We start from the raw sequence: 45,009 nt of genomic DNA on the forward strand, positions 1-45,009 counted from the left end.
TCGGCGTCGCGGCGCAGGTGGTCGAAGCCCTTGTTGATGGCGTCCTGGTGGGAGCCGGAGAACGCGGGCAGCACCGTTGCGGCGCCACTGGACGCCCGCGACTTCGACCTGCGGCGCGGCACGGACCGGAGCGCTTCGGTCAGGGCGCTGGGCGGCGTGCTCGGCAGGACCGGCGTCGCCGCGCTGCTCCGCTCGCCCGGCCACGCCAGGCTCGGCGGCGGCTGCGGACGGGCGGCCGGGGTCCCCGGAGGCTCGCTCGTCTACTGCTTCGACCAGGCGGACAGCACCACGCAGGACTGGGTCCCGCAGGGCGTCACGTCCGTCTCGGACGCCGCGGCGGGCGAGCGATGGGCGGGCGGCGTCCGGCCGATCCTCGTGTCCTGGCACAACGGCGGCCGGGTCAGGATCACGTTCGTCGACCCCGACCGGCGCGTCTACCGGCACGTCCTGCTCGTCGCGCCGGTGATGCGGGGCGGGCGGCCCACCTACACCGACGTCGGCGTCCACGCGGGCGGCATCGCCTGGTACGGCGACAAGCTCTACGTCGCCGACACCCGGCACGGGCTGCGCGAGTTCGACATGCGGCAGATCTTCGACCTGGCCGCGAGCGGGGCGGGCTCGACCCGCCGCCCCGACCGGATCGGGCTGCACGGCGGCACGTACTACGCCCACGGTTTCCGGTACGTGATGGCGCAGACGAGCAGCCGGCACTTCGCCCGCGGCCGGACCGGCGGCGAGTGCAGGGGCCGCGGCCCGCTGCGCATGTCGTGGACGGCGATCGACCGCACCACGTGGCCGCACGTCCTCATCGCGGGCGAGTACTGCCGCCCGGACCAGCCGCGGGGACGGGTGGTCTCCTGGCCGCTGGAGTCCTTGGCCGGACGCGGGACCGCGAGCGCCGACGGCGGCGCGCGGCTCCCGGTGGACCGGGTCCAGGGCGCGGTCAGGACGCGCGGGCAGTGGTGGTTCACCCAGAGCCGCAGCGGCGAGCGCGGCCGGCTCTTCTCGACCCGCTACACCGGCCGCGGCTGGGCACCGGTGAGCCGCCGCACCGTTTCCTACGGACCGGAGGACCTGTCCTGCCACCGGGGCCGCCACCGCGTCTTCACGCTCGCGGAGCACCCGGGCCGGCGCGCCCTGTGGGCGTTCCGCGCGGCCTCCTGCCGGTGACCTCCGGCGCCTCACGCGCTGATCGCCGACCTGGCAGGCTCGGCCTCTCCCGCGGAGCGCCGCCGGGGACCGCCGCGCACCAGGGACCCGATCGCCACGGCGCCGATCGCCGCGACGCCCAGCGCCGCTCCGATCCAGGCCGTGGACGGGTAGCCCTTCCCCGCGTCGATCGCGAGCCCGCCGAGCCACGGCCCCACCGTGATGCCGATGTTGAACGCGACGACGTTCCCGGCGGCGACGAGCGTCGACGCGCCGTCCACCAGGCCGAACGCCCGCGAGTTGAGGGCCGGGTTCGTCCCGAATCCGACGAACCCGAGGAAGAACACGAGGACCACCACGGGCAGGGGCGACCTCGCCGCCAGGGCGAGCAGCGCGGACACGACCGTGAGCCCCGCGAAGCCCGCGTACAGCGTCGGGACGCCCCACCGGTCGGCCGTCCGCCCGCCGAGCGTGATCCCGAGGAGGGCGCCGACGCCGTACAGCGCCAGCACGCCGGGGACCCACGCCTCCGCGATGCCCGTCGTCTCCGTCAGGAAGGCGCCCAGGTAGCCGAACACGGCGAGGAGCCCGCTCGTGGCCAGCGCCGTCGTCCCGTACAGCAGCCACAGGCCGGGGACGGCCATCGCGCGCACCTCGTCCCGCACCCGGGGCGGCGCGGCGTCCGCGCGCGCGGCGGGGATCGTCGCGGCCACCAGCGCCATCGCGGCGGCCGACATGGCCGCGACCGCCCAGAACGCCGCCCGCCAGCCGAGATGCTGCCCGACCACCGTCCCGGCGGGCAGCCCGACGATCGCCGCGACCGTGAGGCCGCCCGCGACGACGCCCATCGCCTTCCCGCGCGCGTCGCGCGGCACGAGGCTCACGGCGGTCGCCGCCGCCACCGCCCAGAACCCCGCGTAGACGAACGCCCCGACGATCCGCATCGCGAACAGCGTCCAGTATCCGGGCGTGAGCGCCCCGACCACGTGCGTCAGCGCGAACACCGCGAGGAACGCCAGCATCGCCCGCCGGTGCGGCCAGCGCAGCGTCAGGACGGCGAGCGGCGGCGCCCCGGCCAGCATCCCGATCGCGAACGCCGAGATCAGCCACCCGGCGGCGGGCACGGACACGCCGAGGTCGTGCGCCATGCCGGGCAGCAGCCCCGCCAGCATCAGCTCCGACGTGCCCTGCGCGAAGATCGCCAGTCCCAGCGCGTAGACGGCCAGTGGCATCGGTCCTCCTGTATTGGATAGATCAGTACAAAACTCGGGCGTGAAAAAGGGCGGCGCGCCGGCCGCCCGGATCAGAGGGAGAGCATCGCCGTGTCCGCGATGGCCTGAAGGGTGTCGGGGCCGGCGCCGCCGCGCGCGGCCACCTGGATGCCGCTGATCGTGGAGATCATGAAATGCGCCAGCGCGCCCGCGTCCTTGGCGGCGTCGATCTCGCCGTCGCGCATCCCGTCCTCGATCGCCGCCCTGAGCGTGGCGAACCGCCGCCGCCGGTCCCGTTCGAGCCGCTCGGCGATGTCGGGGTCGTGCGGCCCGAGCTCCACCGTGGCGTTCACGACCAGGCATCCGGACGGGTCGTCCTCGTCCGGTTCGGCGGCCCAGTCCATGACCGCCCGGAGGCGCTCGCGCACCGTGCCCTCACCGCCCTGCAAGTGGTCGATGAGCCGCCCGGTCCGCACCTCCATGTAGTGCGTCAGCGCCTTGACGAACAGATCGCGCTTGCTGGCGAACGTGTTGTAGATGCTGCTGCGCCCGAGACCCGTCGCCGCGCACAACCCCTGCGTCGACGTCGCCTCGTAGCCGTCCGCCCAGAAGGCCCGCATGGCCGCCTCGACGGCAAGACCCTCGTCGAACTTCCTCGGCCGCGCCATGCAGTCACCGTAACACGTTATGGACAGCTCGATCCAATATCATCCGGCCGGATCGCCGAGCCGCACGAGCCGCTGCCGCCCGGGATGCGCCAGAAGCGCGTCGCCAGGCTCCAGGGGTCCCTGGAGTGAGGAGGGAACATCCCAGAGCCTCGCCTCATGCCCGCCCACATACCTGGTCAGCAGAGCCGGTGCGCCGAGGTCACGGAGCAGGGTGACCACGGGATCGAGCGACTCGCCGAACGTGATCTGATGCCGTGCGAGGACGAGGTGGACGCCGTGCTCGCGCATCGTTCGCAGGTCGGGGATGGCCGTGGCGAGCGGGTCGTCTCCCAGCAGGCGCGGACGGTGCGACACGACCAGGAAGATCGAGGGCCCCCTGCGCCTGAGCAGGCGGGCGCTGGTGCTCCACCTGGCCTCGGTCAGCATCCTGCCGAATTCCTCCGGCGACGACGTGTGCCGCACGCCCGCCCGCCCCCACGCTTCTGCGCGTGCGAGGTCGTGCGGGCTCATGTGCATGTCCAGGAAGTAGACGAGCCGGTCCCGCTCGGTACCACTCGACGCCAACCTGTCAACGATCTTGCGCACCAGGGTCGCCTTCCCGGAACCGGAGGGGCCGCTGATGAGCAGATGCCGATCGACGTCGAAGTCCAGAAGCACGGCCTCGCCCGTCTCCGGATCACTCCCGAGCCGCACGCTCCGGTTCCGCGAGACCGGGGCGCGCGGGGGCGCGGTCTCCGCGTCGAAGGCGTGGACCCACCTGAACCGTTCGGCGAATTCTGGAATGGTCTGAAGCAACTGCTCGAATCGCTCCGGCTCCCCGCAGAGGATGACCAGGGAGCCGTCGCGCTCGTACCGCATCAGTGAGAGCAGGCTCCGGATAGTGTCCGGATTAAGGTAGCCGGTCTCGGGACCCTGCTCCGGTGCGTCCCCGACGAGGAACAGGGTGCTCCGCACCGATCGCAAGGAAGCAGTGATGTGGGCGGCCGGGTCGGACCCAGAGTCGGGCTGGGTGTAGGAGACTGTGAGAACGTTGGCCTCTCCGCTCGGCAGCATGCCGAGGTCGATCAACATCTCTCCGAAGAGGCTCGCTGTCACCTCCATCTCCGGCCTCAACGGCGCAGAGAACATCAGGTGCCGGATCGGGCGGGAAGCGCCGGAACGTACAGACTCGGCGACGGCCTGGAGCATTTCCCGCAATGCCGCCTCGACAGTGGAGAAGTCGACGGATTCGCCTTCAACTATCCGCGGGTTGTTCCCGATCTTCTCTCGCAGGTTGGTGAGCAGGCGGTCGATGTCTTCCGGGAGGGGGCCCTCCGGCGTGGTGCTCGCCGATGAGCCCTGTGAGGGTGTGCGTGTGCGGCGGGCGAAGTCGTCGACGGCGTCGCGGGGAGGCTCCGGTGCCACGGTGAACTGCTGGGGGGAGCCGCCTCCGGCGAGGAGGTAGGCCGTTCGCTCGCCGTCCGGGAACTGGAGGCTCGCCTGCCCGAGGACGTGCCGCAGCTGGTCGGGGGGCAGGCGGCCCGCCGCTATGCGCCAGCCGAGGAGCGGCAGGAAGCGGCCCCAGATGGTGGTGTTCTCGACGGTGGACGCGGTGAGCAGGAGTTGGACGTCGAGCGCTCTGCCTCGCTGTGCCAGGGAGAGGAGCGTCTCGCCCACCTCGGGTCTGCTGATCGGGAAGGTGAGGGAGAGATCGGCGACCACGAGGAGGCGCGGCCGCGTCTGGGGCGGCGGCGTGGACGGGGACCCGGGAGGCAGGGTGGCGGGCTGTTCGCCCGGCTGGTAATCCTCGAAGAAGTTCCACCAGACCCGGTCGACCGAATTGGGGTCCTGGCGGAACTGCTCGTACAGCTCGTCGACCGTCCATTGGCCGGTGCCGGGATCCGAGACATGCGGCGTGTCCTGCGGCGGGCTCGCGGACCGTGCTTCGAGCTCGCCGGAAAGGAACTCGAAGAACCGCCGGAGTCGCTCCGGCGAGCCGAGCAGCTCTTCCTCGGAGTAGCGGACGTGCGGAAGGTCGATGGGCTCCCCGAGAGGATGCTCGCCCATCCCCGCGAACGCGAATCGCAGGTCGGCCGGTGAGTGTCCTGCGGCGAGGGCCAGGGTGATGGCGCGGACGACCTTCTGGCGGGCCTCGGGACCGCCCACGATCAGGCCGTGCGGAATGCCCGACGAGGAATCGAGCGGATAGAGGTTGAGGAGATGGCCGCCCGGCCGGTAACCGATCGCCGGGCTGCGCGGCATCTCGGCGGGCAGGGCCCATGTCTCGTGCAGCATCCCGCTCGGCCCGCCGCCGTTCAACCGCAGCACGTCGAACTCGGGCTCGACTGTGAGCTCTACGGAGCTCACCCGCGCCACGGGCTCGGAACTCGGGGGATTCTCGGGCCAAGGGAGCCGACGCGCCTGCGGGCCGCGCCGCCTCATCAGGGCGTTGATCGCGTCGGCGGTGTCGAGTGAGATGCGTGCGGGCTCGAAGGCGGGGCGGGCCTCCTGCGCGAAGATGTGGACGGACGCGAGGTGATCGCCCATGCGGCTGGGGAAACCCACGTTCCAGCCGGCGTAGCCGGAGAGTTCCGGCGGGGTGAGGGACTCGTTCGACGAGCAGAAGACGAACTTGATCCCCTGGCTCGGTCCCGCCTCGCAGAGCGCTGCGAGCGGTTCGACAAGTTCGGGCCGCGCTTCGATCAGGGGCCCGGTTTCGTCGATGATCACGACCAGGGCGGGCAGGGGGCCGAGCGGCCGGCCGGCGGCGATGGCCGCCTGGTACTCGTCCCAGGTAGTGACCCCGGCGGCCTGGAGCATGGCTTCGCGCCGCCGCCGCTCGGTCTCCAGGACTTCTGGGAGCCCGCCCAACAGCGGCGCGTCCGCCGACCCGACGTTGAGGCTCGTCGCGATGTGGGGGAGGTTCAGGTTGACGAAGGACAAGCCCCGGCTGTGGTCGACGAACGCGAAGTTGAGGATGTTCGGGGAGTGGTTGAGCGCCAGGCCCATGACGAGGGTCCGCAGCAGCGCGTCCCGGAAGGCCCGGGGGCCGGTGATCAGGCCGTGCGGCAGGTCGGGGTTGCCGTGCAGGACGTCCACCGACACGAGATCGTCGCCGTCCACACCGATCACCGTGGGGCGCGGGCCGCGGTCCCAGCCTTCGCCGATCAGTTCTTCGACCGGAGTGTCGAGAAGCTCCAGCAGGTCCGGGGCCGGGGGAGTCGGAGTGGGAGTCGAAACGAGGTGGGAGCGGGTCCGGGGGGTGAGGAGGGCGAAGTGGTCGGTGTCGGCGGTGAGGACGACCGGGCCGCCGTCGGCGGGGAGGAGGGCGCGGAACGTCTCGGCGGACGTTCCGGCGCGGCGTTCGATCTCGGCGGAGACGGCCTCCAGGACGTGCCGGGTGTGCAGGGCCTCGGGGCGCGGGAGGGTGTCGAGGAGGGCCTCGCGGGCGCCGGGGACGAACGTGTAGCGCACGCCGTCGGCCGGGCGGAGCAGGCCGCTCAGCAGCACCTCGGCGAGCTGTCCGGGGCCCGAGCCGCCGAGGATCCGGTGCTGGATCAGGCGCATCACCGGCAGCGACGGGACGGAGACGGCGACGTGGGCGGCGAGTTCGGCGGCGCCCGGGGACGCGGTGGCGAGGAAGCGGCGGACGCGCTCGGCGATCGGCAGTTCCCGCTCGCGCCGCACGGGCGCCGCCCCGGACGGGCGGGCCGGCAGCGTCGCGACGGCGGCGGGCTGCGGCTCGGACCCGGAGACCAGCCGGGCCCACGCGCCGAACCAGCGCGGCGCGATCTCCAGGACGGGGACGGGCACGCCGGGCGCGGCGGCGCCGTCGTAGGGGGCGAAGCGCAGGTCGGTGTTCGGGGCGCCGGGGCGGGGGAGGACGGCGAGACCGGGGGAGGCGGGGGCGGCGGTGCGGCGCCAGAGGCGTTCGGCGAGCGGCTGGACGATCGCGGTCGGCCCTGCCTGCGCCCAGCGGCGCACGGCCTGCCCGGCGCGCCCGTTCCACCAGTGGGGGCCCGAGCAGTCGCTCAGCACGAGGACGGCCCGCCGCCCGGAGGCGTCCAGGAGCGTCCCCGGGTCCTGCGGCGGCGCCTCGGGCGTGGAGGCGACGCGGCCGTTCCCGTCGAGGTAGCCGAGGTGGACGTCCTGGAAGGCGCCCTGGCGGAGCAGCGTCTCGGCCAGCTCGCGGGCGAGGGGGCGCCACAGCCGCATGGTGGGGCCGGTGTCGACGACCAGGCTGAGGCCGAGCCACCGCTCGGGCGACGGGACGAGGACGGGCGTCCACAGGCGGGTGTCGGCGATGCGCGCGGCGGTGGCGTCCTCGTCCAGCTCGACGCGGTGCCGGGACGGGACGCGCCGCTTCAACGGGCGCAGCGCACGCTGGACGCCGAGTGGGTCGGCCAGCATCGGCGCGGTCGGGACGAGCACCTCGGACGCGCGGCCCACCGGCTCCGCGTCGGCGCCGGGGCGGGGGCGCAGCTCGGTCAGCGGTTCGGAGGGGCGCGGGGGCGCGGGCTCGGGCGGCCTGGGGCCGCCGGGGTCGTCCGCGCGCTCGTCGGGCACGGGCGGCGGAACCGGCGGGGCCGAGGGGGCCGGCTCCTCGGACGGGGAGATGTGGCAGGCGAGCCACAGCATCTCGCTGAGTTCGCGGGCGTCCGGCGGCGGCCCGACCGCCGACAGGACGTTCCGGAGCCGGTCAATCGTCATCGACGGGCCCGGTCAGGTAGGGCATGATGCGGTCGGCCAGGGCCTGGCGGTCCTCGGCGCCGGCGTGGCGGCACAGGTAGACGGCGTTGAGGAGCTGGTCGGTGGCGAGGGTGCCGGACGCGGAGCGCTCGAAGAAGCGGCGGACGAGGTCGTCGCTCTGGTCGGCGAGCGGCCCGAGGTGCTCGCGGACGATCGCGGACAGCTCGGCCTCGCCCGACGGCTGCCGCAGCTCCACGGTCACGCAGCGCCGCAGGAAGGCGGGCGGGAACTCGCGCTCGCCGTTGCTGGTCATCACGACCAGCGGGAACGCGCGGCAGCGGACCGTCCCGGCGGTGACGGTGACCCGCGCGCCCGGCCCGTCGGCGGTCATGACCTCGGCGACCGGGTCGGCCCGCCGGGTCAGCTCGGGCAGCTCGTACTCGCCCTTCTCGAAGATGGTGAGCAGGTCGTTGGGCAGGTCGATGTCGCTCTTGTCGATCTCGTCGACGAGCAGGACGCGCGGCCGCCGGTAGGGCAGCAGCGCCGTGCCGAGCGGGCCGAGGCGGATGTAGCGGCCGATGTCCTCCTCGCGCGCGGCGTCGTCCCGTCCGGTCGCGTCGTGCCGTCCGGCCGCGTACAGGCGGGTGAGCGGGTCGTACTGGTAGAGGCCGTCGCGGAGGGTGGTCCGGCTGGTGATGGGCCAGTGCAGGACGGGCCCGAGCCCCAGTTCGTGGGCGACGGCGTAGGCCAGCGTCGACTTCCCGGTGCCGGGAGGCCCCGTCACCAGCAGCGGGCGGCGCAGGTAGAGGGCGGCGTTGACCTGCTGCACGGCGTCGTCGGACGGACGGTACGTGGTCGCCTGGTGCTCGTTCCCGGATCCGCCGGAGGGGGGCTCCACGGTGGGGTCGCCGTCGAACGCGCGCCACGGCGGCGGAGGAGGCAGCCGGTCGATGCCGTCGTGCGTGCGTCGGCTCCCGGTGTAGAGCAGCCAGTCGGGCACCTATACCTCCATCGCGAGCGGGGGGTCGGGAAGCCGGGACGGATCGTCCCACAGCAGCGTCAGGTCGCGCCCGCAGTGCGGCGTGTCCTTGGGGGCGACGAGCGCGGCCTTGCGCAGCGCGAGCGCGAGCCGCGGAAGGTCGCCCGGATGCCGGTCGCCGACCGCCGCGGTGAGCTCGTCGAGGACGCGGTGCCCCCGGCAGTCGCCGTGCGAGGACGCGTCGCACGGGGTGCGCGTCCACATCATGACGGGGACGCCGTTGTTGAGCGCGGCCGTCAGCCAGCTCTTCACCGGCCGCGACCCGTACACCAGCACGCAGAAGTCGATGTTGGCCTCCAGCCAGTCCTGGAAGTCGCTGCCCCGGCGCGGCGCGTCGCACGCGATGGGACGGGGCTCGCTGCGGCCGCGCTCGATCAGCAGCCGCCAGCGGTGGTGGGCCTGGTCGCGGCGGATCGAGTCGGGCCGCAGCCGCTCCACGTCCCGCACCACGACCGGGTACTTGCGCATGGGGATCCTGTTGCGCGGGTCGACGTACCACTGCTCGAACGGCTTGCCGAGCCAGCCCTCCGGCACCGCGAACTCGATCATCCAGTCGCGGCCGAACAGCGCGGGCGCGAGCGCCGCCACGCCCGCCTCGACCACCGGCCGCACCCGCCGGTCCGGGACGCGCTCGGTCGGCCGCCCCGGACCCTCGGCCCCGTCGATCCAGGTGTGCACGGTCACGTCGAAGGCGTTGTCGAACGTGACCCGCTCCAGCCGGACGATCACCGACGCGGGTCCCGAGCGCGGGGCGGCGGGCGCGGCGCCGGGCAGGTGCCGCGCGGACCACGCGGTGAGCCGCAGCCGGGCGGACTCGGACAGGTGCGGCCCGAGCGCCGCGAGGTACCGGACGAGCCGGTCCTCCGCCCAGCCCTCGGCCACGTAGCGCACCGATCCCCACGCCGACCGGAAGCCGCCGAACGCCCGCCGGCCGGTGATCCGTTCGAGGTCGGCGGCGAGCGGGTCGGTGTAGCGGACACCGTCCAGGAGTTCCCGCAGCTCGCGGCGGGCGTCGGGGGTGAGCCACCGCAGCGGCAGCAGGTCGTCGAGTTCCTCCCAGTACGTTCGGATGTGCGCGATGGGCAGCATCCAGCCGAGGTCGGCCCGGTCGCCGTGCCGCAGCTCGGCGTTCGTCACCATGCCGATGACCTCGCCCGTCGCCGTGTCGTACACGGCGGAGCCGCTGTAGCCCTCCTCCAGCCAGTCGCCCTGGCCGGTCTTCAGCTCCCACCACTCGCGCCGCATCCCGCGGTGCGGGAACGTCGTCACCGACGCGTGCCGCTCGTTCTGGTCGGGACGGCGCGGGAACCCGCACACCCCGAACGTCCGTCCGAGCAGGCTCCCCTCGTGCGGGCCGTCGGGCGCGGCCAGCGTGGCGGGGGTCAGCGCGACCGGCTCGCGCAGTTCGAGGACGGCGACGTCGCCGGGGTCTCCCGCCCGCTCCCAGTCGCCGCGCCGCACGACCCTGGCGGGCAGGTCCTCCAGCAGCCCGGGGAACCCGACGCGCACCTCGTCCCGCCCGTGGACGGTGTGGGCGCAGGTCAGCAGCCGTGTCGCGGTGACGAGGAACGCCGCGCCGAGCCTGCCGCCGGACGGCGGGCCGACCCAGGCGCGCCACTGCCAGTCGTCCACGATGCGGCTACGCCTCCTCCGCGGCGCGCGGCTGCTGCCCCCACGTCATCTTGACCTTGAGGTGGCCCTCGACGGACGTCTTGGCGATGACGGCCCCGGCCGCCGCGTTGAGCTTGACGCCGAACTCCAGCTCGATCCCGTCGGGGTTCAGGGAGCCGCCGCGCAGCGACGCGAGCGCCGACTGCGCCGCCTCCCGGACGTTCTGGAACGCGTCCTCGAACTTGCCGACCGCGTCGTGGATCAGGTCGCCGGAGAGCGACACCGACTGGAACCCCGGCTCCCGGTCGTCGGTCTCCACGACGACGGTCCCGTTCTCGGTCTGCCAGCGCACGAGTTCGTTCACCCGGCAAATCTAACAAGATCATGCGGTGCGGGGTGCTTTGCTGGAAGTGCCGCACCGGCGGCGGCGCGGCCACAGGAGGACAGGATGATCACCGTCGAGCAGGTGCGGGCCTTCGCGGCGACGCTGCCCCGCACGTCCGAGCACCTGATCAGGGACCGGGTGAAGTTCCGCGTCGGCTCCATCGTCTACGTCGCCTTCTCGCGGGACGAGACCGTCATGGGGTTCGCGTTCCCCAAGGAGGAGCGGCTCGCCCTGGTCGAATCCGAGCCGGACAAGTTCCACCTCCCCGGTGAATCCGACATGCGTTTCAACTGGGTGCACGCCTGGACCGCGGCGCTGGACGAGGCCGAGATGGAGGAACTCGTCACCGACGCGTGGCGGATGGTCGTCCCGAAGAAGGTCGCCGCAGCGCGCCTCGGCCCTCAGAACGGATGACGCCCGTCCGACGGGCGCGGGGGTGATGCGAGCAGCGCCCCGGCGGCGCGGGCGATGCCGTCCGACGCGGCGGGGAGCAGCCGCGCCATCCGCCCGGTGGGCAGGCTGCCCGTGCGGCCGGTCACGCCGAGGCAGCCGACCAGCGCGCCGTCCGGGCCGCGCACCCCCGTGGCGACGCAGCTGAAACCGAGTTGGCACTGCTCGTGCTCCACCGCGATGGCAGTGTCGCGCACGGCGTTGACCTCGTCCAGGAAACGCGGCCAGGACGTCGTGCCCCGCGGTGTCTGCGGCGCTGGCGGCCTCCCGCGCAGGCCCTCCAGGAGGTCGGGCCGCTCCGCGAGCACCACCCGTCCGAGCGCGGACGCCTGCAGCGCCGCGCTCCTCGGGTCGTTCGACCACTCCCCGCGCCGCACGTCGGGGGCCCGGTTGGCGCCGTAGGCAATGGTCATGAACGTGATGGAGCCCTCGCTGATCTCGCAGACCCACACGATCTCCCCCGTGCGGGCGAACAGGTCCTGCACGTGCGGGGTGGCGGCGTGGAGCAGGCCCTCCTGCAGGGCCGCCCGCCTCCCGAGGTCCAGCAGGCGCGGCCCCAGCCGGTAGCGCCCGTCGGGGTCGCGCCGGAGCATCCGCCGGGCCACCAGGTCGGCGGCGATGCGCCGCACCGTGGGCTTGGGGACGCCGACCTCGCGGGTGAGGTCGGCCAGCGTCATCGGCCCGCCGCGGGCGGCGACCGCGTCGAGGACGGCGACGACGCGGCCGGTCACGGTGCGGTCGTCCATGCGTTCCATGGTCCTGCCCGGACGGACGAAAAGCCACCGGCGGGTCACTCAGTGACACGCTCCCGTGGCGTCCGGAACCGGTCTCGGCGACCGTGGCGAACGCGGCGCCGCGCCACGGGGGCCGTCGCCGCGCCGGAGTCCCGACCACACCCGGGGGGAGCCATCACATGACCCAGTACCACCGTCCGGGGGTCCACCGCCCCAACGTCCTGTTCTTACTGCTCGGCCTGCTCCTGATCGTCGTCGGCGCCGCGGCGATGGTGCTCGGGTTCCTCTACGGCGTCCAGTCGATCCTGGGCGCCGACCTCGGCCCCGATCTCGGCTCCGAGGGGCTGAGCGGCGCCGGGCCCGCGATGGAACCGCTGGTCAACGGCTTCACCGTCGTCATCGTCGGCACCACCGTGCTGACGATCGGCCGCTACCTGTGGCGCGGCGCCCGCCGCCGCGGCGCCCGGGACCGGATCGGCCGGCTTCTGATCATCCTGGGGCACCTCGTCGTCTGCGCGGCGCTGGTGGCCTTCACCCGCTTCCTGCTGTCCGCGCTGGACACCGGCGATCCCGGCGAGGGAGAGAAGATCGTCTTCCGGGGCCTGGTCGTGTGCGCGGCGGTGTGCGTCCCCGGACTGCTCCTGGCCCTCCCCGGCCTGCGGATGGCGAGGGAGCGCCCGCTGATGGAGGCCGAGGCCGAGGTGAACCGCCCCGGGCCGCCCCCGCCGCCCCCGCCGCCGCCCCCACGGCCCTTCATGCGCTGACCGGCGCGCGTTCTCAGTGCGGCGGCGGCAGCGGGTCGACGGCGTTGCCGGCGCCGCAGCCGCCCTCGCCCGCCATCCGCTGCATCCGGGGCGGCGTCCACACGTTCGTGCGGCCCGGCGCGACGCGGGCCAGGACGCAGTCGAAGACGTCCGACCCGTAGGGCTTCACGGTGAGGGCCACGCCGACGACGTCGCCCCTGGCGGCGAACTCGCGCCGGATGGCCGGGTCGAGCCGCAGCGACGCGACCGCCGCGCGGATCTTCGCCTCGTCCGCCCGGCCTCCCTTCGGCACACGGGGCAGCGCCTTGCCCAGCCGCTCGAACGGAATCTCCGGCGTCTTCGGCCACGGCGGGAAAGCGAGCGGCGCCCCGGACGGGCACGGCACCTGCCGCGTTCCGTAGTTCTGCCATTCGGTGGTGGTCGAGAACCGCAGCTCGAAGCACCGCCGCACGGTGACCGTCGAGGACGGGAACCAGCCGCCTTCCGGCGCCGTCCCCTCCGTCCGGAGGACGAGCCGCACCCCGTCCCCGGCGGTCGAGACGCCGGTCACCCGCATGACCTCCACGCCGTCGAGGTCCGCCGCCCGGTGCCCCATGTCCCGCGCGGGCCGCACCCGGGAGTCGTAGACCCGGTCCCCGGCCCGCTCTGCGGCCTTCCGCGCGTCCGCGGCGGCCACGTCCTCGGGGCTCCGGCCCAGCTGCCCGCAGCCGGCGGCGAGCAGGACGACCAGGGGGATCACGAATCGGCGCATGCCGCCAATGATCCCGGCGGCCGCCGCGCGGCGGTATCCGCTCTCGTACTCAACCCGTCTCAGGCGTCGGCGGGCTGCACCTCGGGCGTCGCCTCGACCGGCTCGGCCTCCGGCTCGGCCGTGACCGGGCGGCGGCGGCCCCACGCCAGCGCGGCGGCGAAACACGCGAACGGCAGGGCGGGCAGCATGTAGCGGTAGTCGAAGTCGACCGTGATCGGAGGAATGGCCAGGAGGGCGACGCCGGAAGTCCAGAACAGCGCCGTCCGGGCACGACCCCGCCGCCACACGATCCCGGCCGCGCCCGCGAGCAGCACCGCGCCGAGCACCGTCCCCGGAACGCTCACGTGCTTCTGGTAGCCGCGCAGCACACCGGCGTACGGCTCGACGACGTGCGTGCGGCCCGTCCCGTGCGAGTACTCGTACACGACCGCGCCCCGGTCTCCGCCCCCGTAGACGGGCAGTCTCGGCTTGCGCGCCGTGGGCCGCGTGGGGAAGTGGTAGCGGGCCTCGGTGCCCACGGTCGGGTAGCGCGACCGGTGCCACGAGAACGTCCGGACGAAGAAGTCGTAGGAGACGACGCGCAGGTAGTCGAGCGGCTGGTTCTTGATCGCCCACAACGCGAACCGCTGCGCCCGCGCGTTGGTCTCCTCGTCGAACGCCTGCCCGTTGGACCAGCCGGTCGGCGAGTTGTCCTCCCAGATCTGGTGGGACGAGGCGGGCCGGTCGTCCTTGGCGCCGTACGGGCAGAGCCCCGCCAGGTCCGGCGGGGGCGCGAACGCGTCGCAGTCGGCGAACGCAGCCGTCCGCCCCCACAGGAAGATGCCGTCCACGCCCGTCATCTGGAACCGGCCGTGCTCCCGCTGGAACCACGTCGCGTACGCCCCGACGGGCAGCGCGAACGTCACGGCGAGCGCCAGGTACACCGGCCATCGCGTCCGCCTGAGCAGCAGGTAGAGGACGGCGATGAGGAAGAGCGGCACCCCCACGGTCCGCGTGACGGCCGCCACGCCGAGCAGCGCGCCCACCAGCGCGGCGCGCCGCCAGCCGGCCTCCCCGGGCCGGGCCAGCAGCAGCATCGCGCCGAACACCAGGACGGTGAACAGGGTGTCCGACAGCAGCAGGTGCTCCAGTTCGACCTGGAAGGAGTCGAGCAGCACCGGCGCGACCGCCAGCGCCGCCCACGGCCGCCGGACCTCGAAGTCGCGGACGAGCATCCGGTATCCGAGCGCGGCCAGCCCGAGGATGGCCGCGTGCTGGAGCGCCGTCACCAGCGCCAGGCTGTGGAACGGCTTCAGCACCCAGAGGAAGAGCCCGTACCCGGACGGCCTCATCGGGTGCGGGAACGGGTCGTCCGCGATCCGGACGAAGTCGTAGCTGTCGTTGAACCACAGCACGCCCCGGAACCCGACCATGGCGAGCACCCGCAGCACGACGCCCACGAGCAGCACCGCGCAGAACAGCCAGTTGCGGCGGACGGTCGAAGGGGAGAACGACACCGGGTACCTAACTGTGGGACGTGCGGGCGGACAGATCCTGCGCCGGTCCTGGACCGGCGGCGTCGCGCCGGGGCGGGCCACTACGTCACTCACTGCCGCCCACGCATCGGCCGAGAGCCTACCAGCGCCGCCCCCGCCCGCCCGTGCTGTCCACCGCAGACGACCAGGTGGCGGCGGCATTTCCCGCCCGGCCGCGTCGCCACCGGGTGCAGCGGGACCGAGGATCGCACGGACCGCGGACTCCGTGACCGTCGAACCGGCTCGTTGCTGACGGCCGGGGGAGCGGGACGGTAGTGGCCGAGACGGGCTGTCACCGAGCCGTCCTTTCCCAACAAACAAAAGACCCCGAAGGAGCCTGTCATGGCATCGAGGCGAAGGAGAAGAGAGCAAGAACGGCTCAGCGAATTCCAGCGGGCCTGCGGAAATCGTGCCGAGGACTACACCCTTCTGGCCCTGCGCACGGACGACCCCGTCGTCAGGGCGGGTGCGCGGCAGATGGCCGAAGTGAGCAACCGCAGCGCCGGGCAGACGCTCTGGGAGTCGCTGGTGGACCCCCGCAACGCGTCCACACCCGCGATGCGGCGGGCGCGGCAGGCGCTGCGAGACGGCGCCTGACCGAAGCAACAGCCGGCCGGGCACGGCCGGCTGAAACACCCATAGAAGCGGCCCCCAGGTGCCGCTTCTATGTTTCTGGCCCCTCGGGGGCCGCCGGCCCCGCGATCAGGTGGTCGTCGCGTCGGCCGGACGGCGGTCCGCGCCGGAATTGTGCCACCTCCTACTGGCGCATTAGTGTCGCGCGTGGGCGGCGCCTGCCGTTCTTGCCGTAAGAGAGGACGATGCGGGTATGCGTGGTGTCTTAACGCTCGTCGGCTTCACGGTGACGCTCATCGCCGTGGCGGGGTGCGGCGGCGACGGCGGTGACTCCTCGGCTCCTCCGAGGGCCAGTGCGTCCGTGTCGCCGAGTGCGCCGTCGCCTTCGGCGACCTTGGAGTCCCGGTTCTTCGCCTGCCTGCGTACGCACGGCGTCCGGCTGCCCGAAGACGACCGCGCCGGCGGGAACGAGCAGCGGATCAACCGGGGGATCGAGAAATGCGCGTCCCTCATGGAGCCGGGGCAGGCCGTCCTGGTGCGGGTGACCGAGGGGAATCGGTTCCAGGCGTGCTTGGCCGAGCACGGGGTCGAACTGCCCGAACCCGGCCGGAAGCTCAGCCTGATCCGCGGAAGGGACCGGGCCATGGACGCCGCCCTGGAGCAATGCTGAAGCCCTGAGCGGGCGACCGTGGAGACGGCTCCGTCACGGCCGCGTCCGCTTCGGCAGGGTGAGGATCTCGGCGCCGTCGTCGGTGATGGCGATCGTGTGCTCGCTGTGCGCCGTGCGGCAGCCCGTCGCGCTGCGGAGCGTCCACCCGTCGGCGTCGGTGACGAGGTCGGCGGTGTCCTCCATGATCCACGGCTCCAGCGCGAGCAGCAGCCCGGGGCGCAGCTTGTACCCGCGGCCGGGGCGTCCGGTGTTGGAGACGTGCGGGTCCTGGTGCATCGTCGATCCGATGCCGTGGCCCCCGAAATCGGTGTTGATCGAGTACCCCGCCTCGCGCAGGACCGTGCCGATGGCGTGGGAGATGTCTCCGGTGCGGGCCCCGGGTCCGGCGGCGGCGATCCCCGCCCGCAGCGCGCGTTCGGTCGTGTCGATCAGCGCGACGCTCTCCGGGGCCTTCGATTCGCCCACGACGAAGCTGATGGCCGAGTCCGCGGCGACTCCGCCCAGGGAGACGGCGAGGTCGAGGCTCAGCAGGTCCCCGTCGGCGAGCGCGTAGTCGTAGGGGAGCCCGTGGAGGACGGCGTCGTTGACGGACGTGCAGATGTAGTGGCCGAACGGCCCGCGCCCGAAGGACGGCGCGTAGTCGACGTAGCAGGACTCCGCCCCCGCCTCGACGATCATGGCCTTGGTCCACTGGTCGATCTCCAGCAGGTTGGTGCCGACCGCGGTGCGGCTCTTCACCGTCTGCAGGATGTCGGCGACCAGGGCGCCCGTGTCCTTGGCCCGGGCCAGTTCGCCGGGGTTCAGAATCTCGATCATGTGGCCATCATCCCCTGCACCCAATAACTATACCGGTCATACTATACCGGTACTAGAATAGGGGCCATGGTCAGGTTGCCGCTCACTCCCGCGGAGGTCGAACGCGGGCAGCGCCTCGGCGCCCTCCTGCGCCGGGCCAGGGGGGAGCGCTCGATGCTCGCCACCGCGCTCGACGCGCGCGTCTCCCCGGAGACCCTCCGGAAGATCGAGTCGGGCCGCGTGGCCACCCCCGCCTTCTCGACCATCGCGGCGATCGCGGGCGTCCTCGGCCTCTCCCTCGACGAGGTGTGGGCCGAGATCAGCCGTCCCGAACGCGATGTCGAACCCTCCGGCTCCGGCGCCTGAGCACGGCCTCACGTGTCGCCGAGGTCGGCGACGGTGGAGGTCGGGGTGGTGATGACGGCGTCGAACGCGTCGAGGACGGGAGTCTCCAGGTAGGCGCTCTGGATCCGGATGCGGTCAGGTCCGCCGGAGCCCCGCGCGCGGACCCGGTTGAGATCGGCGATGCTCAGCCCGAGCCCGGCGTCGGCGAAGGCGGCTTCGATGCTGTTCGGCTCGGGGGGCTGGAGCGGGGTGGCGTCGACGGCGAACCCGAAGCGCGCGGACTCGTCCGGGCGCATGTCGGCGGTGTGTCCGGCGACGCTGGTCAGGGCGAGGGCGACGTAGTCATCGCCCAGGGCGTCGCGCAGGTGCTGCCCCATGGGGAGTCCCGTGAGGTGGCCGTCGAACGAGACCGGCGTCTTCTGGATGTGGGCGTTGTGGGACGCCAGCACGATGCGGGTCCCGGGCCCGAAGCGCTTCAGGTGCCACTGGACCGACCCGGCCATGTAGACGTCCCGGGCCGAGGTGTCGGCGGTCAGGCCGCTGCCGGCGTACAGGCCGGCCATCGCGCGGAACCCGTAGTCGGCGTGGCAGGCGGCCTCCAGGCGACGCAGAGCGATGTCGTACTCGTGCCGGTCGCCACGGGACAGGTACAGCGGCGCGACGGCACGGAACCGGATGAGCAGGCGCATCAGGAGCGCGCTGAGCGCGTCCTGCTCGGCGGTGGCCAGGCGGGTCCAGGCCGGTGCGGCCGCGGCGGCCGAGGGGCCGGCGAACGACTCGGCGATCCGCACGGCCTCCTCGACCACCGGAAGGATCTCGGGGTCGACCTGGCGCAGGTAGTCGGCGACGGGGGCCAGGGCCGGCAGCAGCGACCCGCCCGCCGCCGGGACGTCGATCCCGGCGAAACGCACCGGCGCGCCGGCCGTGGCGTTGTGCCGGCGCATCCAGCGCAAGGGCTCTTCGACCCCCACGGGGATCGTTTCGGCGAGATGGGCGGAGAGCTCATCGTCCGTGCCCTTCCCCTGGGCCCAGTCGTCCAGCGGGAAGCCTTCGCTGAAGCCGTACTCGAAGGCGAGGACGGTGAAACCGCACCGTTCGGCCAGGAACCGCAGGACGCGCTGGCGCAGGTGCGAGAACTCGGTGATGAAGTGGGAGTTCTCCCCGATCGCGACGACGCGCGCGTCACCGACGATGCCGCGCAGCGGCTCCAGGTCGTCCAGCGGCGCCTCGGGGGCGAGGTGGTCGAGCGCGACGGCGGCGGAGCCGAGCCGGTCGGCGAACGTGGCGTGAGGGGACGGAGCAGGCATGCTGGCAACTCGATTCCGGATCGGAGGGGGAGGGACGGCGATCGGCCTACTCCATGCGGGCCGCCGCCTCCTCCAGGTCGTCGATGCCTCCTGACATGATCGTGCGGACGTGCTCGGTGATGTGCTGGAGCGGCCAGTCCCACCAGGCCACGGCCAGCAGGCGGGCGACGTCGGCGTCGCCGTAGCGGCGGCGGATGAGCCTGGCCGGGTTGCCGCCGACGATGCCGTAGTCCGGGACGTCGTCGACGACGACGGAGCCGGACGCGACGATCGCTCCGTGGCCGATGCGGACGCCGGGCATCACCGTGGCCCGGTAGCCGAACCACACGTCGTGGCCGACGACGGTGTCGCCCCGTCCGGGCAGGCCGGTGATGAGATCGAAATGCTCGGCCCAGGAGCCGCCCATGATCGGGAAGGGGAACGTCGAGGGCCCGTCCATGCGGTGGTTGGCGCCGTTCATGATGAACCGCACGCCCTCGCCCAGCGCGCAGAACCGCCCGATGACCAGCCGTTCCGGCCCGTAGTGGTACAGCACGTTCCGGGTCTCGAACGCGGTCGGATCGTCCGGGTCGTCGTAGTAGGTGAACTCCCCGACCTCGATCAGCGGCGAGGTGACCAGCGGCTTCAGCAGCACCACCCGCGGCTGCTCGGGCATCGGGTGCACGACGTTCGGGTCGGCGGGGACGAGTGGCATGACGATTCGCTTCCTTACCGGTGAGATGGGTGCGCTCAGCCGCGGGCGGCGGGCGCCGGAGCCGGCCGCACGGCCAGGTGGCGGCCCTTCCAGCGGCGGCGCAGCAGGCGGTCGTGGCTGACGACGACGAGCGTGCCGCCGTAGTCGGCCAGGGCGGTCTCCAGGTCCTCGACCAGGGCCGGTGACAGGTGGTTGGCGGGTTCGTCCAGCAGCAGGACGTCGGACGGCTCGGTGAGCATCCGCGCCAACGCGAGCCGCTGCCGCTGCCCGGTGGACAGCCGCCCGGTCGGGACCGTGAGCCGGTCGGGCCTGAACAGCCCCAGGGAGAGCAGCCGTTCGGCGTGCTCGGCCGGATCTCCCGCCCGCCCGCGGGCGAAGGCGGCCAGCACGGTCTCGTCCGGGCGTCCGGGGCGCGGCTCCTGGGGCAGGTAGGCGATCCGGCCGCGCCGGGTGACGCTTCCGCCGTCGGGGGCGAGTTCGCCGGCCAGGACGCGGAGCAGGGTGCTCTTGCCCGCTCCGTTCGGCCCCGTGACCAGCAGCCGGTCGCCCGCCGCGACGGTGAGGCTCGTGCGGTCGAGCCGGCCGTCGACGGCGACGCCGTCGGCCTCGATCACCGCGCCCCGCAGCCGGCGGGCCCGCAGGACGGGAGTGAAGCGCAGCGGCTCCGGCGGAGCCGGGACCGGGTCGGCGAGCAGGCGGCGCAGCCGCTCCTCGGCGTTGCGCACCCGGGCGGCCACCGACTGCTGGACCCGGCCGCCCGCCCGGTCGTAGGCCATCTTGTTGCGGTCCTTCATCTCCCGGCCGGGGGCCACCTGGCGCGCGGTGGTCGCGGCGGCCAGGCGGAGCCGCTCGACGTCGGACCTCCACTGCTCGTGGGCCTGGCCCCAGCGCCGCCGGGCCGCCGCCTTCTCGGCGAGGTAGCCGGCGTATCCGCCGCCGTACCGGACGACGCCGCACCGGTCGGCGTCCACCTCCAGCAGGCTGGTGGCGACGCGGTCGAGGAACGCCCGGTCGTGCGAGACCGCCACCGTGGTGCCCTGCCGGGCGCGCAGGTGCTCCTCCAGCCAGTGCAGGGCGTTCTCGTCGAGATGGTTGGTCGGCTCGTCCAGCAGCAGAACCTCCGGCGCGGACGCCAGAACGGCCGCCAGCCGCAACCTGGCCCGTTCCCCTCCGGAGAGGTCGCCGACGGTGCGGTCGCGGTCGACGAGGCCCAGGCCGAGCCCGTGCAGGGCGCGTTCCACGCGCGCGTCGGCGTCGTAGCCGCCGCGCAGCTCGAAGACCGTCATCAGGTCGCCGTACTCGGCCGCGACCGACTCCTCGCCTCCGGCCATCGCCGCCTCCAGGCGGCGCATCCGCTCCTCCACCGCGCGCAGATCGCTCAGCGCCCGGTCGATGACCTGCTGGACGGTCGCGTCCGGCGCCGTGCGCTCGTCCTGGGCGAGGTAGCCGACGCCGCCGGTCGCCTGGACGACGACCCGGCCCTGGTCGGGACGTTCGCGTCCGGCGAGCAGGCGCAGCAGGGTCGTCTTTCCGGAGCCGTTCTCACCGACGATCCCGGTGCGCTCTCCCGGGGCGAGTGAGCAGGTCACCTCGTCAAGGACGAGCCTGCCGTCGTAGGACTTGCCGACACCGAGCGCGGTGATCTGCGTGGCCATGCGTGCACTCCCAAGCATTCGAGGACGGGGCGGCCGTCAGCGACCGCGCGGCCGGGTGAACGCTTCGGAAGAGCATCGATCACTCCACTAATGCGACAACTGTTACATTAGGATTCTGCCATGCCGCATCCCCCAGAGCAACCGGACCACCTGCGATGACTTCCCCAGACGCACGACCGGAGGGCGCCGGAGGCGCGCCGCCGCCCCGGCCCCGCCCCGGCGGCCGGACCGCCCGCACCCGCGCGCAGGTGCTCGACGCGGTCCTCGCGGAGCTCGGCGAGCACGGCTACGACGGGCTCACCGTGGAGGCCGTCGCGGCCCGCGCGGGCGTGCACCGCGCCACGGTCTACCGGCGCTGGAGCGACGTCGGCGGCCTGCTCGCCGACGTCCTCGACGCGGCCGGCGACGACGACTGGAGTCCCCCGGACACCGGCTCGCTGGAAGGCGACCTGGCGGCGCTGAACGAGGAGATCCAGACGGCCATGGGCGCGGAGCCGCCGATCATGGAGGCCCTGATCGCCGCCTCGTTCCGCTCGGAGAAGGCTGCCCGGGCCCAGCGGCGGCTCTGGGAGGACCGCTACACCCGCTGCGAGATCGTCGTCACCCGGGCCGTCCGGCGCGGTGAACTGCCGCCGTCCACCGACGCCCGGCGCCTGCTCGTCGCCGCCACCGCGCCGATGTACCACCACCTGGTGCTCCTGCGCACAGCTCCCGACCCGGGCCTCCCCGCCCACGCGGCCAGAACCGCCGCCCTGGCCGCGGCCGCAGGCGCCTTCGGCGTACCCGGGCCGGAGTAGGGACGGCATGGTGGAGCCGCCACCGGCGGCCTCCCGTCAACGGATCGTGCCGGGCCCGCCCGGGGACGGCGCCGGCTCGGGCGCCCCCGCGTGCTCGCCGGGCAGCCGGACGGTGACGATGAGGCCGCCCGTGGGGCGAGGGGTGAGGTCGAGCGTCCCGTCGTGGGCCCGGACGATGCTGTGGACGATCGCCAGCCCGAGGCCGACTCCGGCGTGCTCGTCGGTCCGTGCGCGCTGGGTGCCGCGCTGGAAGGGTTCGGTGAGGGTCGGGACCAGTTCCGGCGGGACCGGCTGACCGGTGTTCTCGACCCGCAGCACGCTCGCGCCGTGCAGCGATCCGGTGTGGACCGTCACGGTGCCGCCGTCCGGGAGGTTGTGGACGATGGCGTTCTGGACGAGGTTGGTCACCAGCCGCAGGACGAGCTCGGCGGAGCCGAGGGCGTGCGTCCTCTCGCCGGTGACGTCGAGCGTGATCCGGCGCTGTTCGGCGAGGGGGAGCAGCGTTTCGGCGGCTTCCTCGGCGATGAGGGACAGGTCGACCGCGTCGCGGGTGAAGCTCTTGCGGTCCATGCGGCTGAGCAGCAGGAGGGCCTCGGTGAGGTCGATCGCCCGCGTGTTGACGGTGTGGAGGCGTTCGAGGACTTCGCCCTGGTCCTGCGCGGGGTCGTTGCGGGCGGTGTCGAGCAGGGTCTGGGAGATCGCCAGCGGGGTGCGCAGCTCGTGGGAGGCGTTCGCGGCGAACCTCTGCTGTTCGGCGACGTGGGATTCGAGCTGTTCGAGCATGGCGTCGAACACGTCGGCGAGTTCCCGGAACTCGTCCCTGCGGCCCCGGAGCCGGATCCGGTGGGACAGCGAGCCGGCGGAGGCCGTCCGCGCCGCGTCCGCGATCCGGGTGAGCGGCGCGAGCATCCGGCCGGCGAGGAGCCACCCTCCCGCGAGGCCGAAGAGCAGGAGGAAGCCCATGGCCGCGGCCGCGGCGGGATAGAAGCCGCGCTGCAGTTCGGAGCGGTCGGGCCCGAGCACGATCACGACGCCGAATCTTCTCTGGATGGCTCCGGCGTCGACGTCGCGCATCCAGCGCAGCACGAACACCCAGACCACGGCCAGCAGGAGCCCGCCGCCCAGCAGGAGGAAACCGGCGTAGCTGAGCGTGAGCTTCAGCCGGGCGCTGAGACCTGGGCGCCTATCCATGGCGACGGCGTTCGTTCCGGCGATCGACACACCCATGCCCGCGATGGTACGAGCCGCTGCATATCGTCCGCGTATCGAAAATCCCATACGCGCCGGCAACACCGCGCCGTCTTCACTGGCGGCATGGCTGAGCGAGGACACACGATGGCGCCGGTGGAAACGGCGGAAACGGTGGAAACGGTGGAACCCGAACAGGCCGAGGCCGGGCGGCACACCGGCGCCGGGTCCTGGCGCGCGGGCGTCCGCCGGGCGATCCGCGCCGGCTCCCGGCCGGAGCCGTGGAGGCGCGGCCCCCTGCTCGCCGTGTCGGCGCTGCTCCTCGGCCTGCTCATGCTGCTGCACGCGGAGATCCCGAACCGGATCGGGAACCTCGGCAGCCTGGTGGAGACGTTCCTCCCGTGGTTCGGCCTGTTCGTCCCCGTGCTGCTGGCCGGGGCGCTGTGGCGCCGCTCCGCCTCCGCCGTCGCCGCGCTGCTCCTGCCGGTCGTGGTGTGGCTGAACCTGTTCGGCGGGCTGCTCGGCGACAAGTCCCACCCGGGCGGGGACCTGACCGTGGTCAGCCACAACGTCGGCGCCGGTAACCCCGATCCGGTCGCCGCCGCACGCGACCTGGCCGCCTCCGGCGCGGACGTGCTGGCCCTGGAGGAACTGGCCCAGGAGGCCAAGGGCGTCTACGAGAGGGAGCTGGCCGGGACGTACCCGTACCACGTGGTGCAGGGCACGGTCGGGCTGTGGAGCAGGCTGCCGCTGTCGGACACCCGGCCGGTCGACATCAAGACGGACGCCGGGCCGCTGGGGGAGACCAAGCCGGCCGACGTCAAGATGAAGGACAACCGGGCCTTTCGCACCACCGTGGCCACGGAACACGGGCCGCTGGCGGTGTACGTGGCCCACTTGGGGTCCGTGCGCGTGAACCCCAGGGCGGGTTTCTGGGCGGTCCACCGGAACCGGGGCGCGCAGGCGCTGGGCGAGGCCATCGCCGCCGAGCGGAACGAGCGGGTGGTGCTGCTCGGCGACCTGAACGGCACCGAGGACGACCGCGCGTTCGCCTCCATCACCTCGCGGATGCGCTCCGCCCAGGACGAGGCAGGGGACGGCTTCGGCTTCAGCTGGCCGGCGGCCTTCCCGGTCGCCCGGATCGACCAGATCCTCGTCCGCGGCGTGGAGCCGAGGAGTTCGCGGGTCCTGCCCGCCACCGGCAGCGATCACCTGCCGGTGGCGGCCGCGATCAGCTGGTGAGGATTCTCGACACGGAGAGGTCCGTGACCATGGACCCGGCACGTGACTTCGGCCGCCGGCGGCTGGTCGCCTGGGGAGGGCTGGCCGCCGCCGGCCTGGCGGCCGGAGTGCCGCTGGCGAGCCCCTGCGTCGGCCGCGCCGCCGCACCCCCGTCCCGGCGCGGGGAGATCCCGCCGGACACCCTGCCCGGCGGGGCCTACGACCGGTACGTGGCGAAGCTGGCCGCCGAGGGGGTCCGAACCCGTACGTGCTCGGCAAGAACCCGGGGCGCGCTTTCATCGACGCCCCTGGTGACGGCGGCTTCGCCACCGCGCCGGACCTGGCCCGGTTCGCCCGCGCCCAGCGCGCGGGCGGCGTCATCCTGACCAACCGCGACGTCGACGGCGGGTCGCTGGTCGACATCATTCGCCAGGAGATGAAGGCCGTCACCGGGGCGGAACCCGGCCCCGGCTCAGGCGGCTGACCGGTCTACCGCGGTCCGCGCGTCCGTGCGTTCCTCCAGGCGCGCTCGAAGAGGGCGGGGACGGGGCCGGACGGGACGGCCGCCATGTTCGCCAGGGAGCGGTGCTCGTCCGCCAGCGGCATCAGGCGGATCTTCGGCACCTCGATGGGGAGGCGCGGTGCCTTGTACTCCCGCCAGGCGCCGTGCACGAACAGCGAACGCCCCGCACGCGCCCGGGTGGCGCTCAGCACGAGCCCCGAGCCGCCGAGTTCGGCCACCGCCGCCTTGAACCGGGCGGGCTTCCAGCCGGTCCACTCCTTGACGTTGCGGTCGGACGGGTCGGGCAGGGCGAGCAGCATCAGGTAGAGGGCCGCCGCGTCCTCGCCCAGCCGGTGGGTCTCCGCGCATTCCTCCAGCAGCTGCGGCACCGAGCGTGCCGGATGCTGCTCCCAGCCCGGCGCCAGGTCCGCGTCGGAGGCCAGGTGCGCGCCGAGCGCGGCGAAGTCGTCGCTGAGCAGGAGACGCAGGTCGGCCAGCGTGGGGAGCCCGGAATCGCCGGGCACCGCCTGGGACGGCAGGGTCGCGTCGTAGTAGTCGTCGAGGGCGTCGAGCAGCGGGTCGTCCGGCCCCTTCACCGCTGCGGGATCCACTCGCAGGTGGCGGAGACGGAAGACGTCGTCCTCGACGAGCGTCACCGCCGGATGGGCGGTGAGCGCGTCGGTGGGCGGCGGGTCGCCCATCAGGTGGTTGCTCTGCAGCGAGAACAGGGTGCGCGGCCCGGCGGCCTCGCGCAGCCGGGAGATCGCGGCGCCGATCGCGGGCCGCAGCGGATCGCCGGCCGGGGTCCGGTAGGCGAGCCAGGCGGCGACGCGCGGCAGGGCCAGCGGATCCGGTTCGCCGGAGAAGAGCGGGGTGTCCGCGAGGCAGTCCGCGCCGGCGGCGACGCGGCCGATGAGCGCCCACGGCCGCAGCGGCGGCCGGCCGCTCCGCCATGGCCACGAGGCCTTGAGATCCGCGCGTGGCAGCGGAATCTCGCACTTGGGCTGGGTGATCTCCTTGTGCGCGCGGGGCAGGAGCCCGGCGGGCGCGGGGAGCGGGGCCCCCGATTCCTCCTGGCACCACGCGAGCGCGCGGTCGACCGCCGGGCCCGACGTCCACAGCTCCTCCGGGTCGTCCGGCAGGAGCCGTTCGTAGAGCCTGGTGTAGAACTCGGCCGGTCGCAGGGCCCTGAGGCCCTCCTTCACCTCGTCCGCCTGCGAGTTCCACCCCGAACCGAAGTGGACCAGCCGGACGGGGTCGTCCCCGCCCAGCTGGTACGGCGCGGACAGGAACGCTCCCTGGAGCACGACGGCCGCCTCGGCCTTCGACAGGCCCGTCTTCTCCGCGAACGCGGCCGCCAGTTCAGGACTCACCGTTGGGCGGTCCCGTTCGCGCCAGAGCTCACTGAAGCGCGCGAACCAGGCGCCGGAGCGCACCGGCTCCAGGACGCAGGCGTCGAGCAGGCGCGCACCGGCCGCCGCCAGCGGGCCCTCCTCGGCGAACTTCCCCTCAGGCGCGTACTCAAGGAGCACTCGTTCGGGGGGCACCCCATGCTGTGCGCTCACCACCAGGGCGACGGACGTGGACGTGCGGAACGCCATCCCAGGGGTGGCCTTGCCGCCCTTCGTGTCCTCGGGCAGTTCGCAGCGCACCACCCGCCAGCGGCCGGGCTCGCCCGACACGAACGGGTAGGTCCCGTAGGCGGCCGGCCTCTGGTACGAACGCGCCCTCGACCTTGACGGGACGCCGGTGTACGCGGCGGTGTTGACGTGGTTCGGCCGGAGTTCCAGGCCGATCATGTTGCCGTCGAACTTGCCGCTCGGCGTGCCCATGTCGCCGTCCCAGACGGGCGTGCCGGAGCCCGCCAGGTCCATGAGCCAGCCGCACTGCCGCACGACCGGGTCGACGTTCTGCGCTGGGGCCGCCTCCTTCGCCTCCGCTCCCGGAGTGAGGCGGCGGACGAGGCGTTCCAGGCCGACCCGGCAGTTGACGGCCGTGACCAGCGAGAACGCGACCCTGGCGAAGGTCTCGCTGTCCCGTTCCTTCAGCTCCGGCAGCGCCTTGGAGAGCGCGACGAAGTTCGGCCCCGACACCGAGCGGTTGATGTAGTGGGGCTCCAGGAGCTTCAGCAGCTCCTCGACCCGTTCGCGGGTGAACTCCTCCGGCAGGTCGGCCATGAGCAGCGCCATGACGTCCACCGCAGCGAACTCGCGTGCCGCCTCGGCGTCCTTGAGCAGCAGGTCCACCGCCGCGCCCACGTGCACGAACCGGGCGAGCAGCATCCGCAGCCCGAACAGGTCGACGCCCTCACGCAGCAGGGCGCGCTCGCGGGCGCACCACGCGCGCAGCTCCTCGTGGCCGATCGGGTTGTCGAACAGCCCCGGGAGCTTGCCCCACCCCTTGGTCTCGTGCGGCTCATACCAGGTGTTGGACGCGCTGTCCCCGACGGTCATGTCGAGGTCGCCCCGCGCGCGGGCGCGCAGCTCCCGCGCGAACCGCTCGTCCGCCAGGACGTGCCGCAGCTCGGGGCGGCGGTCGATCACCAGGTCGGGCAGGAACGCGGGGCCGAGGCGCTCCGGCGGGTCGGCGACGGGGACGCCGTGCTCCAGCAGCATGTCGATCATGTCCAGCGGCGTCCTCCTGCGGCCGGTCTCGTCGAGCCCCCAGAAGCGGAACGCCACCGGCACCCCGTCGGACGCGAGCCGCGGGGCGATCCGCTCGGCCACCTCGTAGAACTCGCCGAGCGGGTCCCTCCACTGAGGTCCCTGCACGCAGGCGACCAGCCAGGCGGCGGCGTCCCCGCGCTGGAGGCCGGGGGCGTCCCCGGTCAGCATCGCCAGTGCGCCGCTGCGTTCGAGCAGCTTCAGCCACAGCGGTCCCTGGGACGGATATGCCGGGCGCAGTTCCAGCACCGGCCGCGCCGCCTCCGGCCCGGACACCAGGTCCATGGCGCGGCCCTTCAGCGCGTCGGTCCAGAACGCGTCGTCGCTCAGCGACACCTCGTCCGCCGCGAAGACGGACCGCAGGAGCTCCGCGAGCTCCTCCTCGGGGTCCAGCCCCGCGGCCTTGGCGATCTTCCGGAGGTCGGCGGCGAGCTGCGGATAGACGTCCCCGCCGTCCTCGACCCGCCACACCATCACCTCGCGGAAGCGGGCAAGGCCCTCCGCCGTCGCCGCGCCCTTGGCGGCCAGGTCGCGCGCCCATCCCCGCAGGAGCGTCGCGGACAGCGCGTGCGCGTGCTCCTCGTAGCGGTCGGCCAGCCACTCCGGATCGGGACGGTGCGCCAGCGTCCGCTCCAGTTTGCGCGCGCGGCCGAACCACGCGGAGGCCAGGTTCGGCTCATTGTGGGTGAGGGCGGCATCGGCCACCGCGTCCAGGAGGGTGATCAGGAGCGCGGGCGCGGACTCCTCCAGACCGGCCAGGATCTCCTCCACGGCCGGCTTGTAGAAGTAGCGCCAGCCACCGGTCCGGAGCTCCAAGGTGTGGACCTTCTCCGCCGCGAGCCGCTCCGCTTCGGGGTGTGCCTCGATGACGCGCTCGGGGAAGGGGACCACGCTGGCGTAGGGGGCGGGCAGGCCGGTCTCGAACAGCCCCTCCGGCTCCCACCCGTCCACCGCCATCAGCATGTCGCGGTAGCGGACGGCCGACTCGCCAAGCACCTGGGTGAGCCTGCGGTCGTCGGGGCCGGCGTAGGTCCGCGCGCACAGCCCGCCTTCGACCGGCTCCGTGGTGAGCGTGACACCCGCTTCGTCGAGCGCCTCCGCCCAGAACGGGTCGACGTCTGCCAGGGCGCGGGGGACGGCGACCCCTTCAGCCGCCCACGAGCGCGCCGATTCGCCGCACTGCTCCTGGTGGCGCTTCAGATACCGCCGCACCGTGTACATCCCGGCCAGGCCGGGCGCGCCCCCCAACTGCTCGGGAGCCTGCTTGAGCCTCCGCCCCCGGGGATTGCGGTAGACGATCTCCAGATCGTCCGTGAACTCCGCCGTGTACCCACCGGCCTCGATCCGCCACCCCATAAGCCCCGCGGCCCCCCATCTCGATCTTGACGGGCCAGCGTACGCACGATGACCGACATCGGCCACCGAACCGAGGGCGCCAGGGGCCGGTCAGGGGCGGGCCGTGTCCCTGGCGGCGAACAATTTCCGTGGTCTCTATGAGCACCAGGCGCGAGAGACCTACTCCCGGCGGCCGATGCTTGGAATTGCGGATGTGCGACATGATTTCATCGTGCCGGTTCCCCTCGGTGCCGCCCGGCGGCCACCGCTCGGGATCGCTGCGACGCAATTGGAGGACTCTGTGAATGGCAGCTCGATGCCGGCCGCTCGAACTCAGAACCTGCGCGTGCTGGAGGGCCGCTTCGTTCTAGAGCGAGTCTCAGACGTCCGCACGGTCGCCCTCGGATCCGACCTGCTCGCCCTCGTGCTCGGTCCGGACGGAGGCGCGGCGATGCGGCGCGACGACACGGCCGAGGACGCTTGGGCGGCCCTGTGGAACGGCGATGACGCGCACGACCCGGAAGCGACGGGAATGCTCAGCGCCATCGTCGCGCCGCTCGCCGCCGGTGAGCTCCCCGTCTGGACCGCCGCGAGCTACGACGGCGACCTGGTGCTCGTCCCGTCCGACCGCCTTGAGGAAGCCGTCACCGTACTCCGCCGCGCCGGCCACCAGGTGGCCGAATGACCTGTCGTGGAGCCGGGTGGGCGCGCCCAAATTCAGGAAGCTCGGGGTGGCCCGCACGCTCGCGGCACCGGCTCTGCCTCACCGCTTCACATCGGGGGTTCGCGCCGCTCAGATCATGATGATCGTCCCCGGCCGGGACCGGCCCGCAGGGCGCACGCCAGGCCGCCGCTCCTGATCCCACCAAGCTGAATTCGGTAACGCTCTTCGGCACGGTCGGCGACACATCCAAGCGTTACGCGCTAACGCCTGGCGAACACGAGTCCGTCTTTCTGTAACGCTTTGCCGAGGCCTTGGCGTTAGCCGCAACGCCACCCACTGGTCTCGGCGTGGTTCTGCGCGGCGGGCTGCGGATTTCCTCTAGGCTATGGGTATCGAGTCACTGCAAATCAAAAGGGGTACACAATCATGTCCACGTTCACTCCAGTCTCCCGCTTGCACGTCCACGGGTCCCGGCGGTCCGCCCTCCGTCCCGTTTCCGCGGGTCAGGGGGGACGTGTTCGGAATCCGCAGCGGATGCGCCCGGCGAGGGAATCGGTCGTGGCCAAGCCGTCCATCGAGGCCGCTGCCGGTCAGATGCCCAACCAGCTCGACACCGAGCGCACCGCGCTCTTGGCCGAGCTGACGCGTATCGACAACAAGTCCAGCATGTTCATGGCGCTGGCGCTGGGTGGAGCCGTCGCCGGCTTCACCGCATTCGACAAGGCTGGAAAACTCTCACAGATCTTCGGCCAGACGGCCGGTGTGTTCTTCGCACTCGCCGTCCTGGTGCTGCTTCTCAAGGTGGCCTGGCCGGCCCGCCCGAACTCCAAGGCGACCTTTAGGGTCTATGCCGCTTTGGGCCCTGGCCGGCTCATCGCGTTCTTGCGAGGCAAGCACCAGTACACCCCTCCGGGCAGGGGCAAGGCGCCCCTCACGTTCGATGAGGTGCGCGAAGACGACATCCAGGTCAAGAGCAGGTTGGTGAGCATCAAGTTCGCCTACCAAAGGCTCGCGATCGTCAGCATGGTGCTCGGCGTGATCGCGCTCGGCGCGGCCGGGCTGTCCTAAGGGACGCAGTCTCTAGCGGACTATTTTTCAGGAGCGGAACTGACCACGTCCTGCTCCCACCCATAAACATGGCACGGCCACTCAGACGACCGCGCCATGCCTAACCCCGATGCCCAGCGAGGCGGCCTCACCGCCGACCTCTCTGGGCATCATCAGTAGCGGCCGCGACGCGGTATGCCCGGCGAGACTTCTCGGTTGCCTGCGGCTCATGTTGCGAGCTCACCTGAGGATGAAAAGGGTCAGTCATGCCGGGCCCGAAGGCCAGCGGCCCTCTTACGGATCACGAAGAACATAACGGCCCCCAATCCTTGAGCGGATTGGCGTGGTGATCCCGGTGTCCGCCCGGACACTGGAACCGTCATGAGGATCGGAGGCCCCGCTCCTCATAGCGTCAGATGATGAAAGTACCGACTTGGCGGCGTTCTTTGGAGGACAGCAACTCCAATGGCAGCAGCGGGATCGCCTCTCGGTTGGCCGCCAGGTAGCAAAGCAGCACCAGTGCGCTGCCGTCCTCGTCCTTGAACAGCAGCCAATGCGCGAGGTCGACCGAGCCGCTGGAGAAACCGGACGAGTGCATCACCGGATCCAGCATCGCCAGGTAACCCTCCGGAAGCAGTTTCTTGCGAATCTTCCGGAAGTTCGCCGACGGGAAGGAGCTGACCATCAGGAACAGCTGCCCGAACGTCTGAGTGTGATGCACAATCCGCCCGGGCGTGACCGGGACCGGAGCTCGCACAACGTGGTCGATCAGGTTCGGATGGGCGAGCCATCGCCAGGTCTCCCGAGAGGTCACCGCATCCGGAAGCTTTTCCTCCATACGCTCCAGGTGTACAGGCAGCCACTCCCGCGCCCACTCGTTGATGAAAGCCTCCACACATCATGATCAATCCCGCCCGCCTCCGATTCTTCCGGACGCGGCCCACCGCATGTCAAGCCCGCAGGACGCTCCCGCCCCTGGTGCGAGGGGGATTCCGGGTATTCCGGCCCGCAGAGACGCCGCACGGGCGGTGCCGACTCGCACTGAGCCTTTTTCAGCGGCAGTTCGGGGTGCACTGATCCGTTGTCGCGCCGGGCCCCCGGCCTACGCCACCGGTGTCGTCCGCCGCCCTGCTCGCGGCCCGAGCGGGGGCAGGGGCCGGCCACCAAGATTCACCGGACAGGGCCTAGGGCGTGTTCCAAAAGCGTGTGGCCAGTTGCGGAGGCTGCGCATACCTTTCGATCATGGATGAGCCAGACCTCCTCAAGCGCTCCGATGGTCCGGTCACCCGCAGCAGGCTCGTCCGCGATCTGCGTGGGTTGGGCCTGGCCGAGGGCGACATCGTGATGTTCCACACCCGGATGTCGGCGCTGGGCTACGTCGCCGGTGGTCCCCAGACGATCATCAATGCGCTGCGGGACACGGTCGGCGCGACGGGCACCTTGATGGTCACCTGCGGCTGGAACGACGCGCCGCCCTACGACTTCACCGACTGGCCCGGAGATTGGCAGGACGCTTTGCGCGCCGAGCATCCGGCCTACGACCTGCGGTTCAGTGAGGCCGACCATAACAACGGCCGGTTGCCCGAGGCGCTGCGCCGGTGGCCGGGTGCGGTCCGCAGTCGTCATCCCGACGCCAGTTTCGCCGCTCTTGGCCCGGCGGCCCACGTCCTGATGGATGATCACCCGTGGGATGACCCACATGGTCCCGACAGTCCGCTGGCGCGTCTGGCCGCCAGGGGCGGCCGGGTGCTGTTGCTGGGCGCACCGCTGGACACCCTGACGCTCCTGCACCACGCAGAGGCCCTCGCCAAGGCGCCGGGGAAGCGGTTTGTCGACTACCAACAGCCCATCACCGTGGACGGCGAGCGCGTCTGGCGGCGCTTTCGCGACATCGACTCCGAGGACGGTGCCTTCGACTACACGCCGGTCGTGCCCAAGGGGCAAGATGCCTTCGAGGTCATCGCCCGCGACATGCTCACTGCCGGGCACGGACGACAAGGCCAGGTCGGCGCCGCAACCAGCTACCTGTTCGAGGCGGCCGACGTCGTGAGGTTCGGCGTCAACTGGATCGAGAGCAAACTCGCGCGATCGGCCGGCTATGGCCAGCGCCTTGGCACGTGATCACAGCCACTCACTGATCACGGCGATCTGCACGGTCGTGCGGGTGCCCGCCGCCGGGCCGGGCGACCCGGATGCGCTCCAGCACTGCCTCGAACTGCGGCGAGTCACCCCGCTGCCCGGCCGTCAGCGCCGGCGACAACGGCTTTTGCCCCTGCTCGACAGCCAGGTGCAACTTGGTGGTCAGCCCACCCCGCGAGCGGCCGAGCCCGTGGTCGTCCGGCTCGGCGGCACCGGTCCCGCCCGGCGGTTCCGTCTGGCCTTACCGCTGCTTGAGGTCCGCGAGCAGCGCGCGGAACGCGACCGGGGCGAGCAGGATTCTCGGCCCGTCCGGATCCTGGGAGTCCCGGACGCCCACACCGTGGCGAAGATTCGCGACCTCCACGCACTCGCCGCCCTGATCGTTGCTTCGCCGCGCTTTGCGCCAGGTCACAGTCTCCACCGGTCCATCGCCCTTCGTATTAAGTCGCGTGAGTCGCTGACGCTCAGGCAGCGCGCCTGCATCTCCGCGAACGCGCCGACGCAGTGCAAGATATCGCTCGCTTCTTGCGACGTGAAGCCTCCGGTGGAAATCTCTTGATAGAGCAGCTCTTCGCCAGTTGGCTGAGTTGCGATGCTGAAGGTTCCGGAGATGCCTCGATAGTACGCCGTCGGAGCGATCTGAAGCGTCACATTCTCCCGCTCGGAGACCTCAAGTAGGTGCTTACACTGGCGAAACATCACTTCGGGAGTTCCGACCTGCCGGTTGAGCACGACCTCGGCCAAGACCGCGATGATCCTTGGGGGCGCCTCGCGCTCTAAGATCTGCTGGCGCTTCATGCGGCTTTCGAAGGCATCTGGAGAAGGAAGTAAGACGTGGGCGTACTCCTTGATTTGGAATAAGCCCACGATGAACGTTTCCGCGTGCATCCGTAGAAGGTCGGCGGTCGCCTCTGCTTCCGAGTAGTCGGCGAAGAATTTTGGGTGGGCGGATGACTTGAGTATGTCGTCCCAGGTGTCAGTGAGAGCGGTACCGGTGCTGAGAGCGTCGTCTAGTCGTAAGGCGAAGTCTCTGCGGCACCGGGTGGTCCCGTTCTCCACCTGGGCGATGTAGCTGCGGCTCACGGCGGCCCCTTCTGCCAGTTCAAGCCGGGATAGACCCTTCTCGTGGCGAAGGCGGATGACCTCCTGGCCGAAGGCGATCGTCTGACGGGTCGGCTTGCGTGCAGCCATGTGGCACACCTCCTGGCACCGGCTCGCACCCTCTGAGACCGGGGTGCGTGTGTTGTCGTTCTTTCCTGGTCAGGTTACGCCTTGGAGTGGATTCTGTGCGGGGAGTTATCGGAAGTCGGAGGTGATCGTTAATGGAGTGCCCCGCGGAGATCGTGGTACCGGTTCGGGCCGAGTCGGTAAAGGTGGCTCGGGATTGGGTCGGGGCCGTTCTGGGGGAGTGGGGGCAGGACGCCTACCTGGCGAAGGTCGTGGTGTCGGAACTGGTGACGAACGTCTTGCGGCACACCAGGAGCGCGACCACGACCGTGCGGGTCGTCCAGGCGGACAAGGGAACCGTCGTGGAGGTCTTCGACTCTTCCAACGTCCTACCGATGGCGGGGCAGGCGGCCCTGCTGAGCGAGGACGGGCGCGGGCTCGCGATGCTGGATGTTCTCGTCAAGGAATGGGGTACGCAGCCACTCGGAGGCGGCGGGAAGGCCGTGTGGGCACTTCTGCCTGAAAGCACGTCGTGAACGAGGCCGACGCACTGGTTGCCCTACGCGAACGCTACTCGTCCTGGGAAATTTCCCTGAACCATGGCATGTGGCAGGCCAAGGGGCGCATTCTCATCCGTTCGTCTTCTCTGAGCCTTCTGCAAGCGGCGATGGACGGTGAGTCTCCATTCCCGTCCCGCCTTGCAAAGGAACGAGTCCGGGTAGCGGCGAACGGATCCTCGACGCCGCGACCGGATGCGTCATGCGGAACGCCTGAACCAGGGGGCGGTCCATGGTGGTGCGGTGCTCTGCGGGTAGTGCGTGCAGCCGTCCGGAAGCGGCGGGGAAGGCGCCTTGGTGTCACTGCCTGAAGAGGCGGTCAGCGGCGTCCTGCTCGGCCTGGGCGGCCATGGGAAGCTGCGGGCGATGTCGAGCACGTTGCTGCGCTCGGTGTCCTGCCCGCGCCCTGGCATCCCGGGTTCAGCTGTCGGGATGAACGTTGTTGATCACGATGGTCTCGCCCATGAGCAGGTAGTACACCGTCATGTCGTCTCGGGTGACCACATAGTGCGCGTGATCCAGTTCCTCGATGCCGAGGGGTTTGGCGTCGGGCGGCACCGGGTCGGTCATCAAAGACATGATCACCAGTTGGACCGCGGTGCGATAGTGCGGTGCCATCGCGGCGATCTGCAGCCGGATGGACCTGGTCATCGAGAGGTGGTCAGGCAAGCCAGTCCCCTGAGGCGATCTGCTCACGGGTGTAGACCTCGTAGCCCGGCGGGGTCGTGCCGGCTTCCAGGTAGGGCCTGATTCGCGTGGCCTCTCGATCGGCTTCTCTGGCCGCCCGCTCAAGTCGGAGTTGCTGGAGTTCCTGCCACTCCTGCTCGGTGACCAGCACGACCGGATCCTTGCCGTTCTTGGTGATACGGGGATGTGCGGCCCGGTGTACGACGGCTGCGTGGAGATCGCCGAGTCGCACACGTGCTTCTTTGATCGGGTAGGACTCCATCTCGCCACCATAGTGCACACAGTGATCTGAGTGCACACTTTGTACATCACGGTCCACCGGAGACGGCTGGGACGGACGTGTTGGCGACTGGCCGGGGTGGGTCGGGTCAGTTGTGGGTGTTGGTCTGGATCTCGCTGACGGCCAGGGGGGTGGGCTCGGAGGTCATGGTGTAGTCGTCGAGGCCGCCGCCGCAGGGGGCGCCCGTGCAGGTCCAGGCGAGCGTCCAGGTGATCGTCGCGGTGATCTGCCAGGCGCCGCCCTGCTGGCCGGTGGAGGAGCGCTTGTAGGTGTAGCCGCAGGTCTTTCCGGTCTCACTGCCCGCGTCGTCGCAGGTGATCTTGGCCTCGCCGAGGTCCCAGGCGACGGACGAAGGGGTCGCCGTCGCCTGGACGGTCACGCCGCCCTCCGAGATCGGGTCGGTCTTCACGACGGTGAAGCCGTCCACCCAGAGGTTCGTCCGCAGCCGGACGAAGGTCTTGTCCTTGGGGGCCGTGTAGGCGGTCGGCACGGGGAACGGGGCCGAGGCCCTGGCCCGCAGCATCATCGTCCAGACGTCGGGCGGCTGGGCGGCGGGCGGCGCGTTGCCTCCGGGGACGTCTATGCCGTCCACGCCCTGGTTGTCGGTCAGGCCCTCGGGGGCGGGCGGGGCCACCGGGCCGCTGACGCCGCCCGATCCGTTTCCGCCGTTTCCACCGCTGTTTCCGCCGCCGCGTCCGCCGGTGACGCCGGACAGGTTGCAGTCGAGGCCCTGGTTCGCGACGCCGCATCCGTCGGCGAAGGCTTCGGCCGGGGCCGCGAAAGTGGAGAGAAGGGCTGCCGCCACGGTGATGCCCGACGCCACGCGGCGCCGGGTGGGGGTGTGAGACATCGCGTGTCCTCTGGGGGATGTCAGCATGTGCGGTCCCGGACGGAAGCGGCGACCTTCCAGGCATCACCGTCGTACTGGACGGTGTAGCGGTAGAGGTAGGCGCCGCCCTTGCCTCCGCCCGTCCGCTTGCCCGTCTTGGCGGAGAAGCGGTAGCCCGCGACGGTGTTGACGCAGTCGATGAGGTAGACCTTCGAGCGGTCCTTGGAGACCGCGTAGACCCGGGGGTTCAGGGTCTTCGCGAAGCGCCAGATGTGGCCCTGGGCCTTGGTGGCCTCCACGTCGTCGGTGACCTCGGTGAGGAGGGGGTCCATGGCGACGTCGGCGAGGCCGGCGGGGTCGTTCTTCTCGTAGGCCTTCTGGTAGGCGGCCTGGTAGGCGCGGTAGCGGGCGAGGACCGTCTTGAAGAGCTGGTCCGTCGAGACCGCGGTGGGCGTGGCGGCGGGAGTGCCGCCGGTGTCGAACCGGCCGTTGGGGGAGAGTTCGCCGCTGGCGGACGAGCCGGACGAGCCGCATCCGGCGGCCGTGCACACGGCGAGGGCGGCCGTCAGGCAGGCGGCGCGGCGAGGCCCCAGAGGGGAGGAACGAATGCGCATCGCCATCCCTGAGCGGCAGCAGACAACGGGCCGAATACGCGCGAAAGCTTACAGAGATGCGTGGGGCGAGAAAAGGGATTCGTTGCGTCCCGCTTGACCTCGACCTTGCTTGAGGTACCAGGCTTCTGGGGGAGCGCTGATGGAAGGAGCCGGATATGCGTGCTGTGTGGTTGAGGGAGTTCGGCGGGCCGGAGGTCCTGGTCGCGGGTGACGCGCCCGACCCGGTGCCGGGTGAGGGGCGGGCGCTGGTCGAGGTGGAGTTCGCCAACATCACGTTCGTGGAGACGCAGATGCGGTCGGGCACCGGTCCGATGCCGGTTCGCTGGGAGCCGCCGATGATCCCGGGCAACGGGGTCGGCGGAGTGGTCACGGCGGTCGGGGACGGGGTGGACGGGACGCTCGTCGGCCGGCGGGTCGTCAGCAGCACCGGCGGCACCGGCGGCTACGCCCAGAAGGCTGCCGTTGACGCGAAGGGCCTGTTCGAGGTGCCGGACGGCCTGGCGCTCGACGACGCGGTGGCTCTGCTCGCGGACGGGCGGACGGCGACGATGATGACGCGCGCGGCCCGGATCCGCGAAGGCGAACGAGTCTTGGTGGAGGCGGCGGCCGGCGGGGTCGGGACGCTCCTCGTCCAGCTCGCCAAGGCACAGGGGGCGACGGTCGTCGCGGCCGCGCGGGGGGAGCGGAAGACGGAACTGGCCATGCGGCTGGGCGCGGACGAGGCCGTCGACTACGGCGAGCCGGGCTGGGCGGAGAAGACCGGGCCGGTGGACGTCGTGTTCGACGGGGTGGGCGGCGACGTGGCCCGTGCGGCGTTCAGGCTGCTCAGGAAGGGCGGGCGGATGGTCAGTTTCGGGCTGGCGGGCGGGGAGGGGGCGAACATCCCCGAGGAGGACGCCCGGGAGGCGGGCGTGACGCTGGTCTGGCCCTCGGCCACGCCGGAGGAGCTGCGGGAGTTCACCGAGCACGCGCTGCGCGAGGCGGCGGCCGGACGGCTCACGCCGGTGATCGGGCAGCGGTTCCCGCTCGACGGCGCGGCCGAGGCGCACGCCCTGATCGAGTCGCGGGGGACCGTCGGCAAGACCCTCCTGGAGGTCAGCCGACCCTCGTGAGGAACGCGATCAGCGAGCGTTCGTAGGCGGCGGGGTCGACGTTCCACGACTCGGTGTGGTCGCCCGGCGTGGGGATGTGGGTGACCGTGCCGGGCGGCGCCTTCCTGGCGAAGGCGAAGGCGGGGCCGTTGGCGACGGTGGAGTCGTCCTCGGTGGTGAACATGAGGACGGGCGTACGCAGGTGGGGCGCGAACCGGCGCATGTCGAAGTCGGTCAGGTCGATGCCGATGCGCCACTGGAGGACCCGCTTGGCGATGCCGGTCATGAAGCCGGGCAGATGGCGGGCGTCGCCCTGCTTGTCCAGGGTGGCGTTCCAGTCGAGGACGGGGGAGTCGAGCACGACCCCGCGCACGAACGACGGGTCCCGCTGCAACGTCGTCATCGCCATCGCGCCGCCCATCGACCATCCGTACAGGACGACGCCCGTCGCCCCGTGCGCGCGTGCGTAGCCCATGGCGGAGACGACGTCGTGCCACTCCTTGTCGCCGAGATGGTTGCGGCGGTCCTGCGACGGGGGCGCGCCCACGTCGTTGCGGTAGGCGATGGACAGCATCGGCAGGCCCAGCGAGTGGACGGTGCGCATGACGCGGAAGGTCTCGGCCTTGTCGGCGTTGCGCCCGTGGACGCCGATGACCCAGGTGCCCTTGTCGGACGTCCCCGGGACGAACCACGCCGGCATGGGCCCGACCTCGGACGGATACGTGACGTCCTGGAACGGCAGCCCGAGCGCCGTCTTCGGGTCGCCGTCGTACATCCAGTGGTCGATCATCGCGGGGGCGTCCTTCACCAGGGCGCCCTCGACGGGGGACACCTTCCGGACGACGTGCCGGTCGTTCCCCCCGACGACGGGCCCGAGCAGGGCGCGCCCGCCCTTCCAGACCAGGGCCCAGGCGCCGGGGCGCTCCGTCCCCGGCTCGCGGGGCAGCGTGACGGTGCCGTTGCCCGCGTCCTCGATGGTCAGCGGGTACTCGGCGGAGTGGTCGACCTCGATGGCGACGCCGGCGAAGTACCAGCCGATGCCGCCGACGAGCGCGCACAGGAGCGCGGTGATCGTGACGACCGCCGACATCAGCGGGCGGGCGCGGCGGCGCCGGCGGCGCGGCGGGCCGGGGGTCGCCGGGACGGATGACGCTGGGGCAGCGGTGGACACGACATACGAAAGTAGCCTCCCGCGAGCGTCGCCAGTGCCCGGGGCGGCGCGCAAGACATCGACCGGTGCGGTTAATCTGCCGATCAGGTGCCATAGGGGGAGCCATCGGGACGGAGGGACGCGCGGTGACGGGCCAGGACGACCGCGTCGCGGAGCTCGAAGGCCGGGTCGCCGAGTCCGCCCGGCGGCTGGCCCCGCCCGGCTGGCGGCGGCTCGACCTGCACTGCGCCGCGACGGTCGCCGGCGCCGTCGTCGCGCCGGCGGTGCTGACGGGCGAGGGCCGGATGGAGATGTCCGGGGACGTCCCGGAGGAGCTGACCGATCTGCTGACGGACCTGCGCCGCGCCCACTACCGGCCTGAGCGCGGCACCTGGTTCTCGATGGTCATGATCATCGAGCCGGGTTCGGTGTGCCCGCTCTACAACCGCGAGTTCGACCCGCTGTGGGACCCGCCGCTCCCGGCGGAGTCCTGGCGGCGCGACCAGACCGTCATGCCGAGGGACGGCGACGCCGTGCCGGACTGGCTGCGCGACCGGCTGGAGGGCCGCGAGCCGGCCGCGCCGTCCGCGCCGGACCCGGCGCCGATGGACCCGGTCGAGCAGGCGGAGCTGCTGTCGGACCGGCTCTCCACCCTGGTCGCCGTCCACGCGCCCGGGCTGTGGGAGCGGGTCTCCGGGCACTACCGGGTGGCCGGCGGGCGTGCCGAGATGCCCGCACTGACGTGCCGCCAGGCCACCGGCGCCCAGACGTCCTGGACGGCGCCCGCCGCGGCGGCGGCGCTGCTCGAACGGCTCCGCGCCGGGACGCGGGCGTTCCAGGGCTCCACCTGGTCCCGGATCGACTTCGAGGTCCTGTACGAGGACGGGGCCGTCCGCTGCCGCGCGAGCTTCACCCACGATGACGAGCCACCGCCCCGGCCCGCGCCGGTCGCCGGCACGCCGCCGCCCCGGCCGGGGCTGCGCCGGGCCAGGATCTTCGACCACGCGGGCCCGGACGGGAGCCGTCCCGCCGTGTCGCGCCCGCCCGTCCCTCCGGACGAGGCGGGCCGCGTGGCCGAGTACCTGCGGCGGGCCCCGACCGTCATGGCGGCGCGCTCGAACGCCCCCGACCGGCTCGACCCGTCGCGCGGGGCGGCGGTGCCGCTGACCTTCCACACCGACGGGACGTGGGTGTGGTCGAGCGCGGTGGCCTACTACCTGAGCGAGCACGGCGTCCCGCCGGAACCCGATCTCGTCGCGCACATCAGGGCCAACGCGTTCCGCGTCCCCGACGTCGACGACGACACGATGAACGCCGCGAACGCCGCCGTCACCGGACGCGCCGCGCCCGAACGCGTCCCGCGCGAGCCCGACTGGGCGGGGACGCTCCAGCACCGTCTCGACCAGCTCCGCGTCGACCGCGCCGCCTACCGCGTCAACGACGTGGCCGAGGGGGTCTGGTGCCTGACGTCCCGGCCGGGCCGCTGGTCGGTGTTCCAGATGCGCGACGGCGAGCGCCGCAAGGAGGCCGTCTTCGACGACGCCGAGCAGGCGTCCGCGCACCTGCTCGGACGGCTGCTGCTCGACCCGCGCCACACCGCCGGGGACGGGCCGTTCGCGCCGCTCAAGGGGGAGCCGCCGCTCTCGCTGCTGCGCGACCGCCACGTCATGGAGCTGGCGGCGGGAACGGAGGTCGACCGCTACGGCGCCCCGGACGGCAACGTGGCGTACGCGGCGCGCACGCCGTATCCGCAGCGGTCGCTGCCGCCCGAGTGGCGGAACCGCCCGTACCGCGTCTACCGGTTGCGGCGGCCCATGGAGACCCTGACCGGGAAGGCCGTCCCGTGGTTCGGGCAGCCGGGCGGCGGGACGGCGCACGTGTTCCGGCGGTCGATGGCCGACCTGGTCGCCGACGGCAGCCTCGTCGAGGTGCGGGGCGGCTGACCGGGCGGCGGCTCAGGCCTGGCCGATCGCGGACACGAGCCCGAGCGCCAGCACCAGGTCGAGGTGGATGAACGTCTCCAGTTTCGCTCCCGGCGGGACGTCCGGGTCGGCGGCGAGCCGGTCCAGGACGGCGAGCGCGGCGGGGCTGCCGAGGTCGTCGGCGAGCGCGGCCTCGGCCTCGTCCGCGTACTCGCGGTTGATCGGGCGCCCCGGGGACGTCGCCCACTCGGCGACCTTGCCGCGCCAACCGGCGAGCCGCTCCGAGGCGGCCGACAGCCTCGGCGCCGACAGCTCCAGAGGCTCCCGGTAGGGGACTTCCAGCATCGCCAGGCGCGCGGTGAGCGGGTCCGGCGAGGTTCCGGTCTCCTGCGGGACGGCCAGGCACAGCGCGTCCCTGTCGGCCGTCTCGGAAACGTAGACGTCGGCGTCCGGGAGGACGTCGTCGCGTACCTCGAACGGCTGGACGTTGTAGTCGTCCAGGCCCGTCGCGGCTCCCGGCGTGCTCACCGCCAGGACGCGGCGCCCGGCGCGTTCGGCCACCCGCCGCAGAAGGTCGGCGACGACCGCGCGGCGGTACGCGCCGTCGACGACCTGGACGCGCAGCCCGCGCCCGGCGGGCAGCGCCTCGGTCCGTCCCGTCCGGTGGTCGTGGAGCCGCAGCATGCCTCCCACCCTAGGGCGGCGCCTACAGCGGGAGGTCGGCGGCCATCGGCCCGAACGGCGTCGGCGCGGCGCCGTCCGACCGGCGGACGGCCGCGAACCGCAGCCGGACGTAGTCGGCGACCCACCCCGACTCGCGGCGCAGCGCGGGCGCGGCGAGGTCGTTCACCCGGTCGAGCAGCGGGTCGACCAGCTCCGGCGGGACGTCGGCCAGCGCGCGGGAGGCGTAGGCGCGGACCCAGTCGGCGGCGCCGTTCGGGCCCTCGGTCATCCGGGTCGGGCGGTCGGCGTGCTCCAGCAGCCGCAGCGTGAACCCGGCCTCCTCCAGCTTGGTCGCGTACGCGGCCGGCGACGGGAAGTACCAGGGCAGCTCGGGCTCGCCGAGGCCGAACACCCGCCAGGCGGTCTGCATCGCGACGATCAGCTCGGCGCAGTTGCCCGCGCCGCCGAGCTCGCCGACGAACCGGCCGCCGGGGCGCAGCGCCGCGTGCACGCGGCCGATCACCGCGTCGGGGTCGCGGGTCATCCAGTGCAGGGCCGCGTTCGAGGCGACCGCGTCGAAGGACTCGCCCACGGTGAAGTCGTGGGCGTCGCCGACGACGAACGACAGCCCCGGGTGCATGGCGGTCGCCTGCGCGACCATCTCGGGGCTGCCGTCGATGCCCAGCACCTCGGCGCCCCGTTCGGCGATCTCCGCGCTGAACGAGCCCGTGCCGCACCCGAGATCGATGATCCTCTCGCCGGGCTGCGGATCGAGCAGATCGACGAGGGGCGCACCGTGCGCGGACACATACCCGAAGGCGGAGTCGTACGTCGTCACGGCCCAGTTCACTGTCATAATTTATCGGACATCGCCCGATGGTGAGGTGGGGATGCCGTGGCGGACGTCACGTCCGAGATCCGCGTCGTCGGGGCCGAGGGCCCGGACGGCCTGGCCCTGCGCACCTCCGGACTGGCCGCCAGGGGCCTCCCGGAACTGCGCGCCGACGGGCTTCCGCCCTATCTGGGACAGGGCTGGGCGCGCGTCCTCGCCGCCCTCGCGCAGCGCCTCGCCGCCACGGGGGCGATCCCGGAAGAGCTCGCCCCCGGCGTCGAGATCCGCCTCGCGCCGGCGGACGGCGGCACGCTGGCCCCCGTCCCGCCGCCGGGACGCGATCTCGCCGAGTGGCGCCGGGACGTCCTGCTCCGGATGTTCCCCGAAGCCCGCGCCTGAGGGGCCCCTTCCTAGAATCGGATTCTGACAGCCGGGCTGGAGAAGGGTGCGCAGGGTGCCGTACGCAGAGATCGAGTACGAGGTTCGGGACGGGATCGCGACCGTCACGCTCAACCGGCCGCGGAAGATGAACGCCTACACGTTCGTCATGCGCAACGAGATGCTCGACGTCTTCGACCGGATCGACGCCGACGACGCCGTGCGCGCGGTCGTGGTGACCGGCGCCGGGCGCGCGTTCTGCGCGGGCGCCGACCTGAGCGGCGGCGGCGACACCTTCGACAAGGACAAGTCCAAGGACATGTTCGCGGGGGAGGACGACGTCCTGGAGGACGGCACCCCGCGCGACGGCGGCGGGACGGTCGCGCTCCGCATCGCCCGCTGCCTCAAGCCCGTCATCGGCGCGTTCAACGGCGCGGCGGTCGGCGTGGGCGTGACCATGACCCTCCCGATGGACGTCCGGCTCGCGAGCGAGAAGGCCAGGTTCGGCTTCGTGTTCGCCCGGCGCGGCATCGTGACCGAGGCCGCCTCCAGCTGGTTCCTGCCGCGCCTGGTCGGCATCGCGCAGGCCATGGAGTGGGCCGCCACCGGCCGGATCTTCGACGCGCGGGAGGCCCTCGCGGGCCGCCTCGTCTCCCGCGTGTACGCGCCCGACGAGCTCCTCCCGGCCGCGTACGCGCTCGCGCGCGAGATCGCCGACAACACCTCCGCCGTCTCGGTCGCCGCGATCCGCCGCCTCATGTGGTCGGGCCTGTCCGCGCCGTCCCCGTGGGACGCGCACATCGCCGACTCCCGCCTCATGGCCTCGCTCGGCGGCGCCGCCGACGCCGTCGAGGGCGTCTCGTCCTTCCTGGAGAAGCGCGACGCCGCCTTCCCGATGCGCGTCAGCAAGGACCTCCCGCCCGAAGTCCCCGACTGGCCCCTCCGCTGAGGACGCCCTCGCGCGCGAGGGCCAGGAGCCGTCAGGACGCCCCGGCGGATGGCCGCCTTCGGTCACCGGAAGGCCCGTCGCACGGCGACGGGGGGCGTCCGCGCCTGGCGCGACCCCCGGTGACATGTGCGGGGAGCGGACTGTCGCATGATGGAGGGAATCCCCCGGTGCGTCCCAAGGACGATCTTGATTTTCCGGACCATCGGGAAGCGTGTCTCATCAGTTACGGAGGGTATTAAGCCGCCCGAGGCGACACGTTACGGGGGTGCCTGGTGCGGATGAGGAATTGTGCCGTCATAGGCGCTGGACTCCTGCTCGCGGCCGGATGCAGCCACGCCGAGCGGCAAGCGCGGACCGCCGGTGAGCATGGCGCGATCAAGGGCAGAGCCACGGCGACACGGCCGCCGAGCCCGACACCGCCGCCGCCCAGGAAGATCGACTGCGACCGGGTGAAGTGCGTGGCGCTGACCTTCGACGACGGCCCCGGCCCCTACACGGCGCGGTTGCTCGACACGCTCAAGAAGAATGGCGTGCGCGCCACGTTCTTCATGCTCGGCGAGAACGTGGGCGCCCATCGCGACATCGTGCGCAGAATGGCGCTGGAAGGCCAGGAGGTCGCCAACCACAGCTGGTCGCATCCTGACCTGACGACCCTGTCGTCCAGCGAGGTGCGCTCCCAGATCCAGCGCACGCAGAAGGCCGTCAAGGACGCCTCCGGCGTCACGCCCACGCTCGTCCGGCCGCCCTACGGGTCCACGAACAAGCGCGTCGAACACGCGATCGGGATGCCGCTGGTCCTCTGGAGCGTCGACACGCTCGACTGGCGGTACCGCGACGTCGCCCGCGACACGCGCGTCGGGGTCAAGGAGCCGGAGAGCGGCGGCATCGTCCTGTTCCACGACATCCACAAGCCGAGCGTCGACTCCATCCCTAAGGTCGTGGACGGTCTGCGCAAACGCGGGTTCACGTTCGTGACCGTCTCGGAGCTGTTCACCGGACAGCGCCTCGCGCCGGGGACGTCCTACAGCCAGCGGACGGCGCCGCCCACCCAGGTCGCGACGAGCCCGCCGCCGGCGCGCCCGTCCGCGGGCCCTTCGTCCGGGAGCGGCGCCCCGGCGCCCGGCGCGCCGGTTCCCGACTCCTCGGCGTCCAGGGGCCCCGTCCCCGGTGCCCCGCAGTCCGGCGGCCCCGTCAGCCCGGCGCCGAGCGGCCTGGCCCCCGCCCCGCCCATCTCACCGAGCCCCTGACCCGCCCCCTCAGGACGTAGGGAGCCGCCGCCCGCGCCCGGGAGGGGGGGTGAAGGTAGAGGGGGGGGGGCGGGGGTCCCGGGGCGGCGGGCGGGGGGGGGCCC

General features: G+C 72.3%; 44 protein-coding genes and 1 pseudogene. 18 read left to right on the forward strand and 27 right to left on the reverse strand.

Features of this window, described 5'->3' with window-relative positions:
- Window positions 1-122: hypothetical protein (locus ABWI04_RS42825; protein ID WP_502913140.1), on the reverse strand; the 122-nt coding region annotated here is incomplete at its 3' end.
- Between the two features lie 34 nt (window positions 123-156).
- Between ABWI04_RS42825 and ABWI04_RS19635 the strand changes: the two genes are divergently transcribed.
- Window positions 157-1,170 (forward strand): hypothetical protein, encoded by a 1,014-nt coding sequence (locus ABWI04_RS19635; protein WP_502913139.1) that lies wholly within the window; start codon window positions 157-159, stop codon window positions 1,168-1,170.
- Window positions 1,171-1,181: 11 nt separating this feature from the next.
- Here ABWI04_RS19635 and ABWI04_RS19640 read toward each other — a convergent pair whose 3' ends face one another.
- From ABWI04_RS19640 to ABWI04_RS19665, 6 genes are all read right to left on the reverse strand, one after another.
- Window positions 1,182-2,381, reverse strand: a complete 1,200-nt coding sequence (locus tag ABWI04_RS19640; protein ID WP_345179811.1) for a Cmx/CmrA family chloramphenicol efflux MFS transporter — start codon at window positions 2,379-2,381, stop codon at window positions 1,182-1,184.
- 71 nt (window positions 2,382-2,452) lie between these two features.
- Entirely contained in the window at window positions 2,453-3,028 is a 576-nt protein-coding gene (locus ABWI04_RS19645; protein WP_353833326.1) for a TetR/AcrR family transcriptional regulator, read from the reverse strand.
- A 39-nt stretch (window positions 3,029-3,067) separates the two neighbouring features.
- Window positions 3,068-7,717: an SAV_2336 N-terminal domain-related protein gene (locus ABWI04_RS19650; protein ID WP_353833327.1), complete on the reverse strand. Its 4,650-nt coding sequence runs from the start codon at window positions 7,715-7,717 to the stop codon at window positions 3,068-3,070.
- Entirely contained in the window at window positions 7,707-8,696 is a 990-nt protein-coding gene (locus ABWI04_RS19655; RefSeq protein WP_353833328.1) for an AAA family ATPase, read from the reverse strand. The genes ABWI04_RS19650 and ABWI04_RS19655 overlap by 11 nt, the downstream gene beginning before the upstream one ends.
- Window positions 8,697-10,367, reverse strand: a complete 1,671-nt coding sequence (locus ABWI04_RS19660; RefSeq protein WP_353833329.1) for a VMAP-C domain-containing protein — start codon at window positions 10,365-10,367, stop codon at window positions 8,697-8,699.
- A 7-nt stretch (window positions 10,368-10,374) separates the two neighbouring features.
- A complete protein-coding gene (locus tag ABWI04_RS19665; protein ID WP_345179821.1) occupies window positions 10,375-10,710 on the reverse strand; it encodes a CU044_2847 family protein in 336 nt (111 codons plus the stop codon).
- An 84-nt stretch (window positions 10,711-10,794) separates the two neighbouring features.
- Here ABWI04_RS19665 and ABWI04_RS19670 point away from each other — a divergent pair, with 84 nt between their 5' ends.
- Window positions 10,795-11,145 carry an MmcQ/YjbR family DNA-binding protein gene (locus ABWI04_RS19670; protein WP_353833330.1) on the forward strand — a complete coding sequence of 117 codons (351 nt, stop codon included), beginning with the start codon at window positions 10,795-10,797 and terminating at the stop codon, window positions 11,143-11,145.
- On the opposite strand, the gene ABWI04_RS19675 is transcribed toward ABWI04_RS19670, so the two are convergent.
- Window positions 11,133-11,927: an IclR family transcriptional regulator gene (locus ABWI04_RS19675; RefSeq protein WP_353833331.1), complete on the reverse strand. Its 795-nt coding sequence runs from the start codon at window positions 11,925-11,927 to the stop codon at window positions 11,133-11,135. The two genes, ABWI04_RS19670 and ABWI04_RS19675, sit on opposite strands and share 13 nt — an antisense overlap.
- A 167-nt stretch (window positions 11,928-12,094) precedes the next feature.
- On the opposite strand from ABWI04_RS19675, the gene ABWI04_RS19680 reads away from it, so the two are divergent.
- A complete protein-coding gene (locus ABWI04_RS19680; RefSeq protein WP_353833332.1) occupies window positions 12,095-12,679 on the forward strand; it encodes a hypothetical protein in 585 nt (194 codons plus the stop codon).
- Window positions 12,680-12,692: 13 nt separating this feature from the next.
- Here ABWI04_RS19680 and ABWI04_RS19685 read toward each other — a convergent pair whose 3' ends face one another.
- Together ABWI04_RS19685 and ABWI04_RS19690 are read right to left on the reverse strand one after the other, a co-directional pair.
- Window positions 12,693-13,430: a hypothetical protein gene (locus tag ABWI04_RS19685; protein ID WP_353833333.1), complete on the reverse strand. Its 738-nt coding sequence runs from the start codon at window positions 13,428-13,430 to the stop codon at window positions 12,693-12,695.
- Between the two features lie 59 nt (window positions 13,431-13,489).
- Window positions 13,490-14,926: a hypothetical protein gene (locus tag ABWI04_RS19690; RefSeq protein WP_353833334.1), complete on the reverse strand. Its 1,437-nt coding sequence runs from the start codon at window positions 14,924-14,926 to the stop codon at window positions 13,490-13,492.
- A 360-nt stretch (window positions 14,927-15,286) separates the two neighbouring features.
- Between ABWI04_RS19690 and ABWI04_RS19695 the strand changes: the two genes are divergently transcribed.
- Both ABWI04_RS19695 and ABWI04_RS19700 read left to right on the forward strand, forming a co-directional pair.
- Window positions 15,287-15,541, forward strand: coding sequence for a hypothetical protein (locus ABWI04_RS19695; protein WP_345179833.1), 255 nt, complete (start codon window positions 15,287-15,289; stop codon window positions 15,539-15,541).
- 229 nt (window positions 15,542-15,770) lie between these two features.
- Window positions 15,771-16,187: a hypothetical protein gene (locus ABWI04_RS19700; RefSeq protein ID WP_345179835.1), complete on the forward strand. Its 417-nt coding sequence runs from the start codon at window positions 15,771-15,773 to the stop codon at window positions 16,185-16,187.
- A 33-nt stretch (window positions 16,188-16,220) separates the two neighbouring features.
- On the opposite strand, the gene map is transcribed toward ABWI04_RS19700, so the two are convergent.
- Window positions 16,221-17,003: a type I methionyl aminopeptidase gene (gene map / locus ABWI04_RS19705; protein ID WP_345179836.1), complete on the reverse strand. Its 783-nt coding sequence runs from the start codon at window positions 17,001-17,003 to the stop codon at window positions 16,221-16,223.
- A gap of 66 nt (window positions 17,004-17,069) precedes the next feature.
- On the opposite strand from map, the gene ABWI04_RS19710 reads away from it, so the two are divergent.
- Entirely contained in the window at window positions 17,070-17,348 is a 279-nt protein-coding gene (locus ABWI04_RS19710) for a helix-turn-helix domain-containing protein (RefSeq protein ID WP_345179838.1), read from the forward strand.
- Between the two features lie 8 nt (window positions 17,349-17,356).
- Here ABWI04_RS19710 and ABWI04_RS19715 read toward each other — a convergent pair whose 3' ends face one another.
- Genes ABWI04_RS19715 through abc-f form a run of 3 tightly spaced genes read right to left on the reverse strand, consistent with a single transcriptional unit; the run spans window position 17,357 to window position 20,983 of the window.
- The gene (locus ABWI04_RS19715; protein WP_353833335.1) at window positions 17,357-18,634 is read right to left on the reverse strand and encodes an erythromycin esterase family protein; all 1,278 of its coding nucleotides are present in this window, start codon (window positions 18,632-18,634) and stop codon (window positions 17,357-17,359) included.
- Window positions 18,635-18,680: 46 nt separating this feature from the next.
- Window positions 18,681-19,328: a CatB-related O-acetyltransferase gene (locus ABWI04_RS19720; RefSeq protein WP_353833336.1), complete on the reverse strand. Its 648-nt coding sequence runs from the start codon at window positions 19,326-19,328 to the stop codon at window positions 18,681-18,683.
- A 35-nt stretch (window positions 19,329-19,363) separates the two neighbouring features.
- Window positions 19,364-20,983 carry a ribosomal protection-like ABC-F family protein gene (abc-f, locus tag ABWI04_RS19725; protein ID WP_353833337.1) on the reverse strand — a complete coding sequence of 540 codons (1,620 nt, stop codon included), beginning with the start codon at window positions 20,981-20,983 and terminating at the stop codon, window positions 19,364-19,366.
- 155 nt (window positions 20,984-21,138) lie between these two features.
- Here abc-f and ABWI04_RS19730 point away from each other — a divergent pair, with 155 nt between their 5' ends.
- Window positions 21,139-21,780, forward strand: a complete 642-nt coding sequence (locus ABWI04_RS19730) for a TetR/AcrR family transcriptional regulator (RefSeq protein WP_353833338.1) — start codon at window positions 21,139-21,141, stop codon at window positions 21,778-21,780.
- A gap of 36 nt (window positions 21,781-21,816) precedes the next feature.
- On the opposite strand, the gene ABWI04_RS19735 is transcribed toward ABWI04_RS19730, so the two are convergent.
- A complete protein-coding gene (locus ABWI04_RS19735) occupies window positions 21,817-23,007 on the reverse strand; it encodes a sensor histidine kinase (protein ID WP_353833339.1) in 1,191 nt (396 codons plus the stop codon).
- 87 nt (window positions 23,008-23,094) lie between these two features.
- On the opposite strand from ABWI04_RS19735, the gene ABWI04_RS19740 reads away from it, so the two are divergent.
- Both ABWI04_RS19740 and ABWI04_RS19745 read left to right on the forward strand, forming a co-directional pair.
- Window positions 23,095-24,210, forward strand: a complete 1,116-nt coding sequence (locus ABWI04_RS19740) for an endonuclease/exonuclease/phosphatase family protein (RefSeq protein WP_353833340.1) — start codon at window positions 23,095-23,097, stop codon at window positions 24,208-24,210.
- A gap of 247 nt (window positions 24,211-24,457) precedes the next feature.
- Complete coding sequence (locus tag ABWI04_RS19745; protein ID WP_353833341.1) at window positions 24,458-24,673, forward strand: hypothetical protein; 216 nt, start codon at window positions 24,458-24,460, stop codon at window positions 24,671-24,673.
- 5 nt (window positions 24,674-24,678) lie between these two features.
- On the opposite strand, the gene ABWI04_RS19750 is transcribed toward ABWI04_RS19745, so the two are convergent.
- Entirely contained in the window at window positions 24,679-28,710 is a 4,032-nt protein-coding gene (locus ABWI04_RS19750; protein ID WP_353833342.1) for an HU family DNA-binding protein, read from the reverse strand.
- 103 nt (window positions 28,711-28,813) lie between these two features.
- Here ABWI04_RS19750 and ABWI04_RS19755 point away from each other — a divergent pair, with 103 nt between their 5' ends.
- Window positions 28,814-29,374, forward strand: coding sequence for an ACT domain-containing protein (locus ABWI04_RS19755; RefSeq protein WP_353833343.1), 561 nt, complete (start codon window positions 28,814-28,816; stop codon window positions 29,372-29,374).
- 537 nt (window positions 29,375-29,911) lie between these two features.
- The gene (locus ABWI04_RS19760) at window positions 29,912-30,421 is read left to right on the forward strand and encodes a Pycsar system effector family protein (protein ID WP_353833344.1); all 510 of its coding nucleotides are present in this window, start codon (window positions 29,912-29,914) and stop codon (window positions 30,419-30,421) included.
- A 391-nt stretch (window positions 30,422-30,812) separates the two neighbouring features.
- Here ABWI04_RS19760 and ABWI04_RS19765 read toward each other — a convergent pair whose 3' ends face one another.
- On the reverse strand, window positions 30,813-31,295 hold the full coding sequence (locus ABWI04_RS19765) for a hypothetical protein (protein WP_345179854.1): 483 nt from the start codon (window positions 31,293-31,295) through the stop codon (window positions 30,813-30,815).
- 347 nt (window positions 31,296-31,642) lie between these two features.
- On the opposite strand from ABWI04_RS19765, the gene aac(3) reads away from it, so the two are divergent.
- The gene (gene aac(3) / locus ABWI04_RS19770; protein WP_353833345.1) at window positions 31,643-32,521 is read left to right on the forward strand and encodes an aminoglycoside 3-N-acetyltransferase; all 879 of its coding nucleotides are present in this window, start codon (window positions 31,643-31,645) and stop codon (window positions 32,519-32,521) included.
- Between the two features lie 25 nt (window positions 32,522-32,546).
- Here aac(3) and ABWI04_RS19775 read toward each other — a convergent pair.
- The 3 genes and pseudogenes from ABWI04_RS19775 to ABWI04_RS19785 all read right to left on the reverse strand — a co-directional run.
- Window positions 32,547-32,735: pseudogene (locus ABWI04_RS19775) on the reverse strand (IS5/IS1182 family transposase); the annotation flags it as partial.
- Window positions 32,736-32,780: 45 nt separating this feature from the next.
- Window positions 32,781-32,960: a DUF397 domain-containing protein gene (locus ABWI04_RS19780; protein WP_353833346.1), complete on the reverse strand. Its 180-nt coding sequence runs from the start codon at window positions 32,958-32,960 to the stop codon at window positions 32,781-32,783.
- Window positions 32,948-33,730, reverse strand: coding sequence for a helix-turn-helix domain-containing protein (locus tag ABWI04_RS19785; protein ID WP_353833347.1), 783 nt, complete (start codon window positions 33,728-33,730; stop codon window positions 32,948-32,950). The genes ABWI04_RS19780 and ABWI04_RS19785 overlap by 13 nt, the downstream gene beginning before the upstream one ends.
- Before the next feature lie 131 nt (window positions 33,731-33,861).
- On the opposite strand from ABWI04_RS19785, the gene ABWI04_RS19790 reads away from it, so the two are divergent.
- Window positions 33,862-34,242, forward strand: coding sequence for an ATP-binding protein (locus tag ABWI04_RS19790; RefSeq protein WP_345179862.1), 381 nt, complete (start codon window positions 33,862-33,864; stop codon window positions 34,240-34,242).
- Between the two features lie 441 nt (window positions 34,243-34,683).
- Here ABWI04_RS19790 and ABWI04_RS19795 read toward each other — a convergent pair whose 3' ends face one another.
- The 4 genes from ABWI04_RS19795 to ABWI04_RS19810 all read right to left on the reverse strand — a co-directional run bounded on the left by ABWI04_RS19795 (window position 34,684) and on the right by ABWI04_RS19810 (window position 36,673).
- On the reverse strand, window positions 34,684-34,914 hold the full coding sequence (locus ABWI04_RS19795; RefSeq protein WP_345179864.1) for a hypothetical protein: 231 nt from the start codon (window positions 34,912-34,914) through the stop codon (window positions 34,684-34,686).
- 10 nt (window positions 34,915-34,924) lie between these two features.
- Window positions 34,925-35,212, reverse strand: coding sequence for a type II toxin-antitoxin system Phd/YefM family antitoxin (locus ABWI04_RS19800; RefSeq protein ID WP_353833348.1), 288 nt, complete (start codon window positions 35,210-35,212; stop codon window positions 34,925-34,927).
- 106 nt (window positions 35,213-35,318) lie between these two features.
- Window positions 35,319-36,080 carry a hypothetical protein gene (locus ABWI04_RS19805; RefSeq protein WP_353833349.1) on the reverse strand — a complete coding sequence of 254 codons (762 nt, stop codon included), beginning with the start codon at window positions 36,078-36,080 and terminating at the stop codon, window positions 35,319-35,321.
- 20 nt (window positions 36,081-36,100) lie between these two features.
- Window positions 36,101-36,673, reverse strand: a complete 573-nt coding sequence (locus ABWI04_RS19810) for a hypothetical protein (RefSeq protein ID WP_353833350.1) — start codon at window positions 36,671-36,673, stop codon at window positions 36,101-36,103.
- Window positions 36,674-36,828: 155 nt separating this feature from the next.
- On the opposite strand from ABWI04_RS19810, the gene ABWI04_RS19815 reads away from it, so the two are divergent.
- On the forward strand, window positions 36,829-37,785 hold the full coding sequence (locus tag ABWI04_RS19815) for a zinc-binding dehydrogenase (protein ID WP_353833351.1): 957 nt from the start codon (window positions 36,829-36,831) through the stop codon (window positions 37,783-37,785).
- Here ABWI04_RS19815 and ABWI04_RS19820 read toward each other — a convergent pair.
- Window positions 37,769-38,935, reverse strand: coding sequence for an alpha/beta hydrolase family protein (locus ABWI04_RS19820; protein ID WP_345179873.1), 1,167 nt, complete (start codon window positions 38,933-38,935; stop codon window positions 37,769-37,771). The two genes, ABWI04_RS19815 and ABWI04_RS19820, sit on opposite strands and share 17 nt — an antisense overlap.
- A gap of 125 nt (window positions 38,936-39,060) precedes the next feature.
- Between ABWI04_RS19820 and ABWI04_RS19825 the strand changes: the two genes are divergently transcribed.
- Window positions 39,061-40,857, forward strand: a complete 1,797-nt coding sequence (locus tag ABWI04_RS19825; RefSeq protein WP_353833352.1) for a glycohydrolase toxin TNT-related protein — start codon at window positions 39,061-39,063, stop codon at window positions 40,855-40,857.
- A 12-nt stretch (window positions 40,858-40,869) separates the two neighbouring features.
- Here the strand turns inward: ABWI04_RS19825 and ABWI04_RS19830 are convergent, their stop codons facing one another.
- Together ABWI04_RS19830 and ABWI04_RS19835 are read right to left on the reverse strand one after the other, a co-directional pair.
- A complete protein-coding gene (locus ABWI04_RS19830) occupies window positions 40,870-41,520 on the reverse strand; it encodes a cysteine--tRNA ligase (RefSeq protein ID WP_353833353.1) in 651 nt (216 codons plus the stop codon).
- Window positions 41,521-41,542: 22 nt separating this feature from the next.
- Entirely contained in the window at window positions 41,543-42,349 is an 807-nt protein-coding gene (locus tag ABWI04_RS19835; RefSeq protein WP_353833354.1) for a class I SAM-dependent methyltransferase, read from the reverse strand.
- 45 nt (window positions 42,350-42,394) lie between these two features.
- Between ABWI04_RS19835 and ABWI04_RS19840 the strand changes: the two genes are divergently transcribed.
- From ABWI04_RS19840 to ABWI04_RS19850, 3 genes are all read left to right on the forward strand, one after another.
- Complete coding sequence (locus ABWI04_RS19840) at window positions 42,395-42,730, forward strand: hypothetical protein (RefSeq protein ID WP_353833355.1); 336 nt, start codon at window positions 42,395-42,397, stop codon at window positions 42,728-42,730.
- Between the two features lie 55 nt (window positions 42,731-42,785).
- Window positions 42,786-43,658, forward strand: a complete 873-nt coding sequence (locus ABWI04_RS19845; RefSeq protein WP_345179881.1) for a crotonase/enoyl-CoA hydratase family protein — start codon at window positions 42,786-42,788, stop codon at window positions 43,656-43,658.
- Window positions 43,659-44,116: 458 nt separating this feature from the next.
- Window positions 44,117-44,905, forward strand: coding sequence for a polysaccharide deacetylase family protein (locus ABWI04_RS19850; RefSeq protein ID WP_353833356.1), 789 nt, complete (start codon window positions 44,117-44,119; stop codon window positions 44,903-44,905).
- Window positions 44,906-45,009 lie beyond the last annotated feature (104 nt).

It is taken from the genome of Actinomadura sp. NPDC000929, from assembly GCF_040492065.1.
Lineage (GTDB): Bacteria > Actinomycetota > Actinomycetes > Streptosporangiales > Streptosporangiaceae > Spirillospora > Spirillospora verrucosospora.

Bases quoted from the DNA above. Each gene is read 5' to 3' on its own strand.
- ABWI04_RS19695 (WP_345179833.1), top strand. From the start codon at position 15,287: ATGGCATCGAGGCGAAGGAGAAGAGAGCAAGAACGGCTCAGCGAATTC.
- ABWI04_RS19830 (WP_353833353.1), bottom strand. From the start codon at position 41,520: ATGCTGCGGCTCCACGACCACCGGACGGGACGGACCGAGGCGCTGCCC.
- ABWI04_RS19735 (WP_353833339.1), bottom strand. From the start codon at position 23,007: ATGGGTGTGTCGATCGCCGGAACGAACGCCGTCGCCATGGATAGGCGC.
- ABWI04_RS19800 (WP_353833348.1), bottom strand. From the start codon at position 35,212: ATGGAGTCCTACCCGATCAAAGAAGCACGTGTGCGACTCGGCGATCTC.
- ABWI04_RS19670 (WP_353833330.1), top strand. From the start codon at position 10,795: ATGATCACCGTCGAGCAGGTGCGGGCCTTCGCGGCGACGCTGCCCCGC.
- ABWI04_RS19795 (WP_345179864.1), bottom strand. From the start codon at position 34,914: ATGACCAGGTCCATCCGGCTGCAGATCGCCGCGATGGCACCGCACTAT.
- ABWI04_RS19710 (WP_345179838.1), top strand. From the start codon at position 17,070: ATGGTCAGGTTGCCGCTCACTCCCGCGGAGGTCGAACGCGGGCAGCGC.
- ABWI04_RS19815 (WP_353833351.1), top strand. From the start codon at position 36,829: ATGCGTGCTGTGTGGTTGAGGGAGTTCGGCGGGCCGGAGGTCCTGGTC.
- ABWI04_RS19740 (WP_353833340.1), top strand. From the start codon at position 23,095: ATGGCTGAGCGAGGACACACGATGGCGCCGGTGGAAACGGCGGAAACG.
- ABWI04_RS19675 (WP_353833331.1), bottom strand. From the start codon at position 11,927: ATGGACGACCGCACCGTGACCGGCCGCGTCGTCGCCGTCCTCGACGCG.
- ABWI04_RS19680 (WP_353833332.1), top strand. From the start codon at position 12,095: ATGACCCAGTACCACCGTCCGGGGGTCCACCGCCCCAACGTCCTGTTC.
- ABWI04_RS19750 (WP_353833342.1), bottom strand. From the start codon at position 28,710: ATGGGGTGGCGGATCGAGGCCGGTGGGTACACGGCGGAGTTCACGGAC.
- ABWI04_RS19785 (WP_353833347.1), bottom strand. From the start codon at position 33,730: ATGGCTGCACGCAAGCCGACCCGTCAGACGATCGCCTTCGGCCAGGAG.
- ABWI04_RS19715 (WP_353833335.1), bottom strand. From the start codon at position 18,634: ATGCCTGCTCCGTCCCCTCACGCCACGTTCGCCGACCGGCTCGGCTCC.
- ABWI04_RS19730 (WP_353833338.1), top strand. From the start codon at position 21,139: ATGACTTCCCCAGACGCACGACCGGAGGGCGCCGGAGGCGCGCCGCCG.
- ABWI04_RS19790 (WP_345179862.1), top strand. From the start codon at position 33,862: ATGGAGTGCCCCGCGGAGATCGTGGTACCGGTTCGGGCCGAGTCGGTA.
- abc-f (WP_353833337.1), bottom strand. From the start codon at position 20,983: ATGGCCACGCAGATCACCGCGCTCGGTGTCGGCAAGTCCTACGACGGC.
- ABWI04_RS19650 (WP_353833327.1), bottom strand. From the start codon at position 7,717: ATGACGATTGACCGGCTCCGGAACGTCCTGTCGGCGGTCGGGCCGCCG.
- ABWI04_RS19645 (WP_353833326.1), bottom strand. From the start codon at position 3,028: ATGGCGCGGCCGAGGAAGTTCGACGAGGGTCTTGCCGTCGAGGCGGCC.
- ABWI04_RS19805 (WP_353833349.1), bottom strand. From the start codon at position 36,080: ATGTCTCACACCCCCACCCGGCGCCGCGTGGCGTCGGGCATCACCGTG.
- ABWI04_RS19640 (WP_345179811.1), bottom strand. From the start codon at position 2,381: ATGCCACTGGCCGTCTACGCGCTGGGACTGGCGATCTTCGCGCAGGGC.
- ABWI04_RS19720 (WP_353833336.1), bottom strand. From the start codon at position 19,328: ATGCCACTCGTCCCCGCCGACCCGAACGTCGTGCACCCGATGCCCGAG.
- ABWI04_RS19685 (WP_353833333.1), bottom strand. From the start codon at position 13,430: ATGCGCCGATTCGTGATCCCCCTGGTCGTCCTGCTCGCCGCCGGCTGC.
- ABWI04_RS19810 (WP_353833350.1), bottom strand. From the start codon at position 36,673: ATGCGCATTCGTTCCTCCCCTCTGGGGCCTCGCCGCGCCGCCTGCCTG.
- map (WP_345179836.1), bottom strand. From the start codon at position 17,003: ATGATCGAGATTCTGAACCCCGGCGAACTGGCCCGGGCCAAGGACACG.
- ABWI04_RS19700 (WP_345179835.1), top strand. From the start codon at position 15,771: ATGCGTGGTGTCTTAACGCTCGTCGGCTTCACGGTGACGCTCATCGCC.